General features: G+C 67.2%; 40 protein-coding genes and 2 pseudogenes (2 of these 42 running past the window's edge). 15 read left to right on the forward strand and 27 right to left on the reverse strand.

The window, feature by feature from the left end; all coding sequences use genetic code 11:
- The 5 genes in view from DM480_RS04690 to DM480_RS04710 are tightly spaced (at most 4 nt apart) and all read left to right on the forward strand, a layout consistent with a single transcriptional unit that may run on beyond the window.
- Nucleotides 1-294: the 3' portion of a MarR family winged helix-turn-helix transcriptional regulator gene (locus DM480_RS04690; RefSeq protein WP_115377802.1), read on the forward strand. 156 nt of this gene lie to the left of the window's left edge; only the last 294 of its 450 coding nucleotides appear in the window; the start codon falls outside the window, past its left edge; it ends in the stop codon at nucleotides 292-294.
- A gap of 4 nt (nucleotides 295-298) precedes the next feature.
- On the forward strand, nucleotides 299-2,308 hold the full coding sequence (locus DM480_RS04695) for an FUSC family protein (RefSeq protein WP_115377803.1): 2,010 nt from the start codon (nucleotides 299-301) through the stop codon (nucleotides 2,306-2,308).
- Nucleotides 2,305-2,529 carry a DUF1656 domain-containing protein gene (locus tag DM480_RS04700; RefSeq protein WP_115377804.1) on the forward strand — a complete coding sequence of 75 codons (225 nt, stop codon included), beginning with the start codon at nucleotides 2,305-2,307 and terminating at the stop codon, nucleotides 2,527-2,529. Before DM480_RS04695 ends, DM480_RS04700 begins: the two co-directional genes overlap by 4 nt.
- Before the next feature lie 4 nt (nucleotides 2,530-2,533).
- Nucleotides 2,534-3,427 carry an efflux RND transporter periplasmic adaptor subunit gene (locus tag DM480_RS04705; protein ID WP_115377805.1) on the forward strand — a complete coding sequence of 298 codons (894 nt, stop codon included), beginning with the start codon at nucleotides 2,534-2,536 and terminating at the stop codon, nucleotides 3,425-3,427.
- Entirely contained in the window at nucleotides 3,424-4,845 is a 1,422-nt protein-coding gene (locus DM480_RS04710) for an efflux transporter outer membrane subunit (protein WP_115377806.1), read from the forward strand. The genes DM480_RS04705 and DM480_RS04710 overlap by 4 nt, the downstream gene beginning before the upstream one ends.
- Before the next feature lie 34 nt (nucleotides 4,846-4,879).
- On the opposite strand, the gene DM480_RS04715 is transcribed toward DM480_RS04710, so the two are convergent.
- The 9 genes from DM480_RS04715 to DM480_RS18070 all read right to left on the reverse strand — a co-directional run bounded on the left by DM480_RS04715 (nucleotide 4,880) and on the right by DM480_RS18070 (nucleotide 23,156).
- Complete coding sequence (locus DM480_RS04715) at nucleotides 4,880-5,896, reverse strand: AAA family ATPase (RefSeq protein WP_115377807.1); 1,017 nt, start codon at nucleotides 5,894-5,896, stop codon at nucleotides 4,880-4,882.
- Nucleotides 5,897-5,972: 76 nt separating this feature from the next.
- On the reverse strand, nucleotides 5,973-6,653 hold the full coding sequence (locus tag DM480_RS04720; RefSeq protein WP_115377808.1) for a response regulator transcription factor: 681 nt from the start codon (nucleotides 6,651-6,653) through the stop codon (nucleotides 5,973-5,975).
- A gap of 63 nt (nucleotides 6,654-6,716) precedes the next feature.
- Nucleotides 6,717-9,860, reverse strand: a complete 3,144-nt coding sequence (locus DM480_RS04725) for a TonB-dependent receptor domain-containing protein (protein ID WP_198665898.1) — start codon at nucleotides 9,858-9,860, stop codon at nucleotides 6,717-6,719.
- 205 nt (nucleotides 9,861-10,065) lie between these two features.
- Nucleotides 10,066-11,475, reverse strand: a complete 1,410-nt coding sequence (locus DM480_RS04730) for a sensor histidine kinase (RefSeq protein ID WP_115377810.1) — start codon at nucleotides 11,473-11,475, stop codon at nucleotides 10,066-10,068.
- A gap of 27 nt (nucleotides 11,476-11,502) precedes the next feature.
- On the reverse strand, nucleotides 11,503-16,728 hold the full coding sequence (locus DM480_RS04735) for a hypothetical protein (protein WP_115377811.1): 5,226 nt from the start codon (nucleotides 16,726-16,728) through the stop codon (nucleotides 11,503-11,505).
- Entirely contained in the window at nucleotides 16,725-19,205 is a 2,481-nt protein-coding gene (locus DM480_RS04740; protein WP_115377812.1) for a vWA domain-containing protein, read from the reverse strand. The genes DM480_RS04735 and DM480_RS04740 overlap by 4 nt, the downstream gene beginning before the upstream one ends.
- Nucleotides 19,202-20,809, reverse strand: coding sequence for a hypothetical protein (locus tag DM480_RS04745; RefSeq protein WP_115377813.1), 1,608 nt, complete (start codon nucleotides 20,807-20,809; stop codon nucleotides 19,202-19,204). Before DM480_RS04745 ends, DM480_RS04740 begins: the two co-directional genes overlap by 4 nt.
- Complete coding sequence (locus DM480_RS04750) at nucleotides 20,806-21,720, reverse strand: DUF58 domain-containing protein (RefSeq protein WP_157968765.1); 915 nt, start codon at nucleotides 21,718-21,720, stop codon at nucleotides 20,806-20,808. The genes DM480_RS04745 and DM480_RS04750 overlap by 4 nt, the downstream gene beginning before the upstream one ends.
- The gene (locus DM480_RS18070; RefSeq protein WP_157968766.1) at nucleotides 21,717-23,156 is read right to left on the reverse strand and encodes a hypothetical protein; all 1,440 of its coding nucleotides are present in this window, start codon (nucleotides 23,154-23,156) and stop codon (nucleotides 21,717-21,719) included. The genes DM480_RS04750 and DM480_RS18070 overlap by 4 nt, the downstream gene beginning before the upstream one ends.
- 161 nt (nucleotides 23,157-23,317) lie before the next feature.
- Here DM480_RS18070 and DM480_RS04755 point away from each other — a divergent pair, with 161 nt between their 5' ends.
- Nucleotides 23,318-26,047, forward strand: coding sequence for a M16 family metallopeptidase (locus DM480_RS04755; protein WP_115377815.1), 2,730 nt, complete (start codon nucleotides 23,318-23,320; stop codon nucleotides 26,045-26,047).
- Nucleotides 26,048-26,067: 20 nt separating this feature from the next.
- Complete coding sequence (locus tag DM480_RS04760) at nucleotides 26,068-26,928, forward strand: aspartyl protease family protein (protein WP_115377816.1); 861 nt, start codon at nucleotides 26,068-26,070, stop codon at nucleotides 26,926-26,928.
- Nucleotides 26,929-26,986: 58 nt separating this feature from the next.
- Here DM480_RS04760 and DM480_RS04765 read toward each other — a convergent pair whose 3' ends face one another.
- The 4 genes from DM480_RS04765 to DM480_RS04780 are packed head-to-tail and all read right to left on the reverse strand — an operon-like array spanning nucleotide 26,987 to nucleotide 30,230.
- Nucleotides 26,987-27,187: a hypothetical protein gene (locus DM480_RS04765; RefSeq protein WP_232834124.1), complete on the reverse strand. Its 201-nt coding sequence runs from the start codon at nucleotides 27,185-27,187 to the stop codon at nucleotides 26,987-26,989.
- Nucleotides 27,188-27,209: 22 nt separating this feature from the next.
- Nucleotides 27,210-28,526, reverse strand: a complete 1,317-nt coding sequence (locus DM480_RS04770) for an MFS transporter (RefSeq protein WP_115377817.1) — start codon at nucleotides 28,524-28,526, stop codon at nucleotides 27,210-27,212.
- 41 nt (nucleotides 28,527-28,567) lie between these two features.
- Complete coding sequence (locus DM480_RS04775) at nucleotides 28,568-29,557, reverse strand: hydroxyacid dehydrogenase (protein ID WP_115377818.1); 990 nt, start codon at nucleotides 29,555-29,557, stop codon at nucleotides 28,568-28,570.
- On the reverse strand, nucleotides 29,550-30,230 hold the full coding sequence (locus DM480_RS04780) for an RraA family protein (protein WP_115377819.1): 681 nt from the start codon (nucleotides 30,228-30,230) through the stop codon (nucleotides 29,550-29,552). The genes DM480_RS04775 and DM480_RS04780 overlap by 8 nt, the downstream gene beginning before the upstream one ends.
- Before the next feature lie 311 nt (nucleotides 30,231-30,541).
- Here DM480_RS04780 and DM480_RS04785 point away from each other — a divergent pair, with 311 nt between their 5' ends.
- The 3 genes from DM480_RS04785 to DM480_RS04795 are packed head-to-tail and all read left to right on the forward strand — an operon-like array spanning nucleotide 30,542 to nucleotide 35,291.
- Nucleotides 30,542-33,346 (forward strand): TonB-dependent receptor plug domain-containing protein, encoded by a 2,805-nt coding sequence (locus DM480_RS04785; RefSeq protein ID WP_115377820.1) that lies wholly within the window; start codon nucleotides 30,542-30,544, stop codon nucleotides 33,344-33,346.
- Nucleotides 33,343-34,356, forward strand: a complete 1,014-nt coding sequence (locus DM480_RS04790; protein WP_115377821.1) for an MBL fold metallo-hydrolase — start codon at nucleotides 33,343-33,345, stop codon at nucleotides 34,354-34,356. Before DM480_RS04785 ends, DM480_RS04790 begins: the two co-directional genes overlap by 4 nt.
- Nucleotides 34,353-35,291, forward strand: a complete 939-nt coding sequence (locus DM480_RS04795; RefSeq protein ID WP_115377822.1) for an amidohydrolase family protein — start codon at nucleotides 34,353-34,355, stop codon at nucleotides 35,289-35,291. The genes DM480_RS04790 and DM480_RS04795 overlap by 4 nt, the downstream gene beginning before the upstream one ends.
- Here the strand turns inward: DM480_RS04795 and DM480_RS04800 are convergent.
- From DM480_RS04800 to DM480_RS04820, 5 genes are all read right to left on the reverse strand, one after another.
- Nucleotides 35,276-35,992 carry an IclR family transcriptional regulator gene (locus DM480_RS04800; protein ID WP_198665899.1) on the reverse strand — a complete coding sequence of 239 codons (717 nt, stop codon included), beginning with the start codon at nucleotides 35,990-35,992 and terminating at the stop codon, nucleotides 35,276-35,278. The two genes, DM480_RS04795 and DM480_RS04800, sit on opposite strands and share 16 nt — an antisense overlap.
- A 337-nt stretch (nucleotides 35,993-36,329) precedes the next feature.
- The gene (locus tag DM480_RS04805) at nucleotides 36,330-36,833 is read right to left on the reverse strand and encodes a RidA family protein (RefSeq protein ID WP_115377824.1); all 504 of its coding nucleotides are present in this window, start codon (nucleotides 36,831-36,833) and stop codon (nucleotides 36,330-36,332) included.
- A gap of 20 nt (nucleotides 36,834-36,853) precedes the next feature.
- Nucleotides 36,854-39,364 carry a TonB-dependent receptor plug domain-containing protein gene (locus DM480_RS04810; RefSeq protein ID WP_115380861.1) on the reverse strand — a complete coding sequence of 837 codons (2,511 nt, stop codon included), beginning with the start codon at nucleotides 39,362-39,364 and terminating at the stop codon, nucleotides 36,854-36,856.
- Nucleotides 39,365-39,669: 305 nt separating this feature from the next.
- Nucleotides 39,670-40,167 (reverse strand): GNAT family N-acetyltransferase, encoded by a 498-nt coding sequence (locus tag DM480_RS04815; protein ID WP_232834126.1) that lies wholly within the window; start codon nucleotides 40,165-40,167, stop codon nucleotides 39,670-39,672.
- Between the two features lie 65 nt (nucleotides 40,168-40,232).
- Nucleotides 40,233-41,816 carry a flavin monoamine oxidase family protein gene (locus DM480_RS04820; RefSeq protein ID WP_157968767.1) on the reverse strand — a complete coding sequence of 528 codons (1,584 nt, stop codon included), beginning with the start codon at nucleotides 41,814-41,816 and terminating at the stop codon, nucleotides 40,233-40,235.
- Between the two features lie 355 nt (nucleotides 41,817-42,171).
- Between DM480_RS04820 and DM480_RS18430 the strand changes: the two are divergent.
- Both DM480_RS18430 and DM480_RS04825 read left to right on the forward strand, forming a co-directional pair.
- Nucleotides 42,172-42,362 (forward strand): annotated as a pseudogene (locus DM480_RS18430) (transposase); the annotation flags it as partial.
- A 63-nt stretch (nucleotides 42,363-42,425) separates the two neighbouring features.
- Nucleotides 42,426-43,606: pseudogene (locus tag DM480_RS04825) on the forward strand (IS3 family transposase).
- A gap of 29 nt (nucleotides 43,607-43,635) precedes the next feature.
- Here DM480_RS04825 and DM480_RS04830 read toward each other — a convergent pair.
- Both DM480_RS04830 and DM480_RS04835 read right to left on the reverse strand, forming a co-directional pair.
- On the reverse strand, nucleotides 43,636-44,037 hold the full coding sequence (locus tag DM480_RS04830) for a VOC family protein (protein ID WP_115377827.1): 402 nt from the start codon (nucleotides 44,035-44,037) through the stop codon (nucleotides 43,636-43,638).
- Nucleotides 44,038-44,113: 76 nt separating this feature from the next.
- Entirely contained in the window at nucleotides 44,114-45,457 is a 1,344-nt protein-coding gene (locus tag DM480_RS04835) for an amidohydrolase family protein (protein WP_157968768.1), read from the reverse strand.
- Nucleotides 45,458-45,745: 288 nt separating this feature from the next.
- Between DM480_RS04835 and DM480_RS04840 the strand changes: the two genes are divergently transcribed.
- The 3 genes from DM480_RS04840 (at nucleotide 45,746) to DM480_RS04850 (ending at nucleotide 50,471) form a co-directional block, all read left to right on the forward strand.
- Entirely contained in the window at nucleotides 45,746-47,164 is a 1,419-nt protein-coding gene (locus DM480_RS04840; protein WP_115377829.1) for an amidohydrolase family protein, read from the forward strand.
- Between the two features lie 143 nt (nucleotides 47,165-47,307).
- Nucleotides 47,308-49,602 carry a TonB-dependent receptor gene (locus tag DM480_RS04845; protein ID WP_157968769.1) on the forward strand — a complete coding sequence of 765 codons (2,295 nt, stop codon included), beginning with the start codon at nucleotides 47,308-47,310 and terminating at the stop codon, nucleotides 49,600-49,602.
- Between the two features lie 152 nt (nucleotides 49,603-49,754).
- Nucleotides 49,755-50,471: a TetR/AcrR family transcriptional regulator gene (locus DM480_RS04850; protein WP_115377831.1), complete on the forward strand. Its 717-nt coding sequence runs from the start codon at nucleotides 49,755-49,757 to the stop codon at nucleotides 50,469-50,471.
- Here the strand turns inward: DM480_RS04850 and DM480_RS04855 are convergent.
- The 7 genes from DM480_RS04855 to dmpG form a co-directional block, all read right to left on the reverse strand.
- Nucleotides 50,458-51,588: an alpha/beta hydrolase family protein gene (locus DM480_RS04855; RefSeq protein WP_157968770.1), complete on the reverse strand. Its 1,131-nt coding sequence runs from the start codon at nucleotides 51,586-51,588 to the stop codon at nucleotides 50,458-50,460. The genes DM480_RS04850 and DM480_RS04855 overlap by 14 nt on opposite strands.
- Before the next feature lie 4 nt (nucleotides 51,589-51,592).
- Nucleotides 51,593-53,152: a bifunctional 3-(3-hydroxy-phenyl)propionate/3-hydroxycinnamic acid hydroxylase gene (locus DM480_RS04860; RefSeq protein WP_157968771.1), complete on the reverse strand. Its 1,560-nt coding sequence runs from the start codon at nucleotides 53,150-53,152 to the stop codon at nucleotides 51,593-51,595.
- A 148-nt stretch (nucleotides 53,153-53,300) separates the two neighbouring features.
- Nucleotides 53,301-53,828 carry a cupin domain-containing protein gene (locus DM480_RS04865; RefSeq protein WP_232834127.1) on the reverse strand — a complete coding sequence of 176 codons (528 nt, stop codon included), beginning with the start codon at nucleotides 53,826-53,828 and terminating at the stop codon, nucleotides 53,301-53,303.
- A gap of 34 nt (nucleotides 53,829-53,862) precedes the next feature.
- A complete protein-coding gene (locus tag DM480_RS04870; RefSeq protein ID WP_115377835.1) occupies nucleotides 53,863-54,315 on the reverse strand; it encodes a lipocalin-like domain-containing protein in 453 nt (150 codons plus the stop codon).
- 9 nt (nucleotides 54,316-54,324) lie between these two features.
- Entirely contained in the window at nucleotides 54,325-54,990 is a 666-nt protein-coding gene (locus tag DM480_RS04875) for a VOC family protein (RefSeq protein WP_332871314.1), read from the reverse strand.
- Between the two features lie 161 nt (nucleotides 54,991-55,151).
- Nucleotides 55,152-56,141 carry a fumarylacetoacetate hydrolase family protein gene (locus DM480_RS04880; RefSeq protein WP_232834128.1) on the reverse strand — a complete coding sequence of 330 codons (990 nt, stop codon included), beginning with the start codon at nucleotides 56,139-56,141 and terminating at the stop codon, nucleotides 55,152-55,154.
- Between the two features lie 1,146 nt (nucleotides 56,142-57,287).
- Nucleotides 57,288-57,671, reverse strand: the 3' portion of a protein-coding gene (dmpG, locus tag DM480_RS04890) for a 4-hydroxy-2-oxovalerate aldolase (RefSeq protein WP_115377838.1). The gene runs 669 nt beyond the window's last position; 384 of the gene's 1,053 nt are visible here — the last part of the coding sequence; its start codon lies beyond the right edge, outside the window; it ends in the stop codon at nucleotides 57,288-57,290.

Below are 57,671 nucleotides of genomic sequence, written 5' to 3' on the forward strand. Positions count from 1 at the left end.
GTGCGTCAGGGCATGCTGGCAGAGCAGCTCGGCGTGGAAGGCCCGACGGTCGTGCCGCTCGTCGACCAGATCGAACGGGCGGGCCTTGCGGAGCGACGCGCGGATGCCTCCGACAAGCGCGCCAAGACGATCCATCTCACGCCCGCAGGCCGGGCGCTTGCCGCGCAGGCGGAGGTTCGCTCCGCGGAAGTCCGGTCTGCGCTCTTTGCCGGTATCCCCGCCGACGACCTGGCCACCGCCATCCGCGTGCTCGAGCGGCTTGGCGAGGCGATCGGCGCGTCAGAGGCGGATTGAGCGCATGCGGATCGGTTTGCGGGAGGCGGTCTTCTCCGCCAATTGCTTCGCAGCGGCGATGCTCGCGCTGTTCGTGTCGTTCCGGCTGGGGCTGGAGCGACCGTTCTGGGCGATGGCGACCGTCTATATCACCAGCCAGCCGCTGAGCGGCGCGGTGCGATCCAAGGCGGTGTTCCGTCTGATCGGCACGATCGTCGGGGCGGCCGTCACCGTCGTGCTCGTGCCCTTGCTGGCCAACGCGCCGGTGTTGCTTTCGCTTGCGCTCGCTTTGTGGGTCGCGGGCTGCCAGTTCATCTCGCTGCTCGACCGTACGCCGAGGTCCTATGTGTTCATGCTCGCCGGCTATACTGCGGCGTTGATCGGTTTTCCCAGCGTCACCCACCCGGAGGCGATCTTTCAGGTGGCCGTGCTCCGCGCACAGGAAATCGGTATCGGTGTCGCCTGCGCCGCGATCATCCACGCCGCCGTCTGGCCGCGCAGCGTCACGGCATTGCTACGCACGCGTATTCAAGCCGTGCTCGACGAGGCGGAAAGGTGGATCGTCGATTCTCTCGCCCCGGAGGCGCCGGCGCGCGGCGATGCCAGGCGGCGCCGTCTGGCCAGCGACGTCACCGAACTGCACGTGATGGCCACGCATGTCCCGTTCGACACCGCGGCGCAACGGCCGACCCAGGCTGTGTTGGCGGCGCTGCAGGACCGGCTGGTGCTCCTTCTTCCGCTCGTGTCCGCCGTCGAGGACCGCATCCGCGGCCTCGCCGCCATCCACGCACTTCCCGGCCCCGTGGCTGCGCTGATCGACGATATCCGGCGCTGGGTCCGCGAACCCGACAGCGCCACGCCTGCCGCCCTCGTCGCGCGTTGCGAGGCGCTGGCCGCCGACGACCCCATGCGGACATGGGCCGGTTTGCTGACCGCCAATCTGCTCGCCCGCCTCAGCGAGCTGGTCGTGGCGCTCGATACGACACGGCAGGTGGCCGCGCAGGCGACGACGCCCACCGGGTCGATGCCGGACCATATCCGCGCCCTGCTGCGCGAGCGGCAGCGCCGGCCGCTCCACCGAGACTATGCACTGGCGCTGCTGTCCGCGACGGCGACCGTGATCGCGACGCTGGGCTGCTGCGCGTTCTGGATCCTCACCGCCTGGCCGGAGGGCGCGGTCGCAGCCATGATCGCGGCGGTCGTATGCTGTTTGTTCGGGACGATCGACGATCCGGTTCCCGCGCAACGCGGGTTCCTGATCTGGATCACCGTATCCGTACCGCTGGCGGCGCTCTACCTCTTCGCGCTTCTGCCGTTGGTCCACAGCTTCGAAACGCTGACGCTGGTGCTGGCACCGGCACTGCTGACGACCGGCGCGCTGCTCGCGCTGCCGCACTGGTATGGCCGGATGTTACCGATCGTTATCGGTCTGGCCGGCGGTCTGGCGTTGACCAACACCTTCTCCGTCGACGCGGCCGGTTTCTTCAACGGCAGTATCGCCCAGTCGGTGGGCGTGGCGGCCGCGATCCTCACGACGCGCATCTTCCGCAGCCTCGGCGCCGGAACGGCCGTGCGGCGGCTGCGCCGTGCGGGCTGGCGCGAACTGGCCGATCTCGCATCCCGTCCGTCCGGCCTGGCGGTCGCGAGGTGGACCAGTCGCATGCTCGACCGGGTCGGGCTGCTGGCGACGCGCCTGGGCGATGTCGATCAGGCGGATCGCGATGTCGGCATGGCGGCGCTGCGCGATCTGCGGGTCGGGGTGAACGTGACCCAGCTCGCGCCCGAGAGGATCGGCGACACGGCGGAGATCGCAGCCTTGCGACGCGATGTCGCGGCCCATTACCGCACCTGCGACACGGACACGGCGGCAGCGCCGGCATCCACGCTCCTTGCCCGGATCGACGCGGCCATCGCGTCCGCGATCGACCGGCCCGTCTCCGAGACCCGGTGGAACGAACTCGCCGCGCTGACCGGGCTACGGCGAAACTTCTTTCCGGAGGCACCCGCCTGGGAACAGCAGAGGGAGGCCGCATGATGGGGGACGTCGATCTTGCCGGAGTCTATATCCACCCGCTGCTGATCGCCGCCATTCTGGCGTTCGTCGTCGCGGAGGCTGTCGCCTGGCTGCTGGCACGTCTGCGACTGTATCGCTTCGTCTGGCATCGCGGCCTGTTCGACGTGGCGCTGACGATGATCCTCTGGGCTGGTTTCGCCACGCTCCTCAACGGCGGCAATCCGGCCGCCCCTTTCGGTTAGAGACATGAACAAGACTGCATTCCTGCGCGTCGCCGTGACGCTCGTGGTCGTCGCCCTTGCCGGCTTCGCCGGGCAACGCCTGTGGGCCCATTACGAGGAGGATCCCTGGACACGCGACGGGCGCGTCCGGGCCGATGTGGTCCAGGTGGCGCCCGATGTATCCGGGCTGGTCACCACGGTCCTCGTTCATGACAATCAGCAGGTGACCGCCGGCACGCCGTTGTTCGAGGTCGACCGGCCGCGGTATCGGCTGGCCGTGGCACAGGCGGAGGCCGCCGTCGCCGCTCAGCAGGTGCAACTGGCCCAGGCCCGGCGCGAGGCACGGCGCAACCGGACGTTGGGCGATCTGGTCGCCGGAGAAGTCCAGGAGCAGAGCCTGGCGAAGGTCGCACAGATCGACGCGGCACTGGCACAGGCCCGGACGGCGCTCGATACCGCCCGCCTCAATCTTGCCCGGACGGAAGTTCGTGCCAGCGTCGCGGGGATGGTCTCCAACCTGGACCTGCGCCCCGGCGACTATGCCAGTGCGGGCCACCCGGAATTCGCGATCATCGACCAAAGCTCGCTCCACATCATCGGCTATTTCGAGGAGACGAAGCTCGCCCGCATCCATGTCGGCGACCCGGTGCAGGTCCGCCTGATGGGTGACCGGGCGACGATTGCGGGACATGTTCAGAGTATTGCCGGCGGCATCGAGGATCGCGACCGCAATTCCGGTGCGAGCCTGCTAGCCAATGTGAACCCGACGTTCAGCTGGGTTCGGCTGGCGCAGCGCATTCCCGTCCGCGTCGCCATCGATCGCCTGCCCGCCGGCACGGCGCTGGTGGTCGGCCGCACGGCAACCGTCGAGGTGCTGCCGCCGACGAAACCGGCCCCCTCGCAGGGAAGGCGGGCATGACGCGGCGCGCTCTCTTTCCGTCCATCGTGGCGGCGCTGCTCGCGGGCTGCACCACGGCGGGCCCGAACTACCACAGGCCCGCCGACGCGATCGCGGAACGCCCCAGCGCGACGGGTGCCTTCGTCAGCGGCAAGGCCGCGGCCTTCACCCCTGCTCCGCTGCCCGATCACTGGTGGAAGCTGTACAACGATCCGGTGCTCGACCGGCTGGTTCAGGACGCGCTGGCGCACAATACCGACCTGCGGATCGCCAGCGCCAACATCGCGCGGGCGAATGCCGCGCTCGGTCTCGCCGAGGACGCCCGCCGGCCGCAGACGCAGATCCAGGCCACGCCCGGCTACGCCCAGCGATCGGCGGAGGAAGAGCTGCTGCCCGGCGCGCCCCTCCCCCCGGCCTTCGTCTATTCGGCGAGCGCGGGCATTTCCTACCAGGTCGACCTTGCCGGGCAGATCAAGCGCGCGATCGAAGCGGCCGGGGCGGATGTCGCGGCCACCCAGGCCGCCTATGACGCGACCCGCGCGACCGTCGTGGCGGATACGACCCGCGCCTATCTCGATGCCTGTGCGGCAGGCCGGGAAATCGGTGTCGCGCAGCAGGCGGTGGCGCTGCAATCGCGCACCACCGGCCTGACGCAGCGGCTGATCCGGGCCGGACGCGGCATCTCGCTCGATGCGACCAGGTCGCGGGCGCAGGAGGAACAGGTCCGAGCCACCTTGCCGGCCCTGGTCGGGACCAAGCAGGTCGCGCTGTTCCGTCTGGCGACGCTGACCGGCCGCCCCCCAGCCGAGTTCGACCGTGGCGTCGCGACCTGTACGCAGGAGCCGCATCTCGATCGGGCGATTCCGATCGGCGACGGTGCCGCCTTGCTGCGGCGGCGTCCGGACGTGCGCCGCGCCGAACTGGAACTGCACGCAGCCACGGCGCGGATCGGGATCGCAGAGGCCGAACTCTATCCACGCATCACCCTGGGCGCGTCGGGCGGTTCGGTCGGGTTGCTGCGCAACGCCTTCAGCAACGACACCTACAAATTCTCGCTCGGTCCGCTGATCAGCTGGGAATTCCCGAACCGCGGGCGGGTTCGCGCCCGCATCGCCAGCGCGCAGGCGGACGCCGATGCCGCCTATGCGCGGTTCGATGGGACGGTGCTCGGCGCGCTGCGCGAGACCGAAACCGCGCTGACCATGTACGCCCGCGATCTCGATCGCCGTGCGGCGCTGAGCGCCGCCCGCGACCAGTCCGCGCGCGCGGCCAGCGATGCGGAACGACTGTTCAGAGCGGGGCGCACCGGCTTCCTGCCTGTCCTCGATGCGCAGCGGACCCTGATCGGCGCCGAGCAGACGCTCGCCGCGGCGGATAGTCGACTTGCGGCGGACCAGGTACAGCTCTTCCTCGCATTGGGCGGCGGCTGGCAGGCTTAGGATTTGCAGCTCGTTGATCGACGGCGCGGCGGCCTTACACCATGTCGACCGGGTGTTTCACGTCGCGAAGGATCGCGTCGATCAACTGTTCGATCCCCTCGCCACGGGCCTGAGCCTGATAGTTGACGATGACGCGGTGGCGCAGCACGGCATGCGCGATGGCCGCGATGTCGTCGCACGCAACGGCGAAGCGGCCGTCGAGGAGGCAGCGGACCTTGGCAGCGAGGATCAGGCCCTGCACGCCGCGGGGCGATGCGCCCAGCGCCACGCTGCGGTTGATCGCATCGGGCGCGTAGGGGCTGCCCGGCTGCGTCGCCATGACCAGACGGATCGCATAGCTCTTCGCGACCTCGGGCACGGGCACCTGGCGCACCACGTCGCGCAGCGCGACCAGCGTGGCGGCATCGGTCACGGCGTCGATCGTCACCTGCGCCCCTCCGGTCGTACGGTCGATGATCGTGTGATAGTCCGCCTCGGTCGGATAGCCGACGATCAGTTTGAACAGGAACCGGTCGAGCTGCGCTTCGGGCAGCGGATAGGTTCCTTCCTGATCCACGGGGTTCTGCGTCGCCATGACGCAGAAGGGATCGGGCATCCGGATCGTGCGCCGCCCCACCGTCACCTGCCGTTCCTGCATGACTTCGAGCAGCGCCGACTGCGTCTTCGGCGTCGCCCGGTTGATCTCGTCGGCGAGAACGAGATTGGCGACGATCGGGCCCTGCTGGAAGGTCAGCTCGTGGCCGCCGCCCGCCGCCTCGGCCAGCATCGTCGTCCCGATGATGTCCGCGGGCATCATGTCGGGGGTGAACTGGATCCGCGAGAACGGCAGGTCGACCGCGCGGCTGATCGAGCTGACCAGCATCGTCTTGCCGAGCCCCGGCACGCCTTCGAGCAGGACATGCCCACCCGCCATCAGCGCGGTGAGGACGCCGTCGATCACGTCGTCCTGCCCGACCATCATCCGCCGCACCTGGTCGCGGATGGCGTTAAACGTCGTGCGGAAGGCCTGTGCCTGCTCGCGCGCGGCCTGCGCCTGATCGGTCATGGGCATCGATGAAGCATCCGGGTGAAGAAGCATGACGATCGTGCTGGCATAGCCGGCTTGCACCAGCCTTGCAGGCGCCAGGTCAGGACGGAGGGTTTTCGACGAGCTGGTAGCCGACGCCGCGCACCGACGAGACCTTCACCGCATCGGTCTTCGTCGCCAAGGCCTTGCGCAGCCGCGAAATCGTCGATTCCAACGAGTTACCGGTGACGAACTTGTCGTAGCCATAGACGCGCGCCTCCAGCGTCTCGCGGCGGACGAGCGCGCCGTTGCGCACCATCAGCGCCGCGAGCACCAGCGCCTCCGACCGGCGCAGCGACATCGGCGCATCGTTGACGAAGAAGCCGCCGCCCTCGACATCGTGAAGGATCGGGCCGAACCGCCGCACCTCGCGCCGCACATCCAGACTGTGGCGCAGGGCGGCGCGGATGCGGGCGACGAGTTCGCGCGGTTCGAACGGCTTGGCGATGTAATCGTGCGCGCCAAGTTCGAGCCCGGTCACCTTGTCGTCTATGCCGGCGAGCGCCGAGAGCAGCAGGAACCGCTGCGGCCGCTTGTGCGTCTCGGCAAAGCCGATCAGCGACACGCCGTCGCCATCGGGCAACAACCGGTCGAGCAGGACGAGGTCGAAGTCGTTATCGAGGATGACGTCCTGCGCCACCGCCAGCGTCTCGGCACGATCGACGACGAAGCCCTGCCGCTCGAGATAAGCGGTCAGGGTTTCCGCGACGTCGCCGTCGTCCTCTACCAGCAGCAGGCGCATCGGGCCTCGTCTAACCCCGATCGCACGGGGAAGCGAGGGCGGCGCGTTCGCCGCCCTCGTGGATCAGAAACTGAGGCGCGTCGACAGCATCAAGCTGCGCCCTTCGATGTTGTAACGCGACGTGTCGTAGGGAAGCGAATCCACGACGGTGAAGGGCGCCGCCGCCTTGAAGATGTTGCGGCCTGCAAATTGCACATTGAGGTGGTTGGTCACGATCCAGGACACCGAAAGATCGACCGTGGTGAGTGGCTTCACCCGGGTGATGAGCTCCGGATTGAGCTGCACGCCAGCCGCATACATCGACATGTAGTCGTTCAAATAGCTCGGCGTGTGATATACATAAAGATTTGTGCTGACCTTGTCCCAGTTCCACTGAAGCGAACCCACGACTTTGTATTTGTCGACACCAAGTATGCGCCCCCGCTGATCGAGTACCTGATTTTCAGTCAGCCCGATGGTCTTGGCAACAATATTGTCGAGATACGTTATCTTCGGTTGAAATGTGCCAAAATTCGTTACGAACAAATAACTCGCTTCGTACGTCAATGATTCGTAGTCTGATCCAACGATATTATAACGAACATTATTCTGCGACAAGATACGGTTCGTAACTGGATCACGCGGGAAGAAAAGTGGCAGTTTTAGCACTTCTATTGCTGGCAGGTAGTAATAAAGCTCACGCACGGTCGCAAACTGGTTACGAATTCGGTTGCGGTTATATGAGACTGCCAAGCTGAGGCCGGACAGCGCGCCTGTAGGCTGCCAGCCGATGCTGTAGATCTGCTGGCGTGACGTTTCGGGTCGGAGATTCGGATTTGGCACGGTCAGCAAAGGTACCGAATACGTCGGAAGGCCGTTTTGCGGGCGACCGCACTGCACGGTGCACGTATAGAGAGGATCACCGACGATCGACGTTAACGTCTGGGTCGTCCCCTGCACCGAGTAAAGCTGAGTAGGCGGCGGGGCCTTAAAGCCGCGCGTGAACTTGGCGCGGATGTCGATCGTATTGGTCGGCGACCACAACATGCCCCAGGAGGGTGTCGTCCGGCCGAAGCGGTTCTTACCGTAAATGATCTCGCCGCCTTGGTCGACCGGCACCCGATTGACCGTCCCAATCGCACCGACACTACTGTTCACGTCGCGACGCATCGCGATGTTGAAAAGTAGGCGCTTGGCCATTGGCAGTGTATAGTCTTTGCCCAGGATCGGCAAGTTGACTTCGCCAAAGAAAGCATAGCGATCCGTCGAAGGATCGGGACCGGCGATATCGCTGACGAAGCTGTTCTTGAGCGTGGTCTTCGAATATTCGGCGCCCACGGCATAGCTGATCGCCCCCGCAGGCAGTACAGCGACTTCGCCCGTCACGCGTCCCTCGACATTGCTGAGCGCGTTGCCGAGGTCGTCGACGACATAGGGGTAGAGAAAGGTGTTGATGTTTGCGCCGCCGCCTGCCGCGTTGCTGCGCCACGGGTTGAAGGCGACGTTCGGATCATTGCTGGTTAGTGCAGCGCACTGCGCTTGGAATGCGGCCTGGACGGCGGCTCGGCGGTTTGCAGGTACACGATTGTTAGCGAGCAGGAAATTGTAGCAGGGGTAACTGACGACACCGTTCGTCACAGTACGCTGAAAGCTGACCAAACTGCCAAGCTGGGTTCCGGAGCCCTCGGTCGACGTCCGCGACCGCGTATAGTTCAGCTGCACCTTCGCAGTCTTGCCGAAATCATAGCTGACCCCCGCGTTGGCCGTCCAAGCGGTGACCGTGTTGCGGACATTCGTGGGCACCAGCGAGCCATCGGCAATTTCACTGCCCGGATAATAATAGACTGTGCTCGCGTAAGCCGACGATCCGAGAGCGAATGCCGGAAACGGATTGTAATATTGTCCCGGTGCCAACCCTACGGCCAGCCCGCCGAATACGTTGTTTGCCTGCGTATTCCGCGAACGCGTATAGAGCCCGGTTGCGTAGACGCTCAGCCGATCCGTGATTTTTTGTTCGAAGTTCAAGGTTCCGCTGATCGTGCGGGTTCGCGGCCCTGCATATGTCGGCACATAGTCTCGACTGGTGCTGAGCGTCGCCGGGATCAGATCAGACTGCTTCGGCGCGCCGGTAAAGCCTGAGGGCACGGTCAAACCACTCTGCACGAATTGACCCGTGGCAGGATTATAGACGCCAGGCAGCAGCGTCGTGCCTGGCTGCGTGCCAGCACTTAGCGAGCGTTTGTCGTATGCCGGATTGTTGTTGAACAGCGGCGCATAGTTGTTCGTTACATAACCGGTCTTGGCGTTGACGATGGGATCGATCCTGCCGAATTCCAACGTGCCGGCGATGCTGCCGCTGCCCCATGCACGACCTGTATATAGGCTGATGCGCGTGTCCTTTGACCCCGCGCTGGTCTCGCGGTGCGACGCTCCGATCGTCGTACCCACGTAATTCTTCTTGAGGATGAAATTGATGACGCCTCCCATGGCGTCGGCACCATAGATCGCCGATTGCCCGCCCGTGCTGATCTCGACCCGCTCGATCGCGCTGAGCGGGATGCCATTCAGATTGGCATATCCCTGCTCAACGCCGGCCGCACCGGCTATCCGGCGGCCGTTAACGAGGACCAGCGTGTTGCCTGCGCCGACGCCCCCGAGATTCGCCGCCGCGAGACCGACCGTGCCGACATCGGACACGATGTTTGACCCCGTAACGCCGACATTTGAATTCAGCGGCCCCTTACCACGACTGTTGGTGATCGCGCCGATCGTCGCGACGTTCTGCGGCAGGGTGCGGACCAGTTCCTCGACGCTGGTCACGCCGCGGTCGCGGATTTCCTTCGCATCGATGACGATCAGGCGGCTGGTCTTATCCCCGTCGCGCAGGCGGCTGCCGGTCACTTGAATGTCGTCACTGCCCTTGGTCTTCGTGACGACCTTGTCCTGATAGCGGCGCAGTTCGCTCTCGGCCGCGCGGGCGTCAGGGTCGCCGGCGCCCGCGGCCTTGGCATCCTGCCGCTCGACGTTCTTGCGTGCTTCGGCCTCTTCGGCGGCGTCGCTGTTGGCGGGCACCGGGACGCCGCCCTCCAGCGATTCCTTTTCGTTCGGCGTCTGCGTCTGACCGGGCGGCGGGGCCGTCGTCTGCGCCTGCTGCGCGGCGGCGGCGGCCGGCGCAATGGCGAATATGGCGATGATCGAACAGGCGCCCAGCAGGACCGACTTCTTCATGGTTTTGCCCCCCAAGAGATAGGCGGGGATGACGTCGGAGCATGGGCGCCGATTCTGTTGTTCGGCTGATCGTTCCGGCAATCGTCGTCCCGCGACACCCGAAAGTTGACGGATGAGGCTTGCACCAACCTTGCAGCGCAAGATTTCTCGTGTCTCGCAGCGCCGCATCTGCGACATTAAACATCGTCAGTAACGCGGCTGGGGATCAAAAAGCTGGTTGTGTCGAGAATGTTGCAGTGAATACGGCGCCTCCACCCGGCGCGTTCGCGGCTGCAGCATGGCCGCCATGCAACCGGACGATCGCCTGGACGATCGCCAGTCCCAGGCCATAGCCGCGCCGATTCGACACGGGCCGGACGAACGGCTCGAACAGCGATTCGGTATCGACGTCGCCAAGCCCCGGGCCATGATCGCGGACCGACACGCAGCCGTCGCCCTCGATCCGCACCTCGACACGCGTCCCCGGCGGTGCGAACGAGATCGCATTGTCGACGAGGTTCGAGATCGCCGACCGGATCAGCGCCGCATCCCCGGCGATCTCGAGCATCGGGCTCGCGGCATCGAACGCGAGCGTCACTTCGTTGCGCGCGGCAAGCACCGCCAGGTCGGCTACGACCTTGCGCCCGACCGCGACCAGATCGGTAAAGCCCGTGATGTCACGACGGTTGCCGATGCTCATCAGCGTCAGCAGCTGGTCGACCAGCCGGGTGAGCCGCCGGACGTCGCCGATCAGCTTGTCCTTCTGCGCGCCCTCCTCCATCAGTTCGAGCCGGGTCCTGAGCACGGTGAGCGGCGTGCGCATCTCGTGCGCGGCGGCCGACAGGAAGAACGTCGCGCGACGCTGGCTCGCTTCGACCTGGCCGATCAGATGATTGACCGCGCGGACCAGCGGCACGATCTCGGTCGCGACGCCCTTTTCGGGCAGTTTGGCGTCGAGCCGTTGCGGGTCGATCGACCGCGCCAGCCTGGCGATGCGGCGGATCGACAGCATGTGCAGCGTGAAGATCAGCGCGAAGATCAGGAAGACGCCGCCGGCGGCGAGCAGGAAGTTGCCGCTGAACGCGCTGAACCACTTGCTCTTCGCCCCCAGCACCTCCGGCTGGTTGAGCACCACCGGTCGCCGCAAGCCGCGATATTCGAAATAGGACAGTCGATCGCACATGTAGAAGTCGGCGTAATCGTCATAGCCGGCGCGCGGGACGACCTTGTTGACCTGACTGCAGATCGCGGGATCGGCAAGCTCGCGCTGCACCCGTTCGAGGCGGTCGAGCCCGAACTGCCGGAACAATACCGGCGGGCCGTTGCCGAACGCGCGGTCGCCGACCCGGACGTACAGGCGAAAGCCGGGATTGCGCGCCTCGATCGCGCGGATCAGCGGATCCTCGTCGATGTCCGGCGTCTCGGCGGGCTTGTCGCGTTTCGCGACCATGAAACGGTGCAGGACGCTGCGCAACCGATCCTCGGTCGTCTGGGCCGGGCTGCGCTCCGTGGCGATCGGCAGGTCGGCGATGGGGCGGAACACGAAAACGTACAGGCCCCAGCCGAGAAACAGCATGGTCAGCAGCGCCATCTGCGCGAACATCGACCTGCGCCAGCTCCAGATGCGCCGCAGCATGCCTTGCGTTTCCTCCCCGTGCCGATGCTATGGCCTGGCAACGACGGCGCCGCCCGGCGGCGGCAGCGACGGCAGGTCGCCGCCACCAGGCCCCAGCTTCCGCGTTTCCAGGATTTGCGCAAGCGCCGCATGCACCCGCTGCGCGGCGGACGCGTCGGGCCACAGCGCCAGGGTGGCCACCATGCGTGCCATCGCCCCCGACAGATCCTCGACCGAATCGAGCGATCCAGCCGGGTACAATATCTGGAACCAGGCCGCGCGCAGCAGGGCTTCGGCCTGCTCGAAGGCGGCGCTGCGCGCATATAGCCGGGCCATCACCAGCCGTCCGTCGGGAGATGCCACCGGCATCGCGCGCAGCCGCGAATCGAGCGTGGCGAGATCGGCAGGAGACAGCCGGGCATCGATCCGGTCGGCCAGCGCGAGCAGGCGACGAACGTCGTCCGCACCGGCCTGCCCGGCGCGCACCCGTGCGATCAGCGCCGCGAGGCGTTGCGGCCCCTCGCCCGCGCGTGCGGTGCCGTACGCGCCGACATCGTAGAGCATCGTCTGCTGCGCCTGATCGAGCGGCGTCATCGCGGCGGGGTAGCGCTGGAGTTCGGCGGCCACCGCCGGACGGGCGAACAGCGCCGGCCCCGCCCCCTGCCCGCGAATGGCAGCGGCGAAGGTGTAGACGAGCGCCCGGCGCGCCCGACCCACGTCGCCTTCGTCGGCGACCGCTGCGGACGCGCGCCACATCGCCCGCAGGACATGGGGCGCATCGGCAGCATCGCCATGCGCCGCCGTGAGCAGAGGGCCCAGCGCAGCGTCCGCTCCCTGCGCGGCCGGGTCGATCGTCCGCCCCTGTCGTGCCTCGACCGCGACGATCGCCGCACGCTGCGGGTTCTGGCGCATATACGCCTCATAGATCGGCACGAACAAGGCGGTGACACCCCCGGCGTTCCGGCTGCGCGCGGTGCGGGCACGATTGAGCAGATCGACCAGCCGGTCGGGATCGTCGGGGTCGATCCCCGCCTTGGCGGCCATGGCCGCCGCCCCGTCGTCGTGGCCGAGCAGGCGTTCGACGAGCACGAGCATCGTCGCGGCACCCGCATCGTCGGGATGCGCCGAGACATAGTCCCGGAGGGCCGGGGCGAGCGCGGGCCAGTCCGCCCTTTCGGCCTGAAGGGCGAGCAGCCGCACCTGGTAGACCGGGTTGTGCGGGTCGAGCGCGATCATCCTGGCGGTGAGCGCCAGACGCTGTTCACCGCTGGTGTCCGGGTCGTCGACCGCGAAGCGCCGATAGACGGCGGCGGCGGTCTTCGGGTCGGGATGCGGATCGGCGAGGAAGGCGTCGATCTGTCGGCGACGCACGTCGGGGAAATGCCGAGCGATCGCGGTGCCCAGCCAGGGCGTCGACTGACCGTTCGCGGCCAGCGCGTCGCCCAGACCGGCGAGCGCGACGAACGCCTGACGCGTGTCGCCGGCATACCAGCGCTCGAGGACGGTCGGCAGCAATACGCTGTCCGGATAGCGGCCGGCGACCGCGCGCGCGGCGCGCAGCAGCAGATCGCGGTTGGCGGGCGCCGCATCCCATTGCAACAGCCGCGCATCGAGGCTGGCGCCGCTGCGCACCTTGGGATCACGGACGACGGCGATGTCGCGGTCGAGGATGGTCGACAGGCGCCGCTGCTGGCCGGCGGTGAGCGGCCGCCGCGTCAGCGTGGCGAGGGCCGCGTCACTGAACATCGAATCGCCCTTGCCCTGCGCAAGCCGGGTCACCAGGCCATCGTAAAGGGCGAGCAAGTCGTCCGCGGAGAATTGATCGAGCCAGTCGAGCCCGCCACCGGCCTCGTGCCGCGACACGCGCAGGACGATCCCCAGCGGGCGATTGCCCTGTTCGATCGTCAGCCGCACCAGCGCATCGGGCGTCAGCAGCGGCATGCCCGCGATCGTCTGGAGACGCGCGTACCGATCGGAATCCCCCCGGAACAGATCGAAGAGGATGCCCTCGCGGGCCGGCGATGCCAGCAGCGGCGTCAGCACGTCCGACCTCACGCGGGCCGGGGGCAAGCGATCCATCGCATCGGCGAGCAGCTTGATATAGACGGGCTCGCGGATGCCGTCCGTGTCGGCAGGCGCGTCCGCGATGCGGGCCCCCTCTTCCTGTGCCAGCGCCGTCGCGAGCTGCGAGCGCACGGCCTCACCATCGTCGCGGGCGAGAGCAAGGACGAAGCGCAGTTCGGCGTTGCCGACGTCCTCGGCCTGCACGGCGAGCGCGGCGAGCGGCCAGGCCGCCCCCGCGGATACGGCCTCGCCGCCGGTGCCGGTCAGATGCCGGCGCAGCGTCGCCGCGCGGCGATAGGCGGGATCGTGCGCGAACAGGCGGTCGAGCGTCGCGTCCCGATCGGCGCGCTGCCCCTCATCGGCATGCGCATCCGCTATGCGCTGTTCCAGATCGACCAGCAGGGCGAGCCGCGGATGGTCCGCGAGCACCTGGGGTTTCGCGGGGTCGAGCGCCGCGATCTCCACGGCACAGCGCCGGTCGAGATCGGCCCGCATCGCGTTGCCGGCGGCGGCATCGCCGGGCCAGTTGAGCAACAGGCCCTCGACCAAGGTCGGGTAATAGCGGCGTACGTCCAGACCACGTTCGTCGCGCGCGCCGACCGGACTGAGGGGCTGGCGCGCGACCAGCGCGCGGAGCCCCTGCCAATACCAGCGCCGCGCCTGCGCGTCCTGGCCCTGGCGTTCGTACAGGATCGCCGTCTTGACCAGCAGGTCGAGGTTCGCCTGATCCTGCAGCAAGGCGCGCGCGTAATTGGTCAGTGCCTGCGCCGGATGCCCGGCGGCGGCATAGGCATCGCCCTTCGCCTCGTCGACGTTCACCAGGCCGCCCATGCCGCTCATCATCGCGAAGGCGCGTTCGGCGCCGAGCTCGTCGCCCTGCTTCAGCAACGTGCCCGCAAGGTCGGCGTAGAGATCGGGCGGGAAGGACTTGCCGAGCGCGAGCAGGCGACGGGCATAGATCAGCTTGGCGCGCGGATCGCCGATGATCGCGACGCCGCCGCCATCGGTCGCGCCGCCGCCCGCCAGCGTGACCAACTCGCGCAGGACGTAGCCGCGCTGCTCCCCCGCGAGCGCCACCTGCGCCTCCACCGCGCGGCGTTGCAGATCGTAATCGGCATCGGCCGCGGCAATGTCGGCGAGCAGCCCCAGCAGGCGCGCGGACGCCCCTTCCGCGGCGATCCGTTCGAGCACGCGCCGTTCCCCCCAGCCGAGCACGCCGTCGGTGTTTTCGCCATCCGCGGGGGCGCCGGCCACCGTGTCGACCATCGCGTCGATCGCGGCGAGGAAAGCCGCGGTCGTCGACGCCCGGTCGGCGGCGGCCTGCAACAGCGACACCGCCTCGGCCAGGCGACGCTGGCGCTTCAGTTCCGCCGCGAGACGCGACAGTGCGTCGGCGTCGTCCGGCCTTGCCGCCACGGCCGCCCGCAGCGCGGCTAGCGCCGGCCCGTCCAAATTCGCCTGCGCATAGACCGTCGCCCGGAACGCCGCGGTGCCGGCGTCGCCCGTATCGGACAATTGCGCCATCAGCCGGTCGAGGTCCGCCTGTCGCTGCGCCGGCGATCCGCTGCCGTCGTCGTGGCGCAGCAGCGTCAGGATCAGCTGGCGGATGTGCGTATCGCGATTGCCGGGATCGACCGCGACGAGGCGGCGCAGCGTCGCTTCCAGCCGGTCGTAATCGCGCACCCGGCCATAGAGCTGCGCCAGCCGGCCGAGCACGACCGCCTCGCCCGCGCCGCTGCGCGTGGCGTAGCGGCGGACGGCGTCGGCCGCTGCCTCGGGCCGATCCTGCGCCAGTCGCAGCGCGACGAGCAGGTCGATCTCCCCCGGCCGCAGGGTGCCGGCATCGAGCCGTGCGGCGAGCTCCTGCGCCAGCGGTTCGAGCCGGCCGATGCGCCGGGCGAGCGCGACGATCTGCCGCTCCAGATAGCTGCGCCGGGCCGGCAGGCTGGTCTCCGCCCACAGGGCCCGCCAGCGGGCGAGCGCATCGGCGGTGTCGCCGGTCGCCTCGGCCAGTTGCGCGAGGCGGACGCGGGCGTCATAGCCCATGGTGCGCCCCTGCGCCTCACGGCGGCGCAGCAGCGCGAGCGCCTCTGCCGGGCGGCCGAGCCGTTCGTAGCCGTCCGCGACATCGTCGGTCAGCCGCCCGGTCGCATCGTCGTGCTGGACCGCCTGCAATTCGGCCAGCGCCTTGGCGACGTCGCCGCGGTCGAGATAGGTTTCGAACAGGAACAGGTGCGTCGCGGTGGCGACGGCGGGGTCGCCCGCGCTGCCGGCGAGCATCGCCACCGCCTGATCCTGCAACCCCATCGCGATCATCGCGCGCGCGCCCGCGGTCAGCACCTCGGCCCGCCCGCGATTGGCGGCGAACAGCGCGCGATAGGTGGCGATCGCCTGCGCCTCGTCACCGCGCGTCAGGTAGATCGCGGCGAGGCGCGCGTAGAGATCGGCCTGGTGCGGATCGGCGGCGATCAGCCGGCGGTATTCCGCCTCGCTCGCGGCAGCGTCCCCGGCGAGGTCGAGCACGCCCGTCAGCCGGCGGCGGATGTCCGCGCTGCTCGACCGCTCGATCGCGGCGATGGCGGGCCGGGTCTGTCCCAGTTCGAGCAGAACATCGATCCGCGCGGCCACCACCGCCTCGTCCTGGCGCAAGCGGTCGAGCACCGGCAGCACGGCCGACAGATCGCCACCGCTCCGATAGGCCTCGACCAGCAGCGCCAGGGCGTACCGTTTATCGTCCGCCGTACCGGCGGCAGCGACCGCCTGCGCGGCGGCGGTGCGGGCGCCGGCCGCATCGCCGGCGGCGAGCGCCCATTGCGTGCGGGCGAGCTGGTCGGCGATCGTTCCCCCCGGCCCGGCCAGATCGAATGCCGCCTTCGGCCGCCCGAGGAGCGCGAGCACATCGGCGATCGGGCGCACCTCGGCGGGCGGCTTGCCCTTGGCGAAGGCGACGAGCGTGTCGGGCCGGCGCATCGCGTCGGCGATGGCGATGCGCAGCGCGAGGCGGCGGCGCAGGGCGGGATCGGACGCCTGGTCGCGGGTTTGGCGATAGAGCGGCAGGGCTTCGGCGGGACGACCGTCGGCGTCGAGCCGCTCGGCTTCGGCAAGCGGGGTGGCGGGGGTGGTCGCCTGTGCCGCGGCGTACGCAGGCGCGGTCAGGCTGGTCGACCAGCACAAGGCGAGCAACAGGCTGCGGGGGACGAAGCGCGTCATCGGAATCCTGCGAAACGGCGGGCCGGCCAGCGACGATAGCCGATATCGAGCAGATAGAGGCCGAGCGCGAGCAGCGCGAGCCACGGCCACAGATCGGTCGCGCGCCAGCCGCGCGTCGCCTGCACCGCACCGAACGCCGCGCCGGCATCGTCGCGATGCCAGCCGCCGGTCCGCTGCGACAGGTCCGCGAGGGGCAGCGCGAAGGAGGACGGCATCGCGCTTTCGGGCCGGATGTCGGAGGCTGCGGCATCGGCCGCGCGTCCGACGGACCCACCGTCGCGGACTTCGACGCGCGCGGGCTCGGCGGACGAAAGGGGTGTGTCGGCGACGAACAGGCCCGGCGCGCGCTCTTCCACGTCGTCGATGCGGCGGATGGGGCGCCCGGCGCCGTCGAGCAGCACGATGGCCGGCATCCGGCGGGCGGCGTCGGCGCTTGCCGCGCCCAGGCGCTGCACCGCGATCGAGAGACGGTCGAACCGGCGGTCGAGCGTCACGACCATGTCGGGCCGTGCCCGCGCGGTGAGGCCAAGCACGCGGGCGAGCCAGCGGCCGTAATCGGGCCAGCCCCGCCAGCCGGCGGTGCCGGCGCCGAACGGTTCGGTGGTCAACGCGGTGACGCGGCCCGCGCCGACCGGCCAGGTCGACAGGATCGGATCGCCCGCTCGCGTCGCGATCAGCGTCTCCGCCTCTGGCCGGGCGCGGGTCGGCACATAGCCGGACAGCGGCGGCAATCCGGCCATGCGCAGGCCAGCCCACCACCGGCTGCCCTGCACGGCCTTCACCACGACATTGCCGCTGCGATAGCCGGGGTCGGGCCGGGTTTCGGGCTGTTTAAAATCGAGGTCGACCAGGCTGAATTCGTCGGGCACCGAATAGAAGCGCCCCCGCCCGATCCGCGCCCAGTCCGCCATGCTCTTCTCGTCGTCGACCTTTCCGCCGACCGCGACGGTGGAGACGTTAATGCGGTTGTCGGCGATATGCCGGATCAATTGCTGGTAGCGATCCTCGGCGACGCCGCCGTCCGAGATGACCAGGATGTGCCTGTAGCGCGCGTCGAGGTCCTTGAGGCCGTAGAACGCCTCCTGCAACGCGGGGAACAGCACGCTCGCGCCCTGCGCCTGCATCCGCCCGATCGCGCGCTCGACATCGGGGCCGTCGGTGACGTGGTGCATGGGGACGGACCATTGGCGCGCGCCGTAGAATTCCACCACCCCGACCCAGTCGTTGGCGGTGAGCTTGCGGACGGTCTGGCGCGCGACCTGTTTGGCGAGGTCGAGCCGGTCGCCCTGCATCGAGCCCGAGGAATCGATCACGATGGCGAGCGCGACGCTGGGGCGGATCCGCTTGTCCTCGCCGCGCGGCGTCACCGGCAGCGCCGCACCGAGGGGCGTGTCGGCATAGCCGCCGGGCCCGAAGGCGGCGAAGCCGCCCGAGGCGAACAGGCCGGTGCCGGCGCGGGCCACCGCACGGGTCAGGCGCTGCTGCGCCGCGACCGGCAGGCGGGCCGCGGGCACGTCGTCGAGCATCACGAGCGGCCAGCGCGCGGGATCGACGGCTCCTGCGAGCGCGGCGGGCGGGCGCGGATCGACCGCGAAGCCGGGACCGAGCAGCCGCTGGAGCAACGGTGCGGCGCCTGCCTGCCGCTCGCCGAGATACAGCAGCCGTACCGGGTCCTGCACCGCCGCCAGCGTGTCGACGCCGCCGCGGCCGTCGAGCGTGACGCGCAGCGGCAGGAAGCCGGCGCGGGTGGCGGGCACCTCCAGCGCGACGCGGGTAGCGCCATCGGCGCGGAACGGCGCGCTCGAAGCGAGGGGGCGGCCTTCGCTGGTGATCGTCAGCCGGTGCGTCGCGCCGCCCTCGACCCCATCGCCCTCGACGGTCGTGTCGACGCGGATCGCCTCGCCGACGCGCGCCGGGGCGACCTGCACGTCCCCGATGAAGGCGGGCTGCGGCGCGCCGGTCAGCGCGATCGTGTCGACGGGGATGCGGCGGGCCGCGAGGGCTGTGAGCGCTTCGTCCCAATGCCGGTCGGTCGAGCGGGGATCGGCGATAAGCGTGACGGTGCCGCCAGTGCCGAGCGGGATGGCGTCGCGGGCATCGTCGAGCGCGGTCGAGAGCGAGCCGGTCGTGACGACCTGCCGCGTCGCGAAGCCCGGTGGCGCGGCGCCCTCGCCCAGCGCGATCAGCACGCGCCGCGCGCCGGTGGGCGCGGTCGCCAGCACCCGCGCCAGCGCGCGCCGCGCCGCCGCCTGCCCGTCGGCACCCAGCACGGCGCGCTGGTCGAGCACGAAGACCTGGACGCCCGCGCCGGCGCGCCGGACGAGGCTGGGCTGCATCAGCGCCAGGATCAGGCAGGCGAAGACCGCAATACGCAGGCCAAGGTGCCGCCAGCGCGGACGCGCGCGCATCGGCCACCACAATAGCGGCAGCAGCACGGCCAGCCAGCCGGCGATCGGATAGAGCAGGGTGACGCTCACGGCATCCGCCCGCGCTGGACCAGCCACCATTCGAGCGCGAGCAACAGCCCGGCGCCGACCAGCAGCAGCATGAAGGGCAGGTCTGGCGGCAGCGTGGCCGCGGCGGCCGTCACCGCCGGCCGTGCCGCCGCGTCCGCAACCGCGAGGGTCGTGGCGCGATCGGTGAGCGCGGCCGGGCCGTCCGCCGGGTCGCCCGCGGCGGTCAGGCCATAGAGCGCCGACTGGTCGGGCAGCGGCGCACCCGCCTTGGCATAGGGGCGCCAGCCATCGCCGCCGCCGAGCCAGTGCAGGCTCTGCGCGACGAACACCGGCATCGTCGCGCTGTCCGCGAACGGCGTGTTCCGCGCGAATATTGTGCTCCACACCGACACCGTGCGTCGCGGCGCGTCGCGCACGTCAACGCCGATGGGCTGGTTGAGCGCGGTGGCGAGCGCACCGGCATCCACCTGCGCGAGGCCGAGTTCGTCGAGCCGGCCGGCCAGTTCGCCTCGCGAGGCCTCGCCCGGGCCGGCGAAGACGAAGGCGGGCTGCTCGCGCTCCGCCGCGATCACCAGCGCCGGTCGATCGAGCCCGCGCAAGGCCGCCGCGTCGCCGACGACGACCTGCGCCTGCGCCGGCGGAACGACCGCGAACGAATCGTCCGCCTGCACCGCGGACCGTACCGCCGCCAGCGTGCCCGCGAGGAACGCCACGCGCAGCGGTCGCCGGTCGGGAAGGCGCAGCGTCGCGCTGTCGTCGGCGGGGAAACCGTCGCCGCGATCGAGCTGGACGGTCAGCAGACCGCCGGTCGCGGGAACGTCGCGCACCAGATAGCGTCCCTCGCCCAGCGCCGACACCGGCGCGGGCGCGAAGGGCTTGCCGTCGAGCGTCCAGCGCAGGTCGGCGGCGGTCGGCGGCTCGCCCTTGGCCGCCGCGACGGCGACGAGGACATCGGGGTTCCGCCATGCGCCCGAGGCCGCGGGCGACACGCCCAGCGCGACGATCCCGCGGTTGTCGGGAACCGGCGCGGCGAGATAGCCATAGCGCAGCGCCCCGGTCCCGGGCACGCTGCGCGCCACGGACCCCGCGCCATAATAGCGGATCGTGGCGCCGGCCCGGTGCCGGGCCAGCCAGGCCGGGAAGCGGGACGGCTGCGCCACCGCCTCCACCGCATCCAGCCGCCGCGCGAGCAGCGAGGCGCTTTCGCCGACCGCCAGCAACCGTCCGTCCGCGGCGAACACCTCGCGCCGGTCGGCGGGGGTGGCGCGAACGTCGGCGAGCAATGCCCGCTTCGCCCGCGCCAGATCGCCGGGCCCGGTCAGTACGGCGGAGGTGTCGAGGTAGAAACGCTGGACGCCACCCCCCACCGGCACGACGGTCGGATGCGCCGCCGCCAGCCACAGCAGCAACGCGATGGCGAGGACCAGCAGATAGGCGAGCCAGTAGCGGAAGCGCCCGCCGAGCACCCGCGCCGGCGCCGCCTGCATCGCCTGCCGCCACAGCATCGCCGCCGGCAGCGCGACGACGCGCCGCCGCGTGCTCAACCGCTGGAGCGCATAGAGCAGCGCCGCGATCACGCAGGCGCCCGCCACGGTCAGCGGCCAGCCGAAGTGCGTGAACGTCACAGCCGCACGCTCCCGCCCGCCAGCACCGCGCCCAACTGGTCGATCACGTCGCTGTCGGCGTCGAGGCGGATCAGGGTGGCGTCATGGCGCGCGGCGCAGTCGGCCAGCGTGGCGGCGAAGTCCCGATAGGCGGCGCGATACCGATCGAGCAGCGCGGGCGTCACCGACACCGCGACGCCGCCGTCCTGCTCGCCATCGTCGATCACCAGTTCGCCGGTCAGGTCGGACCGCAGCGCCGGATCGGCATCCTCGGCCCGCGTCATCTGCACCAGCAGCAGCCGGTGCGGCAGCGCGTCGAGCGCGCGGACCACCCCCTCGATGCCGTCGTCGTCGAAGAAATCCGACACGACCACGACCAGCCCGCGCCGCAGCCGCATCGCCGCGAGCTGGGTCAGCGCCCCCGCCAAAGCGGTGCGCCCCGCGGGCGCCTGGTCCGCGAGCGTGCGCGCGACGCGGACGAGCGCGGCCTTGCCCGACACGGTCTTCAGCGCCATCGCCATGCCGTCGGCGACCGTCAGCAGGCTGACCGCGTCATGCTGGCCGAGCGCGGTCGCGGCGAGCGCCATCACCGCCTGCATCGCCGGCAGGATGCGCGGGCGATCCTCGACGAACATGCTGCGCGACACGTCGAGCAGCAGATAGACGGGCAGGTCCTGCCGCTCCTCGAACACGCGCACGAACGCTTTGCCGAGCCGCGAATAGATGTTCCAGTCGATCGCGCGCAGGTCGTCGCCCGCCACGTACGGCTTGAAGTCGGCGAAGTCGGAGCCCTGCCCGCGCGCGGCGGTGCGCTGGTCGGCGAGCCGGCCGCCCTTCTGCGCCGCGGCGATGCGCAAGCGGAAGGCGTCGACCCGATCGAGGAAGGCGGGATCGAACAGCGCGTCGAATGAAGGGCCGGCGCGGAGCGTCACCGATCGACCCCGGCGCGGCGGAAATAGCGTTCGAGCAGGCGATCCTCCTGCACGGTACGGGGCCGGTGGAGAACGCGCCCGACCTGCGGCGTCCCCGCCCCGCGCGCCTCGGCCGCGACCGTCCCGTCCGCCACGCTGCGCGGCGGCGCCGTGCGGGTCGTCGCGGCGATGCTGCCGGCATTGATCGTTCCGACCACGCGATCCTCCATCGGCACGGCGAGCAGCAGCGACGAGGCCCCACGCGCGCGCTTCACACCTTCCTGCCCGTTGCCGCGGTTCGATCCTTCACCGGAAGTGTTGGTGCCCTGGTTGCCCGGTCCGCTCGATTGCTGCCCCGATGCGCTGCGGTTGCGCGAGCCGCTTTGCTGTTGTTTGCCGTCGTCGTTGCCGGTCCTGGCGGCGGCGGGCGGCGTGCCCGCGGAGGGCATGCCGGCCGAGGCGGCACTGCTCGCGGCGCCCTGTGGCGGGGTCGTGCGAGTCTCCCCGGCGGGCACCGCGCCGCTGTTCGCCTGCGCTTCGGCGCGCGGTGCGTCCCGGCCCTCCTTCATCGCGCGATCGCCGATGGCGGAGGTGCCGCCCCGGCCCGCCGCACCGGCACCACCCGCGGCACCGGCGGAAGCGGGCGAGACGCCCGCATCACCCGCCGACGTCGTCGCGGGCGAACGAGGGTCGACCGCCGCCCCGCCGGCATTCCGATCGCCCGCCGTCCCGGCTGCCGAGGATGCGGTGTCGGCCCGCCCGCCCGATCCCGGCCCCGCCGTCGATCCGCCCGCCCCGCCGGGCGCGCTTCGCTGCGACGGCGACGCGTCATCGGCTGTCACCGCGTTTTGGCCGATCGATCGTACCCCCAACGCGGCAGCGATCCCTCGCAGCGGAGACGGTGCGTCCGTCGCGCCGCCATCGCGCGTGTCATGGTCGATGAGGAGCGCGAGGCTCAGGATCAGCGCCGCACATGCCGGCCATGCCCAAAGCCGACCGGACAGCATCGGCGCGGACGGCGGCGCCAGGGGTGCAGTCTCCGCGCGTTCGAGCCACGGCCGCGCCTCGTCGATCGCCGCGGCGCGAAACCCGTCATGCCCCGCCGCGCCTGCGAACTCCGCCGCGATGACGGCGCGGTCCTTGAGCGCGGCGGTCCGGTCGATCCACGCCAGCGCCGCAGCACGCGGCACGCGGAGGCGCGCAACGCGCAGGCCATAGACCATGGCCAGGACCACACAGGGTATTGCGACGGCGCACAGGATCGCGGCGCCCGCTTCGATCGGCCGAAAGAACGCCAGCATCATCAGCACGAGCGGCGCGGCGACCGATACTCGCGCCGCAATCCGCACGGCATCCGCCCAGGCGACACGGCGCGCGACGGCGACGAGCGCGGCGCGCCCCTTGTCCTCCAGTCTGTCGAGCCGCCGGTGAAGCGGATCGTCGTTGCGCTGATCCATCAATGCCCCCGCCCCGATACGCCGATCGAGGCCATGACCGGGAGCCTAGGAGCGCAGGCTTGCACCAACCTTGCCCGTCCCCGCTCACCTCTATCCTCGCCTGACGCAACCGCGTGACGGCTGCAAGGCCGGTGCAAGCAAACCGTGGTTCCTCGTCCGCCATGAACGTGCGCGCCTCCCGGTTCCGGACCTCCGTATCCACGCCGCTGTCCACCCTGCTGCTGGCGGCGGTGCCGGTCGGTCCGGCCGCGGTGGCGGCGCCTTCCGCGACCGGCCGGCAGCTCGCCTATGATCGCTTCACGCTGCCCAACGGTCTGACCGTGCTGGTCCACACCGACCATGGCAGCCCGTCGGTGTTCGTCGGCGTGTGGTACAAGACCGGGTCGCGCGACGAACCGCCCGGCAAGACCGGCTTTGCCCATCTGTTCGAACATCTGATGTTCCAGAGCACCGCGCATCGGCCGCAGGAATATATGTCGGTGTTGCAGCGGATCGGCGCGGTCGGCGCGAACGGGATCACCCGGACCGATACCACCGCTTATTACGAGACCGTGCCGTCGAACGCGCTCGACACCATCCTGTGGCTCGAATCGGATCGCATGGGCTATCTGGACGGCGGGATCACACAGGGTCTGCTCGACGAGCAGCGCCGCGTCGTGCTGAACGAGAAGCGGCAGGGGGAGCTGCGGCCCGAGGAACAGGCCTGGCGGCATTTCCTCGGCGCCTTCTACCCCGCCGGCCACCCCTATGCCCACCCGACGATCGGATCGACCGCGGATATCGAGGGCGCGACGCTGGACGACGTCAAGGACTGGTTCCGTACGCATTACGGCGCGGGCAACGCCGTGCTCGTCCTGTCGGGCGACATCGACGCGGCGACCGCGCGCGAAAAGGTGACGCGCTATTTCGGCGGCATCCGGCCGGGCGGCGCGATCGACCGGCCGTTGCGGTGGACGCCGGCGCTGGCCGACACCCGCCGCGACCTGATGTACGGCAATTTCGCACGGACGACGATCGCGCGGAGCTGGCCGATCCCCAACGAAAGCCCGCGCGAACAGGCGCTGCTGCAACTCGCCGCGCGCGCGATGACGGGGGCGAAGGACGCACCCCTGGTCCGCGCGCTCGTGACCGAGGCGAAGGTCGCGACGGGGGTCGCGGCGACGCTCGGCGAAAGCGCGCTCGGCAGCGTGCTGACCGTTTCGATGGAGGTGGCGCCCGGCGTGTCGCCCACGGTCGCGGGCGCCGCGCTCGACCGGGCGATGGCCGACGTCATGGCCCACGGGCCCGATCCCGATACGCTCCGGCGCATCATGGCGGTGAGCGATACCGGCCTGCTGCGCGGGCTGGAGCAGGCCAACACGGTTGGCACCTGGCTGGCCGACGGCGAGATCGCACAGGGGGATCCGGGCATCATCCTCAAGAAGCGCGCATGGGTCGCCGCGGCGACGCCGGCGGAGGTGCGCGCGGTCGCCGCGCGGTGGCTCGGGCGACCCTATTACGAACTGACGACGATGCCATTGCCCGCGCTTGCCGCCGCCGCGACGGACGTCGACCGCAGCCGCATGCCCGGTCCCGGCGCCTTCCGCACCGCGATCACCCTGCCGCCGGTCACGCGGACGGTGCTGTCGAACGGCATGACGCTGGTCGTCGCGCGGCGCGCCGGTGCCGGCATGGTCGACATGACCCTCCAGTTCCCCGTCGGAACGCTGGCCGATCGACCCGGCGTCGCCGCGCGCGCCTTCGGCCTGATGGCGGACGATGCGGTAGGCAAGCGGCTTGCCGCGCTGGGCGCGAACGTCGGCACGCACGTCGACCCCTGGGCCGGCGGGATCAGCTGGAGCGTCGCGAACGATCGCCTCGACCAGGCAATGCCGCTGATCGCGGACATGGTCCGTCGCCCCGCCTATCCGGCCGATGCCGTGGACGAGGCGAATGCCGCCGCGACGCGCGGCTTCGATCGCTATGAGCGCAATCCGAGCGCGGCGGGCGTCGCCCTGCTCAAGCGCGCGATCTGGGGCGATGCCGATCCGCGCGGCCATATCGCGACGCGGCAGGAGCCGCGCGACGTGTCGCGGCAGGCGCTGCTCGATTTCCACACGCGTCATCTCGTGCCGACCCGGGCGACGCTGTACGTCGTCGGCGATGTCGATCCGCAGCGCGCCCGGACCCTCGCCGAGCGCGCCTTCGGCGACTGGCGTTCGTCGGCGGCGATCACGCGCCCCCCTGCCATCACGACGGCCGTCGCGGCGGGTCCGCGCATCATCCTCGTCGATGCGCCCGGCGCGACGCAGAGCAGCGTCACCGTCGGCAGCGTCGTGCCGCCGTTCGACAAGGACGCCTCCGCCGCCGAAACGCTGGCGAGCGCGGTGGTGGCCGATATCGGCGCCGGCCGGCTCAACCGCAACCTGCGCCAGGACAAAGGCTGGAGCTACGGCTTCGGCGGCGGGATCGACGACGCCCCGACGGGCGACCGGCTGTTCGTCGCGAGCGGCACCGTGCAGGCGGATCGCACCGCGCAGAGTGTCGCCGAGCTGGCGCGCGAGTTCGCCGAGGTCACGACGACCCGGCCCCTGACGGCATCGGAGCTGGACGGCCAGCGCGATGCGATGACGCGCGGCGCGGCGCAGCGCTTCACCGGCAACGGCGCCGTCCTCGGCGCGCTGGTGACCTCGGGCACCTATGGCCTGCCGTTCGACCGCGCCGCCTCGTCCGACCGGCGGCTGGCGGCGGTGACGCTGGACCAGGCGCAGGCGCTCGCCCGGCGCATGTTCCGGCCCGATGCGCTGACCTGGATCGTGATCGGCGATCGCAGGACGATCGAACCGCAGATCCGCGCCCTCCATCTCGCACCCGTCACGGTGTGGGACGTCTACGCCCGCCCCGTCCGCTGACCGTCCACAGGAGTATCGCTATGTCCCTCCTCTCCGCGATCCTGCTGCTGCAGGCCGCTGCCGCCCCCACCGCACCCACCGCCACGGCAGAGGCGCCGCTCGGCCGCGACACGCGCGGGCGGCCTGTCTCGACCGTCACGATCGACGGCAAGGGTCCCTTCCCGATGGTCGTCGACACCGCGGCGCAGACCAGCCTGATGGCGGCGAGCCTCGCGCAGGAATTGGGGCTGAAACCGCTCGCCGGCGGCATCCAGGTCCAGGGCGCGACCGGCGCCGGCCGGACCCGGCTCTATCCCGTCGATCGCATGACGAGTCCGCTGTTCGACGCGCGGCGCGTCGCGATGCCGGAACTCACCAACAGCGGCGTCACCAGCGCACGCGGCATCATCGGCATGGAACGCTTCACCGGCGCGAAGCTGCTGATCGACCGCAGCACGAACCGGATCGCGATATCGCCATCGGGGCCCGCCCCCGCCGGCTTCGCGACCATCACGGGCCAGCGCACCGGAGAGGGCTTCGTCACCGTGCCGATGACGCTGAACGGCGTGCAGGTGCCCGCGCTGATCGACACCGGCGCGGCGGTGACCATCGCCAACGCCGCCGCCTTCCGCCAGCTCGGCTGGGCGGATGGCGACCCCCGGCTGAGCGACGGCGGCGCGATCCGCGGTGCGTCGGCCGGCGGCCAGGCGATCCGGCAGGCCCGGATCGACACGCTGGGGATCGGCCGCATCACGCTGTCGAACGTGCCGGTCATGATCGCGGACGACGGGGCGACGACACCGTCGATCATCCTGGGCGACGATCTTCTCAACCTCTTCCCGGGCTATGCGATCGACTTTCCCCGCGCCGAGCTGCAGATCAAGCTGCCACCACAGCGTTAGTCGAACGACGTCCCGCTTTGCCTCGTCATTCGATGACTGTGTCAGTAGCCGGGGACCGTCAATCCATGTGCATACGCTCTGCCCTGATCCGCTCGATGAGGCGCAGGGCAACGGAGTTGCGGACGGCGCGGCCACGCTCGATCTGCCTGAGCGTATTGTAGCTTATGCCGAAGCGTGGCTGCAGCGCCTCGTCCGTGCGGGCGGGGCAATGTTGCGCCAGATGCGCGACGATATCGTCCGGCAGAAAACACATGGCCATGAGCACGATTCCCCCGACGGATTTACGCGATGTCCGCCGGCTGTGACGCCTGCGCCCGGCCCCGCCGCGTGAGCAGCAGGAGCAGGGCCGCACCGACCAGGTTCAGGCCCGCCAGCGGCAGCAAGGCGAGCGAGTAGCTGCCGGTTCGCTCCAGGACGAAGCCGTAGATATTGACCGTCACGCCGCCGCCGATGAGGTTGGAGGTCGCGCCGATCATCGCCAGACCCGCCGCGACCGTCCGGGGCGAGAGCATCTCGTAGGACAAGGCCCAGAACGGTCCCTTGGCGGAATAGGCGCCGACGAGGATGGCGCTCAGCAGGACCATCGTCGGCCACAGCGCCAGCGTGGAAAACGTCGCGACGATGCTGGCGGCGATCAGGATCAACGGACCCGCCGAGTGCCAGCGGCGCTCGCCGCTCCGGTCCGAACTGCGGCCCCACCACACCATCAGGAGGGACGCGACCCCGAACGGCAGCGCGCTCAGCACGCCGGTCTCGAAATTGGAGAGACCGCCGAACGCCTTGATAAGCTGCGGTTGCCAGACGCTCAGCGTGGTGCTGGTCGCCGACGGGCCGGCGTAGATCAGGGCCATGGCCCAGATCATCGGATTGCGCGCCAGCCGCCAGAACGACGTATGCTCCACCATGCGCTTGCCGGCATTCTCGGTCGCGAGCCGCTGCGCCAGCCAGCCGCGCTGTTCGTCGCTGAGCCATCGCGCCTGCTCCGGCCGGTCGGAGAGCACGAAGAGGCAGGCGATGCCGAGCAGCGTCGCCGGAATGCCTTCCAGGATGAAGATCCAGTGCCAACCGCGCAGGCCCAGCAAGCCATCCATCGACAGCAGCGCGCCCGAGATCGGCGCCCCGATGAAGTTCGCCGCCGGAATCGACACCATGAAGATCGCCACGAGGCGGGCGCGATAGGCGGCCGGCAGCCAATAGCTGAGATAGAGGAGAACGCCGGGGAAGAAGCCTGCCTCCGCCGCGCCGAGCAGGAAGCGCATGACATAGAGCGACGTCTCGCCGGCCACCATCGACGTCGCGGCGGAAAGCAGCCCCCAGGTGATCATGATGCGCGCGATCCACAGCCGCGCGCCGAACCGCTCCATCGCGATGTTGCTGGGAACCTCGGCGAGGAAGTACGACACGAAGAACAGGCTGCTGGCGAAGCCGAAGGCCGCCTTGGACAGGCCGAGATCCTGATTCATCTGCAGCGACGCCATGCCGATATTGCCGCGGTCGATGATGGCGAACAGGTAGCAGACCATCAGGAACGGGACGATCCGCCACGTCACCCGGCGCATCGTGCTCTTTTCGATCGGGGAGACGTCGCGCTCGGTCATCTTGCTCTCCAGCGAATAGGTCCGGGTGGTCCCGGATCGTGTCAGGCGGCCTTGTGAAAGCCGGGATTGGCCAGCGTACCGGCATCCGGGATTCGCCCCGCCAAGGCGTCGAGCGCCTGCCGCATCGCGGTCGTCCCGACCCGGTCCTTCGCCTCGCGCGTGTTCGCGCCGACGTGCGGCGTCGCGATCAGGTTCGGCGCGGTGAAGAGCGGGTTGTCGCGTCCGGGGGGCTCGGTCGAGAAGGTGTCGATGCCGGCGCCGGCGAGCGTGCCCTCGCGCAAGGCCACGGCGAGCGCCTCCTCGTCGATGAGGCCGCCGCGCGCGGTGTTGATGAGGATGGCACCGGGCCGCATCGCCGCCAGTTCGGCGGCCCCGATCAGATCGCGCGTCTCCTCGGTCAGCGGACAGTGCAGGCTGACCACGTCGCTGCCGGTCAGCAAGGCCGACAGGTCGGCGACCCGCGTCGCACCGGCAATGCCGAGATCGGCCGGCGCATAGGGGTCGAAGACGCGGATCCGCATGCCGAGCGCGCCGGCCATCCCGGCGAGCAGGCGGGCGATCGTCCCGAAGCCGACAAGACCCAGCGTGCGGCCGGCGAGTTCGACGCCCGACACCTCGGCCTTGTCCCAATGCCCCTCGTGCATCCGCCGGTCGAGCAGGGGAATCCCGCGCGCTACCGCGAACATCAGGGCAAAGGCATGTTCGGCGACCGACTGCGCGTTCGCCCCCGCCGTGTACGACACCGGCACGCCGCTGGCCGACGCCGCAGCGACGTCGATCGAATCGACGCCGACCCCATGTTTGGCGATCAGGCGGAGGTGCGGCACACCGGCGCGGATCGCCGCGTCGGTGACGGCACCCTGGCGCACGATGACCGCACCCGGGCGTTCGCGTTGGACGAAATCGACCAGATCCGCCTCGGTCGGATAGGGCGGCAGGGTCATCAGCCGCGCGCCGTCGGCGTCCGCCATCGCCTTCGCGGCGTTCGACAGGCCGGAACCGATGAACAGGATCGTGCGACCGTCATGCATCGCGGATCTCGCATCCCGAGGCGACGAGCGCCTGCTCGACCCAGCGCCGATCGTTCTGACCGCGCGCGATCCGCTCGAGCTGCGCCGTTTCGGCCGCATGCTTCTTCGCCGCCGCGGCGTGGACCGCCTCCACGTCGTCGAACGGCACGACGACCAGACCGTCCTCGTCCCCCAGGACCAGGTCCCCCGGCATGACGACCATGCCGGCGATCGCGATCGGGTAGTTCACCTCGCCGGGACCGTCCTTGTACGGTCCGCGATGCGAGACGCCCAGCGCATAGATCGGGAAGTCGCCTTCGCGGATCGCGACGACGTCGCGGATGGCGCCGTTGATGACGATGCCCGCCAGCCCGCGGTGCGCGGCGTGCGCGACCATCAATTCGCCGATGATGGCGTTGGTCAGGTCGCCGCCCGCATCGACGACGACCACGTCGCCGGGTTGCGCGCGGTCGAGCGCGGCGTGGACCATCAGGTTGTCGCCCGGCCGGGCCTTCACCGTGACGGCGGGCCCCGCAAGGATGCCGCCGCGGTGGAACGGGCGCAGCGATGCGCCCCCCGCCGCCATCCGCCCCATCGAATCGCTGACATTGGCGACCGGCAGGGCGCGGAATTTCTCGATAACGTCGCTCGTCACCGCACGCTGTCGCGCAGCAATCCTATTGCCAACGGCCATGGCACCCCTCTCCAGCTTGTCGCTTTGCCAGCCGCCCCCTTCAGATCGGAAGAGCGTTCCAAAAAAGCAGCACCCTTTCGACGGAAAGGGCCATAACGACCTAAAACGCGCCAATCATTCCGTCAAGCGCAACGTTGTTCCATTTTGGTGTTGCGAACGCCGAAAAGTGCGCATACACGAACGCTAACGGCAAAATGGCCGATGCGCCGAGAACGGGCGCGACAGCAAGGAGGGGATGTATGAGAACAGCACCGCTGAACGTGCGAGTCCGGGCCGTCAGGCTGCTTCTGATCGGCGCAAGCCTGGCATCGATGACGACAGGGGCCTGGGCGCAGGTCGCCTCGCCTCCCCCCGCCGGCGCGACGCCGGCCGATCCGGAGGTCGTGGCCGATCCCGCGACCAGCCTGGCCTCGTCGACCGAACAGGCGACGGCCGATGCCGCCGAGCCCGCCCCCGGCACGGATATCGTGGTCACCGGTTCCCGGATCGGGCGGACGGGCTTTACCGCACCGACCCCGGTCACGTCGCTGAGCGAGCAGCAACTGGTGCAAGCCGCCCCCTCGACGGTCGCCGAATCGCTCCGCACGCTGCCCGCGCTGGTCAACACGTCGGGACCGCAGCGTAACTCGGGTACGGTGAACGGCGGGCAGAGCTTCCTCGATCTTCGCTCGCTCGGTCCCTCGCGGACGCTGACCCTCGTCGACGGGCGCCGGTTCGTCACCAGCGCGCTGACCGGCAGCGTCGACGTCAACCTGATTCCCGCCGCGCTCATCCAGCGGGTCGAGGTGGTGACGGGCGGCGCATCGGCGGCCTATGGATCGGATGCGGTCGCGGGCGTCGTCAACTTCATCCTCGACACCAATTATTCCGGTGCGAAGCTGGACGGCTATTACGGCTTCTCGCAACGCGGCGACAATCGCGAGGTCAAGCTGCAGGGCGCGCTCGGCACGGACTTCGCGGGCGGCCGCGGTCATGTCGTCGTCGCCGGCGAATTCTTCGACAATGACGGCGCGCTGCCGGGCAAGCGCGGCTGGTCGAGCCAGGGCAACAACTTCATCGCCGGCCCGGCCGGCGGCCCCCGGCAGATCTCGCGCAGCAACGTGCTGACCGTGGGCACCGTCGGCGGCATGTTCCTGACCGGAACCGGCGGCACGGCGGCGGCGAATGCCCAGTTCGCCGGCATCCAGTTCCTGCCGGACGGGTCCACCGCCCCGTACAGCTTCGGCTCCTACCGCTCGGGCGGGCAGCAGATCGGCGGCGACGGGATCAACAGCGAGCTGATCCAGCAGCTCGTGCGTCCGCTCCAGCGCCGCAACGTCTTCGGCCGCGCGGAATATGAGGTGGCGACCAACACCAAGATCTTCGTCGAGGGTCTCTACGGGCGCAGCACCACGGATTACGTCAATGCCTATAACCGGCATCAGTTCGGCAATCCGCTGACGATCCGCGCCGACAATGCCTTCCTGCCCGCGGCGATCCGGGCGCAGGCGGCGGCGGCGGGCGTGACCGGCTTCACCTTCCTGCGCCACTCGGACGAACGCGGCTTCGTCCATACCGAGAACGACGCGCAGACCCAGCGCTACGTCGCCGGGGCGAAGGGCGCGTTCGGCGGCTGGAAGTGGGATGCCTATTACCAATATGGCTATTCCAAGCAGCAGACCGACATTCTGAACGTCGAGAACGTCCCGCGCTTTACCGCCGCGATCGACGCGGTGTTCAGTCCGACCGGCCAGATCGTCTGCCGCTCGACGCTGACCAATCCCGGCAACGGCTGCGTGCCCTTCAATCCCTTCGGCGCGAACCGCGCGTCCGAGGCGGCGCTGGATTACGTGCTCGGCACGAGCAGCTCCACCTCGCGCCTTCGCCAGCATGTCGTCGCCGGCAACCTGTCGGGCAAGCTGCTCGACGGCTGGGCGGGCCCGATCTCGCTGGCCGTCGGCGGGGAATGGCGCCGCGAACAGGCCCGCGTGACGGCCGATCCCCTGTCCGTCGCCGGCGCCTATCTGTTCGGCAATCCCCAGCCCTGGTCGGGCGGCTACACCGTCAAGGAAGGCTATGTCGAAACGGTCGTCCCGCTGCTCGACAACTCGCCGCTCGGCAAGGACCTCGAGCTGAACGCCGCCGGGCGCGTCACCGACTACAGCACCAGCGGATCGATCTGGTCGTGGAAGGCCGGGCTCAGCTATACGCCGTTCGAGGGGCTGCGGCTGCGCGGCACCCGGTCGCGCGACATCCGCGCGCCCAACGTGTCCGAACTGTTCAACGCCGGCCGGATGCAGACGGCGTCGCCGACCGATCCGTTCCGCGGCGGTGCGATCGCGCAGGGCATCCCGGTGACCTTGGGCGGCAATCCCACCCTGAAGCCGGAGACCGCGCAGACGCTCACCGTCGGCCTCGTCGTCGAACCGACGCAGATCCCGCGCCTGTCCTTCTCGGTCGATTACTACAATATCCGCATCAAGGACGCGATCCAGACGGTGACGCCGCAGCAGTTGCTGGACCAGTGTTTCGCCGGCAATCAGCTCGCCTGCAGCCAGACGATCCGCGACGCCAACGGCGTGCTGACGCGCGTGCTGGGCATTCCGATCAACCTCGCGCTGCAACAGGCTCGCGGCGTCGACATGGAGCTGGCCTATCGGTTCGACCTGGGCAATCTGGTGGGTGACAATTCGCGGCTCGCGCTGCGCGGCCTGGTCGCCTATCTCGACAAGCTGGAAAGCACCGTGCCCGGCTCGGCGCCGATCAACCGCGCCGGCGAAGTGGGGCTGAGCCCGACACCGCACTGGGCGGGCAATGCCTCGGCCAACCTGTCGAGCGACTTCGCCTCCTTCTACCTGCAAGGCCGGTTGATCGGCGGCGGTGCGTATGACGTCACCAAGACCGCGGCGGATATCGACCTGCTGCATATCAAGCCGCAGGTCTATCTCGACGGCCAGATCAGCATGAAGCTGCCGCCCGCCAACGGGAAGGTCGAACTGTACCTGGATATCCGCAACATCCTGGATCACGATCCGCCCTTCGCGCCGGGCGCCGGCAATATCGCCATCGCGACCAACGCCGCCCTGTATGATCTGGTCGGTCGCAACTTCCGCTTCGGTATGAGGATACGGCTGTGAAGAAGATCGCTGTCACCACCGCATGTGCCCTCGCCGCCCTCGGCGGCGTGGCCATCCACGCCGCGCCCGAACATCGCGACCTGCCCAAACCGGTGCGCACCTATGCCGAGCTGATCCGCGAAACCGGGCTGAGCACGCCCGCGGCGATCGCCTATGGCCGGATGGCCGTCGACGTCGGCGGCAAGGATTGGCCGACCACCGTGTCCTTTCGCTGCCACGCGACCGGTGGGCATGTCGTGTCCGGCCTGACGGCACCGCCCGCGACCAAGGTGTTCGACAACCTCTATTACGTCGGCGACGCGGACGTGTCGGCCTGGGCGCTCGACACGCCGGACGGCATCATCCTGATCGACAGCCTCACCAACGCGAAGGATGCGCAGCACTACGTGGTCGACGGACTGCGCTCGGTCGGCCTCGACCCCGCCCGCATCCGCTATATCCTGGTCAGCCATGAACATGGCGACCATTACGGCGGCGCGCCGCTGCTCCAGCAATTGTCGGGCGCACGCGTCGGGATGAGCGAGCCCGCCTGGCAGGGGCTGGAGCGGATGACGAGTGCATCGCCGCTCGCCGCCTCGCCGCGACCCAAGCGCGACCTGGTCCTGAAGGACGGCGACACGGTGACGCTGGGCGGCGCGACCGTGACGGCGGTCGCGACGCCGGGTCATACGCCGGGCACGCTGTCGTTCATCCTGCCCGTGCAGCAGGGCGGCCAGACGCATATGGCGGCCTATTGGGGCGGCAACGGCTTCCCGGGGAAGCTGGAGGATCGCCGCACCTTCCTGACCGCGATCGATCATTTCGCCGACGCGACGACGCGCGCGAACGTGGACGTGGAACTCTCGTCGCACGGCGATACCGACGATCTGGTCGCACGGCTGGCCAGGCGCCGCGCCGGCGCCAGGACCAACCCGTTCCTCGTCGGGCGGGAGAGCTACCTGCGCTTCGAGGAGGTCTACCGGCTGTGCAGCCGCGCCCGCATGGCGCAGGTCGGGGACACGCAAGGATGAGCGCGGACCTGTCGCGCCGGGCGCTGATCGGCGGCGCAGGGCTCGCCGTCCTCGGCGCCTGTGCCGGACCCAGCCGCCTGACGTCGCCCTTCTCCGTCGGGGCGGGGCCGCCGGCGCTGCGGGTGCCGCGCGGCGCGTGCGACAGCCACATCCACATCATCGACCCGCGCTTTCCGGCGGTGCCGGGCTGGAAGGGCGAGCCGGTCAACGATGCGAGCGTCGCGGCGTACCGGCGCTTCCAGGCGAGGATCGGCACGCAACGCGTCGTGGTGGTCACGCCGTCCACCTATGGCGCGGACAATCGGGCGACGCTGGATGCGCTCGATCAGTTCGGCGCCGGCGCGCGCGGCGTGATCGTGATCGACAGCGACGCGCCGCCCGCCGATCCGGCGGGCATGACCGCCCGCGGCGTGCGCGGCATCCGCGTGAATTTCGTGTCGCCGCAACCCTGGGGCAAATCCGATCCGCGGCGCCTGATGGCGACCGCGCGCATCGCCGCGGCGCAGGGCTGGCATATCCAGATCTACGCCCGCGGGCCCCAGATCGCCGAGATGGAGGCGCTGCTCGCCGCCCTGCCCGTGCCGCTGATGATCGATCACCTCGGCGCGGTCGCGCCCGCGGACGGCGACGGCGCGGGCCACGCCGCGATCCTGCGCCTGCTCGCCAACGGGCGCACCTGGCTCAAGCTGTCGGGTGCCTATATCTCCAGCGTGTCCGGCCCCGACTATCACGACCTCGACGGGATCGCGCAAAGCTACGTGCGCGCGGGGCCCGATCGTCTGGTGTGGGGAAGCGACTGGCCGCACCGGGGGCAGACCGGCCGGTTGCCGGACGATGCCGCGCTGCTCGATCTCCTGGGCCGCTGGGCGCCCGACGCGGCGGTGCGCGACCGCATCCTCGTCGACACGCCGAAGCGTTTCTACGGCTTCGACTGAGCGAAGGCGCCGAACGTGGTGAGGTCGGCGCCCAGCGTCCGGCTCATGCGGATCGCCGCGTCCATGATCGGATTCTCGATCCGCTTCGCCGCATCATAGGTGAGGCGCGACGAAGGTCCGGTGATGCTGAGCGCCCCCACCAGCCGGTCGCCCTGCCCCAGGATCGGCAGCGACACCGAGGCCGTGTGCGGATTGGTGGCGCCCGCCGTATAGAGCGGAACGGCGGGGATCGGCGGTCGCTCGTCGGGCCAGTGGCGGAACAGCTTCAGGATCTGCGCGGACGAGGCATTGTCCAGCGGGCGATACGACCCCGGCGTGATGTCGAGGCGCAGCGCCTGGGGGGAATTCGCCCTGAACTGGCAAAAGCGCTGGCCTTCCTGCTCGATGTAGAAGGCCGCCGTCTCGAGCGTCTGCTCGGCGAGCGCCTGCAGCATCGGCACGATCACCGCGTCCAGCCCCTGCGATGCACTGTAGATGCTGTGCAGACGGTAGATCTCGCTGCCGAGCCGGTATTTGTTGTCGACCCGGATGACGAGGTTGGCCTGGCCGAGCGATGATAGTTGCCGCAGGATGGTACTCTTCACCAAACCCGTGCGCAGCGCGATTTCCGCGAGCGAAAGCGCATCGTCACCGTGGCGGAAGCACGTCAGGATCGTCAGCGCCCGCTGCGCCGAACTTGAGCCTCCATCAGACGGTTGCATGTTGTTCATCATCATGCTCTGCCGAACGCGCACGAAATACGCAACGCGTGGCTGTGGCCAAAACCAATCGCCTCTGCTGGTCTCTGGAATACTCCCTTCGGTAGCCTACGGGAATCCCGAAAGGTTTGATCGCAGTTGAGCAACCCTACCGGGAGCGAACCAGCGATTTGGTGGCCCTACCCCAGCATCACCCGATTGCCAGCCGGTGCATTTGGTTTGACGGAAGCCCGCAGTCCTGCTGCGGGTCCGCCCACCGCCGATGCGAAAATCATCGCCCCAGTTTTCGTAACCAGCCAAAGCGGCACGCGGCGTAACCACGTGCCGCCCGACAGCGCGCTTACTTCGCGGCCGTAGCCTCGATCTCGACGAGGAACGCTGGACCTGCAAGCGCGGCGACCTGGACGGTGGAGCGCGCGACGGTGGCAGGGTTGTCTGCGGTGCCGAAAAACTGCTTGAAGCCATCGTTCATGCCGGCAAAGTCCATCTTGTTGCCAAGCTTCGGATCGCCCGCGACGAACACGGTGAGTTTGATCAGGTCGGCCATCGTATAGCCATGCTCGGCAAGGATCGCCTTGATCTTGCCGAGGACGCTCACCGTCTGCGTCTTGGTGTCGCCGAAATCGGCGATGCTCAGCTGCGCGGGCGGCACCTTCTTGGTCGGGTCCAGCGGCGCTGCGAGCTGTCCGCTGAGATAGAGGGTCGTCGCCCCGGGCTTCACCGTCACCGATTGCAGGATCAGCGCGGGCGGCGGGCTCGGATGTTTGACGACGGTTTGCGCCATCGCCGGCGATGAGACGCTCGCCATGGCGATGGTGGCATAAGCGAAAGAAACCAAGCGCATGATGGTCGATCTCCAGGATGTCAGAAGGATACGTTTATCCGGGCGTAATAATATCCGCCGTTGATGCCGTACGGGCTGAAGGTAAGCGGTGCATCCAGCACGTTGCCACCGTTGACCAGCGTCAGGTTGGTCGTCCCCGGCACTAGCGGAACGGTCGGCGGTCGTTTGTTGAAGACGTTGTTCGCGCCCACCGCCAGGCTAAGATCGGACGTTATATCGTAATTGAGTTCGATATCGCCGATGAATGCGGTGCCGATCGTCTGCTTGTAATAGGTGCCGCCATCGGGGGTTAGCTGTGCCGACGATTTGCCATAAACGGTGCCGCGCAGCGTCGCCGAGAATTTGTCCAGCGTGTAAAGCACCGAGGAGATCACCTTAACCCGCGGCGATGCCGTTTCGATATTGGCCTGCGCGCCGAGATCGAACAGCGGGATCGCCTGTCCGGTACGCGGATTGGTCAGCGTCACCGGCGCGGCGATCAGCTTGGTGAGCTTGGTTTCGTTGTAATTGCCCGAGATCGTCCAGTTCGCCTTACCGCAATCGCCGAAATCCGTGGCGTAGCTGACGACGAGGTCGACGCCGCGGGTGCGGGTGTTGGCACCGTTGGTGAAGATGTTGATGCCCGTCTGGCTGACCGTCGGATCCAGCACGTTGCCGTTGGCGATGATTGCCCGCGTCACGATCGGGAAGTTCACGGCGCCGCCGCTGCCGAAGATCGACCCGGTGCCGAGGATGCGGTCGCGAATCCGCACCTGATAGGCGTCGAGCGTGATCGTAAGCCTGTCCACTGGACGGATGACAGTGCCGAGCGAGTAGTTGGTGGATTTTTCTGGCTTCAGGTTCTGGAAGCCGATGAGCTTCGCCGCGGCGGAGTTGGCGGGAAGCTGTACGAAGGCCGATGTCGGCGACACGTTGGTCGCCGAATAGAAGGATTCCGCCAGCGTCGGCGCGCGAAAACCGGTCGAAAACGTACCGCGCAGCGCGAACGCGTCGGAAAAGTCGTAGCGGCCGGTGCCCTTGTAGATGAACCGGCTGCCGAAATCGGAATAATGTTCGTAGCGGCCGGCGACGTCGAGCTTCAGCCCTTCGACCGGCACGGCGGCGACATCGCCATAGGCGGCGTGCGCATGGCGGCCGTGCACGCCCGCGTCGGAGGAGCGGAAGCCGGGATAGGACTGGCCGCCTTCCTTGTAGATCGACCCGGCATCGCCCGATCCGATCTGATAGATGTTCCGGCGATATTCGGCACCGAAGGCGAGGTTGATCGGCTCCGCCAGTCCGGCGTCGATCTCATGCGTGAAATCGGCGTTGGCGGTGAATTCCGTCGATTTGAAGAAGCCGTCGTAGAAGCTGGTCGGCGTGAAGCCGGTATCGGCGAACAGCGAGGCGTTGGCGGAATTGACCGTATAGATTTCGGCCTTGTCCTGCCCGAACGTCGTCGACAGATCGTAATGAAATCCGCTCAGCATGCCGCGGACGCCGCCGGTGAACGCCATGTCCTCCTCGCGGATTTTCTCGCGCGGGATGAATCCGTTGGGTGGGCTGTCGCCCTCGGGATCGAAATAGGTGGTGACGCCGGCGACCGTGCGCGACACGCGGGTGGGCACGCGGACGTTCTCGTTGGCGCTGGCGATCCGCCGGGAATAGGTGCCGAAGCTGTACACCTCGCTGTCGCCGAAGTCGTATGCCGTATTGTATTGCAGGTTGGTCAGCCGCGACTGCGCATCCCCGTTGATCGAATTGACGTACGGAAAGCCGGCCATTCCCGGATACAATTGCCGCTGAATCGCGCTGATGCCGTAGGTCGTCGGCGTCGACAGCGGCAACAGCGTTCCGGTGGTGTCGGTAACGCGCCGATCGAGCCCGCCGATCCGGGTGAAGTCATGAAAGCGGTGAAAGGCGGTGACGTTGAAATACCCGCTGTCGCCCACCTTCGTCGCGAGGTGCAGCGTGCCCGCATAGGTATCGCCGCCGACGTCGTAATTCTTGCCCGCGGTCACATAGCCGTCGCCGCCCTCCTTGTCGTCCTTGAGGATGATGTTGATGACGCCGGCGATCGCGTCGGAGCCGTATTGCGCAGCCGCACCATCCTCGAGCACCTCGATCCGCTTGATCGACGAGGGACTGATGAGATCGAGATCGGCGGTCGCGGCACCCTGATAGGGGCCGCCGAGGACGGCAAGGTTGGACGTGCCGTGACGCCGTTTGCCGTTGACGAGCACCAGCGTGTGATTCGGACTGAGTCCACGCAGTCGCGCCGACAGCGTCAGATTGGCGGTGTCGCCACCGAAGGCCTGCGCGGTGAACGACGGCACGAGCTGCGTCAGGACTTGGTTGAGGTTCGGCTGACCGACGTGGCTCAGCGTGTCGGCATCGAGCACCTTGATCGGTGCGGCGCTTTCCGCGGCAGTGATGCCGGTCGCGCGGGTGCCGGTGACGATGATATCGTTGCCCTGCTGCTGCCCCGCATCCGACACCAACGTCTGCTGCGTATCGGCGCCCGGTTCGACGGCGCTTGCAGCGATCGGCATGAGCACCGGCGCCGGCGCCTGTTGCGTGGCCTGGGCCCGTGCCGCGGTAGTGGACGCAATGAAAAGGATGGTCGCAAGAGCGATGCGTGACGTTCCCGTTTCGAAATCCATGGACTGCCCCCAATAATGTCAGGTGAGCCCCGGCATCCCCGCCCCGTATATAATTTGGATTTTGACAAGTATCTTCATCCCCAAAGTCGGACTTTGGACCAATATACTCCGCAATGTGAAACTACTGTCATAATCTACGATAACGGATTCAATTCAACCGCAATCGTATTGCTGATCGTTACATCGATTAAATTTCATTGATTGTTACATTTTCGCAACAATATCCTGCTCATCATTACGAAAGGCACGGGTGACCCCGCCGCAATCATGGACCGTTGCGCTTCGGCCACGTAGCCATGCGCCGAATAGAAGGGTCCGCCGGGCAGCGTCGCCATCAGCGTCGCACGGCGAAAGCCTGCGCCTCTCGCCGCGTCTTCACATGCCGCAAGCAGCGCCGTGCCAACTCCGCGACGTGCGTGATCGAGGCTGACGAAGAAGGCGCGGATGCACGCGGCGTCGCGGGCGGAATCGAGCGCCCCACTGGAGCGGCTGGCGAAGCGATCGCCACCGAACAGCGTCGCACGCCTGCTCCGCCCGCCGCATCCCGCCAGGCCGCCATCCCAATCCGCAACGAAATAGCTGCCGTCGGCCACCAGTTCGCGGTCGACGCCAAAGACATGGGTGATCGCGGCCTCGATCCGCACGTCGGAGTAATGATCGCGGCTGAGCGCCCGCGCCGATCGTTCGATCAACCGCTCGAGCGCCGGCGTGTCGTCCGGTGCGGCGGTGCGGATGGCGAGCGCCGGTGCGGCGCGGTTCATGCAGCGCGGGCCGCGGGGGTGACCAATGCCTGGGCGGTGACCCGCCTGGCGAGCGCCAGCACCTGCGCCCGCGCCGACTGGATGCCGCCCTCTTGCCAGCCGGGTGTCTGGCTGAGCGCCGCACTGGCGAAATAGACGCGGCCTTCGGGTGCCTGCAGGAAGCGGAAGGCTTCGGTATCGATATGCCCCTCCTGCCGGCCGTTGGCACTACCGGCATTCCAGTCGGGCCATGGCCCCAGGCTGTAGGGAATTTTGTGCCAGTTGACAGCGATCCCGTTGACGAGGTCGGCCCCGTGGCCGGGATGCAATCTGTCGACGACACCGCGGCTGAACGCGATCTGTTCGGCGATCGGCCGCTTCTGGAATTCCGCCGCTATGGGTCCGGACGAATAGCAGCCGAGCAGCATGCCACGATCGGTGTGCAACCCGGCGGAAGGATACCAGACCAACGTCGTCGGGCCGCCGACGAACGAGATGCCGCCGTAGATCTGCTCCTTCTCCCAAAAGCGCGGGCTCTCGAACGCCACCTTGTTCGAATGATCGTAGACGACACCCGCGATCGTTTTTTTCAGCTTCGGGGAGAAATTGGTGTCGATACCGGCCAGCACCGGGAATGGAATGGTACAGATCAGATAATCCGCCACGACCGTTTCGACCACGTCGCTTGCGGTGTCGCGATAGACGACCTCGACATCGCCGGAGCGCTGGCGGATCCGCGTCACTTCGGCACCACGCAACGCCGGGCGGCGTAGCGCCTTGTCCATCGCGGCGTGGATCCGGTCCATGCCGCCGACCGGCTCGAACATCGTCGCCTGCATGTAGAGATTGTCTTCGAACAGCGTCATCGGCAGCCGCTGGTTGGCGAGCAGCTGATCCAGCGGCATCGCGGTCGACGGCGAGGCGAAGGTGACGCCCGCGCCCGGCGCGGTGCCGAAGCCCGATCGTTCGGTCCCGGTGAATGCGTTCCCGTCGCCGAGATCACCGTACGCCTTCAGGAACGGCATCAGCTTTTCGCGATCGGCCACCGTCAGTTCGGTGTCGAGCGCCCCCTTGCCGATCGCCTTGGCCAGCAGTTCGGCGATCCGCCCGCGCATGTCGTTGATCGCGGTGCGCATCCGGATTTTCGACCCGTCGTCCGCCATGACATAGGCGGAGCGGCTGGAATTGACCTCCACCTCCAGCGGCACGCCGAACCTTTTGGCATAGCCGAGCAAACCCTGGTGGAAGCTGGGGATGCGTGCCGGCCCCGCGTTGAAATAGATACCATCCGAGAATCTGGCGGTTTGGGTCGCCTCACCGTTCATCTCGATCGTGTCGCCGTCGCGCACGGTCCAGGCACGACCGCCGACCCGCCTGCGCGCCTCCAACAGCGTCACCAGAAACCCCGCCTGTTCCAGTTCGTAAGCCGCGGTAAGGCCGGCGATCCCGGCACCCAAAACCACGACATGTCGCCCCTTGCCCAACGTCGGGGTCAACCCGGTCATGTCCTGCGCGTGCGCGGTGCCGACGAGGCCCAGCGCCTGCATCGCCCCCATCGTCGCACCCAAGCCGCCCATCAGCCCGAGCCGGCCCAACATCATCCTGCGTGTCACCATATGAGCGTCCCCAGGCGCGACATCAGCCGCGCGCCCCGCCCCGTCGACGGTCGACACCCCAAGCATCCTGACCTATAAATCCGCAACGCTTGTGCGCATATGCGGCTACGCGTGAAACTATCAAACGCTGTCGGCGGACCCTCCGACTGATTCGTAGTCAAGCAAGATTTTCGCTGCACCGCAATACTTTTGTAAGAAAGGAGGCGGGCACGCTTTGCTGCGAGCTTTTCGACGTCAGGGATGGGCACCTGGAGTCGGCCTGCGAAGGGCCGAAGCGTCGCTGTCCTGCGGCCCGGAAATCATGCCATTGGTAGGTTAACTCGTCGGATGGAGACGAGCGATGCGGCGACGCCGTTTTACCGAGGAGCAGATCATCGGCGTGCTGCGCGAGCATGGCGCTGGCATGAAGACCGCCGCGCGGTGGCGGAGGCATGGCATCATGCGATGCGACATTCTACACCTGCAAGGCGAAATGCGGTGGGGATGATCGTGTCGGAAGCAGCGCGGTTGCGGACGCTGGAGGACCAGAATCGGTGATCTTCCCCCGGTTTGACGGACACCGATGATAGGGTCTGCGGAGCCAGGAGGTGCATGATGGCGAATACGACAAAGCGTCGGTTCACGGAGGAGTTCGAGCGGGAGGCCGTTGCGCTGTGGGAGACGAGCGGTCGGAAGCAGACCGAGGTGGCGGCGGAGTTGGGGATCATGCCCACGATGCTGCGCCGCTGGCAGCGGCAGTTTGAGGATACCGGCCGACCCGCAAGCCCGGCGGCAAAGCCGCCAGTATCGACGATGGCGTTGCCGGCGGATCAGGCGTCCGAGATCGCGCGGCTGCGCCGCGAGTTGGACTGGGCGCGGATGGAGCGCGACATACTAAGAAAAGCCGTCGGCATCTTTGCGGAGATGCCGCGGTGAAGTTCGCCTTTATCGAGCAGCATGCGTCTACCTGACCGGTGAACGTCAGGTGCCGCATGCTCGGCGTGTCGCGGAGCGGCTATTACGACTGGCGTGGCCGGGCACCGAGCGCGCGAACGACGGCGAACCTGACGCTGCTCGGCGACATGCGTCGGCTCCAGGCGCGACACCAGAGCCGATACGGGTCGCCCAGGATGCGTGCCGCCCTGCGGGCGGAAGGTCATCGATGCAGCCGTGGCCGTGTCGAACGGCTGATGCGCCGACACCGCATGCGTGCGCTGGCCGGGCGTGGGTTCCGACCCTGCACGACGGACAGCCGCCACTATCTGCCGGTCGCGCCGAACCTGCTGGCGCAGTGTTTCGTGGCAACCGCGCCGAACCGGATCTGGCTTGCCGACATCACGTATATCGCCACCGGTCAGGGCTGGCTGTATCTGGCCGCAGTGCTCGACTTGGCGACCCGCAAGATCGTCGGGTGGGCCATGCGCGATCATATGCGAACAGAGCTGCCGCTCGCCGCATTGATGATGGCGGCCCAGCGGCAGCGACCAGCGGCCGGCCTCATCTGCCACTCCGACCGTGGCTCGCAATACGCGGCTGGACCCTATGTCGATCACCTGACGGCAATCCGCGCGGTGCCCTCGATGAGCCGCACCGGCAACTGCTACGATAATGCCCCAATGGAGAGCTTCTTCCATACCCTGAAGGTCGAGCTGGTCCATCAATGCCGGTGGGCGATCCACGCCGAAGCCCGACAGGCGCTGTTCGGATACATCGAGCGCTTCTACAATCGGCACCGCATGCACTCGGCCCTCGGGTATCTAACCCCCGAGCAAGCCGAGCAGCGTATGACCGGCTAACCCAGCGTGTCCGTCAAACCGGGGGAAGATCACGAGTAGGACGAAACCTCGATCAGATTGCCGTCAGGATCGCGGACATAGACGGAGCGGATCGGCCCCCGTGCGCCGCTCTTCGTCACCGGGCCAAGCTCGACCGCTACGTCCAAGGCCCGGAAGTGCGCCGCGACCGCATCGGGCGCGATGCCGGTCAGGAAGCACAGGTCCTGCCCGCCGGCAGAGGGCATCGTGCCGGTGAACCAGTCCTCCTGCGAAGCATCGATCGGGCGCAGGTTGATCTTGTTCTGACCAAACGTCACGCTGGTGCGCCGGCCGCCATCGTCGGACGTGGCGTCCACCCGCTTCATGCCGAGCACGCGCTCGTACCAATCCGCCGACACGTCCACGTCCCGCACGTTGAAGACGATGTGGTCGATGGCTTCGATAGTCAGCATTCACACCTCCGAAACGGCCGGATAAGCCTCGCTCAGAGTCGTCCAGCGACAGAGGCGGCATCAGGGCCGCCCGCCGTCAGCAGCAGGAAACCGCGGGAACGATCTTGGTTGCGGCGAGCAGTCTACTGCGGGATTCGGCCGCCAGTCGGATGCTGCGGGCTGCGAGCCTGGGGTCTGTGGGTTGTCCGTCTCGACGGACGCAATTGCCATCCACGATGACGGTCGAGACGTTCCCGGGATGGGCGGACGCCACGATGACATCGGGGGCATAGGCATCATCCACCGGCCCGACATTCAGGTCGTCGAGCCGGATCAGGATAAGATCGGCGCGTTTGCCGACTTCGATGCTGCCCGTGACCTCTCCGAGGCCACATGACCTGGCACCGTTGATGGTCGCGAACCGGATGATGTCTCGGGGCGTAAGGCGGGTCCGGTCGCTTGCGCCGAGGTACAATTCCTCTGCGGTTTGCGAGAGCAGCGCGGCGCGCATCGTCGAGAACATGTCGCCTGCGACCGATGTCTCCACATCGATGCTGAGGCTGGGTTCGATCCCGGCCGCGATAAACCGTCGGATCGGTGGTGCCCCGAGACCGACCATGTTCAGTTCGAGATTAGGGGAGCTCGACACGCTTCCGCCGGAGCCGGCTATCAACTGCAACTCTTCGTCCGAGTTGTCGCAGCAATGCACGAATGTGAGATCGGGGCCGAGGAGGCCGGCTTCCGCCAGGGTATCGATATTTCCCTTGATGACATGCATTACGGACCGAAGGCCGAGTTCACGGGCGAATGCGATATCGCGTGCGGTGACGTCGATCGGCGTCATGAGCGGCCCGCGCAGCATCATCTGGAACGTGAGCAGCGGATTCGATGTCCACCGGTCATCCTTCAACATGGTGCGGATATAATCGGGATGCTCCCGCCGGCTGTCGCGGAGCCAGCTTTCCGCATCGACCGAAGGCCAGCCATAGTCGAAGACGGCACGTATCCCGGCATCCGCCAGCCCCCCGATCGCCGCATCACTGTGGCCTGGGCTGTTCTGGACGTGCGACTCGTCACACAGGGTCGTGATACCGCCCTGCCCGGCAGCATAGGCACCCAGCAGATTGCCGGCATACACGTCTTCGGGGGTGAACTCGGCGCCGAAGCGACCCTGTATCTTGTGCTGATACCCCAGGAGCGACTCGCCTGCCGCCATGCCGCGCAGGGCGGTCTGCCACGTGTGGCGATGCGTATCGATGAAGCCCGGGAGCACAGCACAGTCCGAGGCGTCGACAACCTCATCCGCCAGCGATCGATCGATCGATCTGCCCGCGTCGATCCGGGTGATCACTCCGTCTTCGATCAGGATATCGGCGCGTATCTCGCGCCGCTCCGTATCCTGAGTCAGGACCAAACCGCCCGACAGCAGCAAAGCAGCCATAAACCCTCTCCGAATGAATATATGCTCATATCTGAGCATATCATCAATCTAGCTGATGCGATGCGCCGGGCACAAGGCCCGATGCGCGAAGCCCCCTTGCAATCCAAAGAAACTGAATATATCCTCACTAATGAGCCCGCACTCAGACGGCGCCGTTTTTTGGAGAGGACCGTGGCATTTGCTCGCTTCGAAGCTGCTCGATCCCACCGCAACGTCGCCCCGTTATCCGGACGGCGGCTCGCACGTCCGAGGTCATGACCCGGCACTACATAACGAGCGGAGAGATCGATGAGCGCTTTTACCCTGATCAGGAACGCCTGGATCATATCGAACGATGACCAGATCGGTGATCTGCGGCGTGGGTCACTGCTGATACGAAACGGAGAGATCGTCCAGATCGCGGAGGACATCGAACAGCCCGAGGGGTGCGACGTCATCGAGGCGGACGGCTTCCTCGCGATCCCGGGCTTTGTCGACGCACACAAGCACCTCTGGCAGGCGGCGCTGCGCGGCATCTGCGGCGACATGACGCTGCTCGGCTATTTCGAAACGATCCGGCAGAATTACATTGCCTCCTATCGTCCCGAAGACGTTCGCGTCGGCAATTATGCCTGCGCGCTGGAGCTTCTGAACAGCGGTTCGACATCCGTACTCGATCATTCGCACTGCATCATCACGCCCGACCATGCGGACGCCGTGGTCGAGGCCACCCTGGATGCCGGCATTCGCGGCGTGTGGGCCTATGGCTATTGTCCGGTCTGGGAGAGCGACGCCTTCAGGAAACAGGAAGACCGGATCGCCGACGCGTATCGGATCCGGCAGCGTTATTTCGCCTCGGATGACAATCTGCTGCGCATGGGCGTCGCGATCACCGAGCAGCAGTTGTTGCCGTTCGAATATACCGAGATGGAGGTTCGATCGGCGCTCGACATGAACGTCAAGTGGACCGCACACACCCATTGCGGCAACGGCGCCGCGCCTATCTCGCGCGGCATCTACAAGCTCTATGCCAAGGACCTCGTGAACGAACTGGCGATCCTGTCGCATTGCAATGAATTCACCTTCAACGACTTCGTGATGATGAACGAGGTCGGCGCGCATTTCGCCAGTTCGCCCGATTCCGAAATCTACATGGGGATCACCAAGCCGGTAAACTTCATCGAGGCGATCGCGGCCGGCACGCCCGTATCGCTGGGAACCGATACGGTAAGCTGCATGTCCGCCGACATGTTCGCGAACATGCGCCTTACGCTCAACTTCGCGCGACACCAGATCAATGCTCCTGCGGCAGCAGGCTTTCAGGCGGTTCTGCATCAGAAGGTCAGCGTGCGCGACGTATTCCGCATGGCGACGATCAACGGCGCCCGGGCGCTGGGCATCGATCATCTCGTCGGGAGCCTCGTCCCCGGCAAGCGAGCGGACATCCTGCTGATCGATGCCGGCCAGCCGAACCTCGCCCCCATGACCGATCCGATCGCGAGCCTCGTCCTGCAGGGTCAGGTGTCGAACGTCGACACGGTCCTCGTCGACGGCAAGATCAAGAAGCGTCACGGCAAGCTCGTCGGGGTCGACCTTCAAAAGCTCAATCGCGAGCTGAGCGCATCGCATGCCTATCTTCAGGCCAATACGCATGTCGAAGAACGCGACCTGGCTCATGAGGTCGACCGGTGGTCCGATCGTCTGACGGAAGCCGCGGTCGACGCCTGATCTGACACCACGACTTAACCGGGGCCGTCCTGACCGGCCTCCCGAAAAATACGCAAAACACAACGACGTTTGTCCAGCCGGCGACGCGCAAAAGCGACGCGCCGGCTGACGATAGGCAACCTGAAACCGAAAAGGAGGGGACTGTGCGTCAACTGGATCGCGCAACATGCTGCACGTTAACGCTTGCTGCTATTCTCACCGCAACAGCGGCGCACGGTCAGACGGTGCCGAGCACCACGACAACCGCGCCCGACGTCGCGCCACCCGGCACGACAGGGAAGGACCCGGCGACCGCTGCCGGACAGATCGGCGATATCATCGTCACGGCGCAACGACGCGCGGAAAGCACCCAGAAGGCGTCGGTCACCATCCAGGTGATCGGGGGTGACGAACTGGTCAAGTCCGGGCTGACGGCGCCGGCCGATATCTCCAAGCTGACCACCGGCGTCGAGATCGGCAAGGGGGGCGCCAATACCCAGATATTCGTCCGCGGGGTGGGCAGTTACGCCTATTCTCCGCTGGCTTCCCCGGGCGTCGCCTTCAACGTCGACGGTGTGTATGTCGGGCGACCCACCGGTGTGGACGGAAACTTCTACGACGTGGCGCGCGTCGAGGTGCTGAAGGGACCGCAAGGCACCTTGTACGGACGCAACGCCAACGGCGGATCGATCAACGTCGTCACCAACGAGCCCAAGCTCGGCCGGCGCGAAATGGCGCTGAACGTGGAAGCGGGCAATTATGCCCTGATCAACACGAGTGGCGCGATCAACCTTCCTGTCGGCGATACCATCGCGGTCCGCGCGGCGTTCAACGTGACCAGTCGCGACGGCTATCTCTCCGACGATACGTTCGACGATGTCAAGCAGGCGGGACGCATGAGGATCAAGTGGGAACCGTCCGCGGACTTCAGCCTGCTGGTCAACGCGGATTATATTCATGTCGGCGGCAGGGGATCGAACGGAGTCTATCTGCCGCGCCGCCCCGGTGCCAGCCCCTATAAGGCCGTGTCCGAGCCGGCGGCGAACGACTATAAGCAAAGCTTTCCGTCGGCAGCCCCGTTCGCCCCCTTCACCAATCGTCTGAAGAACGAGGCCTATCAGAACAGCGATCTCTACAATGCCAGCGCCTTGCTCACCTGGAACCTGGGCTTTGCGACCCTCAACGTACTGCCCGCCTATCGGAAGGGCGACATCAACTATGTCACGAACGACCTCGGCGGGCGTTTCCAGGTAACGCAGACATCCGATCAGACGTCGGTCGAGGCCCGTTTGGGAAACACGACATCCGCCTTCACCTGGGTGGTCGGCGGCTTCTTCTTCGACGAAGACCAGACCGGCGTCTCCCTCGTAAATAACGGCGATACGCCTGTACCGTTCCTGGGTAACCGGGTCCTCCAGAACTACTATATTTCGTATCAGCCGAAAACGAAGTCCTATGCGGGATTCGGGCAGACCACGATCACTATCGTCGACGGGCTGCGCCTCCTGGCCGGGCTTCGGTATACGCATGAGCAGGCCAGGGTCGCCGGCTATGTCGACACGCTCGAGACCAATCCGCCGACCCGCCTGATCAATTTCCCGGGCAGTCGGAGTTTCGACGGCGTGACGTACAAAGTGGGTGTCGAGTACGACCTCGCTCCGCGCAGCATGTTCTACGCCACTTACAGCACCGGCTTCAAAGCCGGCGGATTTGGTCAGTCCAGTGCGCCCGGAAATTATTACCAGCCGGAAAAGCTGTACGCCGCGGAGGCGGGTATCAAGAACCGCTTCTTCGACAACCGGCTCGAGCTGAACCTTTCCGGCTATTATTGGAAGTACAAGGACCTTCAGGATTCGCGGGTCAATTTCGACTCGGCCGGAAACCTTGCCTTCATCACGTTCAACGCCGGCGATGCCACGATCTACGGTGCGACCGTCGATCTGGTGGTGCAGCCGACGGCGAACGACCGGCTGTCGTTCACCGGCGAGTATGCGCATTCGCGGTATGATCGGTTCATCATCGACACGCCGGCGCCGATCTACCAGCCGGGAAGTACCGGATGTCCGACATCGGTGGTTGCCGGCAACATCCGCCAGGACTGCACGGGATATCAGGTCGCGCGACTGCCGGAATGGTCGGGGACGATGTCGTATCAACATACATTTGATCTGGCGGGCGGCGGCAATGTGGTCGCGGGGGCGAGCGCGAAATATGCCAGTGCCCGATGGATCGGCATCGACTTCATCCCGGCCGAACGCGACGGTGCCTACGCCGTTCTGGACGCAGACCTTACCTACACCACGCCCGACGGAACCATGTCGGTCGGCCTCTGGGGACGAAATCTGACGAAGACCGTGTATTATACCGGCGGCATCCAGCAGGCGTTCATTGCCGGACTGTTCACCGCCAATATCGGCGCTCCCCGGACATATGGCGCGCGCGCGACCTTCAAATTCTGATCCCTCGGCATTGCCGTGCGTGCCGTTCCTGACGGGCGGGCGCACGGCAACGGCGCCATGCCCGTCCGATCCTGCCCGTTGCATGCAGGATCGCTGTCCCCTGACGATCGATTCAGGATTGAATCGGCGGGGGCAGGCCATAAGACCAACGCATGACAGTCGATAAGCGAATGCCGATCTCCGCCCGCCACGAGACCGAAGGCACGAAAGGGAGAGGTCGCATGAAAGCGTCGCGCACCGACCGTATCCGTGAGAGCACCCGCGCCAAGCTGATCGAGGCCGCAGAGCGGACGATGGCGTCGAAAGGAGTCGATGCCACCACGATCGCGGACATCACCGAGGCGGCCGACGTCGGGACGGGCTCGTTCTACAACCATTTCAAGACAAAGCTGGAACTCGCGGAGATTATCTTCCGCAGCCACGCCGATGATCTTTACAAAGTGAATATGACTATCTTCGAGTCGGTCGAAGATCCGGCATTGGCGATCGCCTATATCCAGAAAATATTCCTGACCAAGGCGGTGCGTGATCCGGTCTGGGGATGGTTCGTCGTCCACGCGACCTCCGACCTTCCGCAGCTCAGCCAGATTTTCGGCGAAGGAGCGGCAGACCACATTAAACGGGGCCAAGCGCTCGGCCGCTTCACGCCGGTGAACGTCGACGTCGCGGTCAGGATGATCCTGGTCGTGCTCACCGCGGGGATGCACGATCTGCTGCTTGGGGGAAAGCCGGAGGAGTGGGCGGATGACATCGTCGGATCGCTGCTCCAGATGCTCGGCGTCCCTGCCGATACGGCGACCGAACTCGGCCGGACGCCTTTGCCGGCCGAGTTCGAACGAATGGCGGACCGGACCTTCAGCGCGGAATGAGGCGGTCTGCGAACCAGTCCGCGACGTACAGGTTCTTCTGCTCGCTATGGTTGTAGATGCAATGGTCGCCATCGGCCCAGACGAGCAGGCGCTTGTCCAGGCTGCTGACCCGCTCGTAGATTTCCCGCGCGTTTTCGAGCAGGAAGACCGTATCCGGGGTTCCGTGCAGTTGCAGAAACGGAACCCGGACATCGGCAGCGACGCCGGACAGGTCGAGGCCGTCGATGATCGCGCGGGCAGCAGCCCGGTCCGGCGAGCCGGTCAACGCTTCGACTTTCGACCAGAATCGCGGATAGCGTTCGGGAAGTTCGGCCGGACGGATCGTGCCGCCGTTCACACATAACGCCTGCACCGCGGGGATCGAGGCCGCAACCCAGGTGGCCAGCGTGCCGCCCAGACTGTTTCCCCAGACGCCCAGTGTAGTGAAGCGCGGATCGGCCAGGAGGTGATCCGCGACCGTCCGAAAGGCATCGACGAAGTCGCTGCCCAAATAGAGCCCATGGCGCAATCGGGTTTCGCCTTGCCCCGGACCGTCGACCAGGAAGGCGGCGATACCATGACGGACCAGCTGATCGGCGCAGAGCGTGTAATCCTCGCGCCACCCGTCGAAGCCGCCGAAGATCATGACCACCGGGACGGGCATATCGCCGGCGGGACGCATCAGCCACCCGCACAGCTTGCCGTCGCGCCAGGCAATGTCATGCTTCTCGGTAACGGGATCGTCCAGCTGCGCGGCAAGGGCGAAGCTTTCGACCATCAGCGCGTGCAGCCGCCGTTTCCGGTCATCGTCGGTCGGTAGCGCCGCCTGCCCGAACCGGAAGCAGGCGGAGGCGTAGCGATACCAGTCGCGCTGCGACGCCGCATGACGCGCCGCATCGCCCGCGGCGATATTGCGCTGGCCTAGGAACTCCGCGGCGTGCTGCCATGCGATGCCTTCGCCGCTCAGGCGGTGAAGATCATGCGCGTCGTCATAGCGCATGCCACCGCCGATCAGGCGCTGAACCGGCATCGATCGTCGATGGCTGGCTTGCTCGTCGATGAAAGCCCGCTCCTGCGCGGCGGCTTCCGCGGGAGGACGATCGGGATCGTCCCCCATGGTCCAAACGGCTGTCTCCATCGTGCTAAGCCTGCACGGCCGGTTCACGAAGCATGAGCTTCGCCGCCAGCCCGTCGACCAACCGGTCGAGAGGCTCGTCCGCTTCGACCGCACCATAGACATAGAAGTCCGGTCGCACGAGGACGGCGAGCGCCTGCGCGTCGTCGAGATATGCCGTGTACGTGCCGTTCACGTCGGACACGCGCCCTGCCCCCTCACCCATGTTGAGCAGCCTGACATCGAGTTCCTTCAGGATATCCCGCGTCCGCGGCTGCGCGCTCGACACGATGTCGCGACGGGAGATGAGCTGCCACCCGCTGCCGATCACGTCATCGGCCAAACCTTCGCCGGCATCGGTCCTGATGATGCCCTGTGGCCCCAGTCGGCCCCGAACCGCGGCATTGGCGGGGCCGCTGCCGTCGTCGAGAACGCCGGCCTCGAGAATGGGGAATGGCGGCGGCGGCGGCACATTGCCGCTGAAGAACGCTTGATCGCGTGCGGCGGCGGCGACCGGATCGATCGTGCACGAAACCTTGCCGAGTGCGACCGCCTGGTCGGTAATCGCATCGACATGGGGTCTGCGCTCGATCATGTGCGTGTCGAGCAATCGGTCGCTCGCCTTGCCGTTCAGGACCAGATCGAGCTTCCAGGCCAGTTCGATTGCGTCCCGAACGCCCGAGGACATGCCCTGGCCGAGGAACGGCGGCATCAGATGCGCTGCGTCGCCGATCAGCAGGCTGCGTCCCGAACGCCACTGCTCGGCGCTCGCCGACCGGAAGGTGTAGACCGTCGCCCGGATCAGCTCCGCCTGTTCCGGCGTCAGCCAGCGGCTGACGAGGCTCCATACGCGGTCCGGGCTCGTGATCTCCGCTACGTCGTCGCCGGGCATCACCATGAACTCGAACCGGCGATGGGTCTGACCGAGCTGGAACAGGCACATCGGCCGCGTGGGATCGCAGATCTGGCCATTGTCGAACTCGAAGTGCAGCGGCATCTTCTGCCGGAAGTCCGTGACGAGCCACTGCTCGTTGAAGCCCCTGTCTACCATGGCGATGCCGGACAGCGACCGGACGACGCTGTTGGCGCCATCGGCCCCGACGAGATAGCGCCCGCGGACCCGCCGGCGCTCGCCCGTCAGACGATAGCCGGTCTCTTCCAGAACGCCCTGCGCCAGTTCGACTTCCACCCAGTCGTCACCCTGTTCGACGCCGACCGCGGACCATCCGTGGTGGACGGCGACGCTTGGCTGGCGCCGGACGGCCTGGTTGAGCGCATCTTCGACATAGGGCTGGTAGATCAGATAATCCGAAGCCCAGCCCGAAATGCCGTCATAGCTCCAATCGATGTCGAGCAGCGTCTGCGCGTGCTGGTTACGCCAGCTATACTTTGAACAGCGGAAGGCATCGTCGAGCATCTTCTCGACGGCGCCGATCGACTGAAAGCCACGCATGACTTCATGGTCGACGTGGCCGGCGCGAGGCAACGCATACAGGCCGCCGAACCGTTCGAATACGCCCACCCTATGTCCCAGGCGTCCCAACGCCGCGGCGCTTACCTGACCGACCGGACCGAAGCCGACCTGCACGACATCGAAATGCTCTGTATCGCCGCCCATCTCGCCATCCTCTCGCCTTCCGAGGCCGCACGGCCCCGTGCCGCGCCGATACCGGCGCAGCCCATCATCTTCCCGATCGCCATCGATACCTCGCCGGTCCTTGCCGGCGTCGCCTGGCTCAGCCCGGCAGTTGTGCTCCGATCAACACGAACAGGATGCGACATGGCCGGTTCGAACGGTTGGACCAGTTATGGTTCGTGCCGCGCTGGATCATGATGTCGCCCGCGCGCATCACCGTCTCGCCCTCGTCCATGACCGCGACGATCTCGCCGTCGAGGACGACGGCGTAATCGAGGGACGGCGTGCGATGCATCAGGTCTTCCGGACGCCGCTGTGGCATCTTGCCCGCCACATGGGCATCAGGCGGAAACTCGACGATGCGGAACGTCGTGCCCGTGCTTTCTGGCGACAACACCACCGGTCCTGCGCTCGGGTCGTCACGCTCCGAGGCGAGCACCACCGGTGTAGCCGATGTCTTCCACAATTCGGTCGTCGCGAACTCTGCGATGCCCATGATCGCCTGGGTGTTCGGACAGATCTCGTCCGTCTTGATGTAAGACTTTCCGGCCGCATTCTCGTCGGTAACGATGCGGCGATAGCGCGCCACCGAACCGGCAACCGGCGTCACCGTCTTCAGGTCGATCACGTCACTCATAATCCATCTCCTGACAAAAGGTCGCCTAGTTGAAGCGTTCCCACTCGATGTAGCTCTTGCGCGGTTTGCCGCCGATCACCATGACCGGGGTATCCAACTTCAGTCTGTTTCCATTGAAGATACAGATACGCATCATGCGCTGGCCCACGAAATGCGGCATGGTCGCATATTCGACGACGTGCGTGACCTGCGAGGTCGCGTCATCGGTTTCGAACGTCCCGGCATAGGCGGTAATCGAGCCGAACGCCCTGGCGCGCTCTTCCACGGTGCCGCCGTCGAGCGAACGATCCTCGAATGGGGCTCGGTTCTTCTGCGAGAGCATCGCGCTCATCGCACCGCCCTCCGAATAGATCAGAATACCGCCACCGTCCTGCGGGTAGCCGAACGGCGGGACATTGTGGTCGGCCGTTTCGCCGTCCGTCAGTGCCCAGTCGACCATCCGCCAACTGCCGATGAGTTTCGAGCGTAGATCAGGCATCGCTATCTCCTAGATTATGGCGGCGAGCGACCTGGCTCGCGACGCCTCCTGCTCCGTCAGTGGCGTATCGACCTCGTAATTGTGGACGAAGTCCGGGGGGACGCCGGGCCCCCAGTTGGCGAGGGAGTCGTCGGGATGATAATCCGTCGCAGTCCAGGCGCTGTGGTCGCTGATGTAATCCATGTCGGAATAATATTCGAACCAACTGCCCCAAGGGTCCTGGATGTAGTGGAAGAAGTTGGAGCCGATCGTATGCCGGCCGAACCCCCAATCCCCGCCCACCGTCGCCGCGGCGAGCAAGGCTCCGCCGCGACCGACCTCGTCCGGATTCCGCACCTGGAAGCTTGCGTGATGGAAGCCGACACCGGGGGATTTGGCGAACGCCACGACATGATGGTCGCTCGCCCGCGAACAGCACATGAAGGCGATGATGTCGCCCGATCGATCCGCAAGGCCCATGCCGAGGGCCTGTTCGAAGAAGCGGATACTCGTCGCCACATCCGGGGTGAACACCAGCACATGGCCCAGACGTAGCGGTTTGGTCGCCGGCGTCGCGGCGCGCGGCTTCATGGCCGACCGATCCTGCCTGACGATCGCCCCCGGTGCATTGATCGCGAACGGTTCGCCCGCTTCCAGGTCCGGCTCGTCGGGCCGGTCGACGATCTGGATCAGCATGCCGTTCGGGTCGACGATCCACAGGCCATCGGCGTCGAAGCCTTCCCGGTGTTGCGCGGCCTTTCCGCCGTGCGCTTCGACCCGCTGCGATATCGTGGCGAAGTCGCGGCGGTCCGCACGAAGGGTGATATGGCTGAAGCGCTTCCTCCCCACCCGTTGCTTCAGGATGATGCTCGGTCGTCGCGAACCGCACGACAGGCTGACGATGTCGCCATCGGCGACTGCCCCAAGCCCGGCCAGTTCGTAAAACCGGGTGCCGACCGACAGATCGGGGACGTCAAGGCAGTAGGACTCGAGACCCTTGATGCACATGATTGCCTCTCCAGGCTTTGGCGGGCCAATGCGACCCGGTTCTCGATGAAGCCGATAGTCTCGATCTCGCAGCGTACGATATCGCCTTGCTGCAAGAAGACGGGCGGCTCGCAGGCCACGCCGACGCCTTCGGGCGTGCCGGTCGCGATGAGGTCGCCCGGCTCGAGCGTGAACGCGGTCGAGAGATAGCCGATCTGGTCGGCGATCGAATGGACCATCTCGCTCGTGTTCGCGCTCTGTCGAAGTTCGCCATTTACCCGGCATGTCAGCGCGAGCGATTGCGGATCGGGGATTTCGTCTGCCGTGACGATCCAGGGACCGATGGGCCCGTGGGTGTCGAACGACTTGCCCATCGTGAAGGTCGGCGTATGGAACTGCCAGTCGCGCGCCGAGACATCGTTCGCGACGAAGTAACCGAAGACGACGGAGAGCGCATCGTCGGCAGTCACCGATTTCGCTCGCCGACCGATGATCACGCCCAGCTCGACCTCATAGTCCAGCTTTTCGGTGACGCCCGGATCGATGTCGTCGAACGGCCCGGATATACAGGTCGTCTGCTTGTTGAACCACAGTTGCTTCTTGGGTGTCGCGACACCGATCCGTTCGGATTCCTCGGCGTGTTTGCGATAATTCATGCCGATCGCAAGATATTTGCCGGGCCGCTCGATCGGGGCCAACAGACGGACCTGCTCCAGATCGGCGCCGGGTCCCGCCGTTCCGATCAGCGCGTCGATCTTTGCCAACCCGTGTTGCCCGGCGTGGATGATGGACAGCAAGTCGGGGAAATCCAGTCCCGCCTCGCGCAGGTCGATGACCCGTGTTCCGTCAACGACACCCATTCGGGGTCCCGCACCAGCGTCGAATCGTACGAGCCTCACTGTGAGCCCTCTCCATGTTCCGCGCACCAGGCTCAAACGCCTGTGTCGCCGTTGCTGAACGTATCCTCATATATGAGGGATATGTCAACAAGGGGATTCAGCCGCCTAGCACGACGGCGCTGTTTTCCGGAACGGCGACTATCGCCCATCGCAGCCGGACGTGTCGGTGTCGTGCTGGTCGATCCTCCGAGAACGGCGCCCGAGACGGCGGGGGCATTCCCATTGGGATGGGCGATTGAGAATTTGCGATAGTTCTCGGAACCCGTCTGTCTTGGCCGACCTGAGATGTTTTCGGCTCGCAACAAGATAAACCTACGCTCAGCGTGGTGGCCCGAACCCCTGGCGTAAAATCGTCGAGCGGTGCGCACATGCATTGTTCGACCAGAACAGGGCGCGGAGTTTTCGAACAGTCTCCGACGGTAAAGAAGATAGCTTGTCCTCCGCAAACGAGCAGGTTGGCATGCTCGAGCAGCCTTCGAGGCAAAGACGGAAGAGCAACGCATCGACCACTGGCCAAAGCCGAAGGATCACGCCGCCGGCGGGCGGACGACGCGTATCGAGCGCAAAGGCTTCCTGCGCGATCAGCCGATAGCCACCCCTTGCCCGGACCGGATCGAGCAGCAGGTTCCACCGACGCGCCGCTACGGCGCTCGGCAGCAGAAGGCATGCTGGCGACAGAAGCGCGTCGCCGAACGTCTGTTGCCCCGCGCTTGGGATACCCGGCCGCAGTCATTTGGCCGACGCTCTTGAGTTCCGACACGCGCAGCATTTCGGTGTCATCGACGCCCGGCCGCTCGAGCACGATATTCTCGCGCACCGATCCACTCAGCAGCACGCTGTCCTGCAATGCGGTGCCGATCAGCGATCGCATCGCATGCGGATCGTATTGACGGATAGGATTTGCATCAGAACGCGGGGCTCAGTGGAGTCGGATTGGACTTCTCTGGGCAAGCTCACACTGTTCTCAGTCGACGCTGTTCTGCCTCGCGGCAGCGCCCGATTGCTATTTTGGAAACCGCAAGGTCGAAGGGCCGGACGGAATCGAACCGGCTATCGGGCCCGCGCCCTGTGCGAGGGCGGCGGGACCGACGGCCCGCACGGGCGCATCTATCGGATCAATCCTGATGAACAGCTATCCAGATCCGCTCGGAGATCGAGAGCGACGTCGACGATCATATCCTCCTGGCCCCCGACCATGCGACGTCGTCCCAGCTCGATGAGAATCGATCGGGTATCGAGACCATGATCCGCCGCTGCCTTCTCCGCGTGACGGAGAAAGGACGAATAAACGCCGGCGTAGCCCAGGCTGAGCGTCTCGCGATCGACCCGAACGGGCCGATCCTGCAGCGGGCGGACAAGATCCTCCGCTGCGTCCATGAGTGCGTAGAGGTCGCAGCCGTGATGCCAGCCGTATCGATCGGCCGCCGCGATGAACACTTCGAGCGGCGCGTTGCCCGCGCCCGCGCCCATGCCGGCAAGGCTTGCGTCGAC

Source organism: Sphingomonas sp. FARSPH, from assembly GCF_003355005.1.
In the GTDB taxonomy this organism is placed as follows: domain Bacteria; phylum Pseudomonadota; class Alphaproteobacteria; order Sphingomonadales; family Sphingomonadaceae; genus Sphingomonas.

Coding starts and splice junctions, on each gene's coding strand:
- DM480_RS04870 (WP_115377835.1), bottom strand. CDS start 54,315: ATGCCTGATCTACGCTCGAAACTCATCGGCAGTTGGCGGATGGTCGAC.
- DM480_RS04795 (WP_115377822.1), top strand. CDS start 34,353: ATGAGCGCGGACCTGTCGCGCCGGGCGCTGATCGGCGGCGCAGGGCTC.
- DM480_RS04835 (WP_157968768.1), bottom strand. CDS start 45,457: ATGGCTGCTTTGCTGCTGTCGGGCGGTTTGGTCCTGACTCAGGATACG.
- DM480_RS04730 (WP_115377810.1), bottom strand. CDS start 11,475: ATGCTGCGGCGCATCTGGAGCTGGCGCAGGTCGATGTTCGCGCAGATG.
- DM480_RS04695 (WP_115377803.1), top strand. CDS start 299: ATGCGGATCGGTTTGCGGGAGGCGGTCTTCTCCGCCAATTGCTTCGCA.
- DM480_RS04720 (WP_115377808.1), bottom strand. CDS start 6,653: ATGCGCCTGCTGCTGGTAGAGGACGACGGCGACGTCGCGGAAACCCTG.
- DM480_RS04840 (WP_115377829.1), top strand. CDS start 45,746: ATGAGCGCTTTTACCCTGATCAGGAACGCCTGGATCATATCGAACGAT.
- DM480_RS04880 (WP_232834128.1), bottom strand. CDS start 56,141: ATGGGTGTCGTTGACGGAACACGGGTCATCGACCTGCGCGAGGCGGGA.
- DM480_RS04820 (WP_157968767.1), bottom strand. CDS start 41,816: ATGATGTTGGGCCGGCTCGGGCTGATGGGCGGCTTGGGTGCGACGATG.
- DM480_RS04715 (WP_115377807.1), bottom strand. CDS start 5,896: ATGCCCATGACCGATCAGGCGCAGGCCGCGCGCGAGCAGGCACAGGCC.
- DM480_RS04700 (WP_115377804.1), top strand. CDS start 2,305: ATGATGGGGGACGTCGATCTTGCCGGAGTCTATATCCACCCGCTGCTG.
- DM480_RS04805 (WP_115377824.1), bottom strand. CDS start 36,833: ATGCGCTTGGTTTCTTTCGCTTATGCCACCATCGCCATGGCGAGCGTC.
- DM480_RS04830 (WP_115377827.1), bottom strand. CDS start 44,037: ATGCTGACTATCGAAGCCATCGACCACATCGTCTTCAACGTGCGGGAC.
- DM480_RS04710 (WP_115377806.1), top strand. CDS start 3,424: ATGACGCGGCGCGCTCTCTTTCCGTCCATCGTGGCGGCGCTGCTCGCG.
- DM480_RS04775 (WP_115377818.1), bottom strand. CDS start 29,557: ATGCATGACGGTCGCACGATCCTGTTCATCGGTTCCGGCCTGTCGAAC.
- DM480_RS04755 (WP_115377815.1), top strand. CDS start 23,318: ATGAACGTGCGCGCCTCCCGGTTCCGGACCTCCGTATCCACGCCGCTG.
- DM480_RS04760 (WP_115377816.1), top strand. CDS start 26,068: ATGTCCCTCCTCTCCGCGATCCTGCTGCTGCAGGCCGCTGCCGCCCCC.
- DM480_RS04780 (WP_115377819.1), bottom strand. CDS start 30,230: ATGGCCGTTGGCAATAGGATTGCTGCGCGACAGCGTGCGGTGACGAGC.
- DM480_RS04875 (WP_332871314.1), bottom strand. CDS start 54,990: ATGCTGATCCAGATCGTCGACCGGCCCGACGAGCCGGACCTGGAAGCG.
- DM480_RS04735 (WP_115377811.1), bottom strand. CDS start 16,728: ATGACGCGCTTCGTCCCCCGCAGCCTGTTGCTCGCCTTGTGCTGGTCG.
- DM480_RS04770 (WP_115377817.1), bottom strand. CDS start 28,526: ATGACCGAGCGCGACGTCTCCCCGATCGAAAAGAGCACGATGCGCCGG.
- DM480_RS04850 (WP_115377831.1), top strand. CDS start 49,755: ATGACAGTCGATAAGCGAATGCCGATCTCCGCCCGCCACGAGACCGAA.
- DM480_RS04855 (WP_157968770.1), bottom strand. CDS start 51,588: ATGGAGACAGCCGTTTGGACCATGGGGGACGATCCCGATCGTCCTCCC.
- DM480_RS04725 (WP_198665898.1), bottom strand. CDS start 9,860: ATGAAGAAGTCGGTCCTGCTGGGCGCCTGTTCGATCATCGCCATATTC.
- DM480_RS04765 (WP_232834124.1), bottom strand. CDS start 27,187: ATGGCCATGTGTTTTCTGCCGGACGATATCGTCGCGCATCTGGCGCAA.
- DM480_RS04705 (WP_115377805.1), top strand. CDS start 2,534: ATGAACAAGACTGCATTCCTGCGCGTCGCCGTGACGCTCGTGGTCGTC.
- DM480_RS18070 (WP_157968766.1), bottom strand. CDS start 23,156: ATGGATCAGCGCAACGACGATCCGCTTCACCGGCGGCTCGACAGACTG.
- DM480_RS04810 (WP_115380861.1), bottom strand. CDS start 39,364: ATGCCGATCGCTGCAAGCGCCGTCGAACCGGGCGCCGATACGCAGCAG.
- DM480_RS04785 (WP_115377820.1), top strand. CDS start 30,542: ATGACGACAGGGGCCTGGGCGCAGGTCGCCTCGCCTCCCCCCGCCGGC.
- DM480_RS04800 (WP_198665899.1), bottom strand. CDS start 35,992: ATGCAACCGTCTGATGGAGGCTCAAGTTCGGCGCAGCGGGCGCTGACG.